We start from the raw sequence: 54689 nt of genomic DNA, 5'->3' as shown, positions 1-54689 counted from the left end.
AGAATATCGTCAAGATGGGCATGTCGATGCTGACGCTGCATGCCTATCCAAAGGCGATGCGGGCGGCGGTCGAGGCGGCGAAGGGCTCGGACCTTTGCCTGCTCGGTGTGACGGTGCTGACCTCGATGGACGAGCAGGATGTCATCGACGCCGGTTATGAATATGATCCGCATACGCTGGTGCTGCGCCGGGCCGAACAGGCGCGCGCCGCCGGCATGGGCGGCATCGTCTGCTCGGCCGAGGAATCGGCGGCTGTCCGCAAGATCGTCGGCCCGGACATGGCGATCGTCACGCCTGGCATCCGCCCGGCCGGGAGCGACAAGGGCGACCAGAAGCGGGTGATGACCCCTGCCGATGCGCTGACCGCCGGATCGAGCCACCTCGTCGTCGGCCGCCCGATCGTCAAGGCTGCCGATCCGAAGGCTGCGGCACGAGCGATCCTCGATGAGATGCGCGGCGCGCTCTGATCCGTTTTCGTTATCGCTGATTGGCGACAGTTCACCGACGAGCAAACCTGCCTTGACCGGTCAAATGATTTGACGGAAGAAGCGGGAAACAGAAGCGGTTGCGCCGGATAAGGAGACGATCATGGCCAAGGGATACTGGATTGCACGGGTCGATGTGCGCGATACCGAGCGTTACAAGGACTATGTCGCCGCCGCCAAGCCAGCTTTTGAAAAGTACGGCGCGAATTTCCTCGCGCGGGGTGGGGCTTTCCAGCGGCTCGAAGGTGATGTGCGGGCGCGCAATGTCGTGATCGAGTTTCCCTCGCTGCAGGCGGCCGTCGATTGCTACAATTCCCCGGAATACCAGATCGCCGCCGCGATCCGCCAGGAAGTGGCGGATGCGGAAATGGTCGTTGTCGAGGGTATCTGACGACATTAAAGCCTGCGGCGGAAAGCGGCAGCAAAGCCTGTGCGATAAGCCTTTCCGTCGCCGGATGATTGGGCTATGTAGCTCACATATAACATGCAGAACATCAGGAGTGCCTGCGCCATGACCTTGTCCAATCTCCCGCCGCTCGTCACCGTTTTCGGCGGCTCCGGATTTGTCGGCCGTCATGTCGTGCGGGCGCTCGCCAAGCGCGGTTATCGCATCCGCGTCGCCGTCCGCCGTCCGGACCTTGCAGGCTTTCTGCAGCCGCTCGGCAATGTCGGCCAGATTTCCTTCGTCCAGGCCAACCTGCGCTATCGCAAGTCGGTCGATGCGGCGGTGCATGGCGCCGATCACGTCGTCAACTGCGTCGGCATCCTGTTCGAGGCCGGCCGCAACACCTTTGACGCCGTACAGGATTTTGGCGCGCGCGCGGTGGCGGAAGCGGCACGCGGGGTCGGCGCGACGCTCACACATGTTTCGGCGCTTGGTGCCAATATCGATTCCGAATCGGTTTATGCCAGCAGCAAGGGCCGCGCCGAGAAGGCCGTGCTTGAGATCGTGCCGGATGCCGTGATCCTGCGTCCGTCCATCGTGTTCGGCCCGGAAGATGGCTTCTTCAACAAGTTCGCGGAAATGTCGCGCTTTTCGCCGGTCCTGCCCTTGGTCGGCGGCGGCAACACGGCGTTCCAGCCGATCTATGTCACCGATGTTGCAGAGGCTGTCGCCCGCTCCGTCGAGGGCAAGGTAGCGCGTGGCAAGATTTATGAACTGGGCGGCCCGGATGTGCTGACTTTCAAGGACTGTCTCGAGGTCATGATGAAGGTCATCGACCGCAAGCGCATGCTGCTGCCGCTGCCGTTCGGTATCGCTTCGATGATCGGCTCGGTTGCCTCGATGATCCCGCTCATCGCCCCGCCGCTGACGGTCGACCAGGTGACGCTGTTGAAGACGGACAATGTGGTTTCCGATGCCGCGCAGGCGGAAGGCCGCACGCTCAAGGCGTTCGGGCTGGAGGGAAGCTCGGTCGAATCGGTTCTGCCGACCTACATGGTTCGCTACCGTCCGCAGGGCCAATACAGCCGCTCGGGCAGCGCTGCCTGAGACCGATTTTCGCCTGTTCGAATCGGGTTGCAATCACGACCGCCGGCCTCCACCGGCGGTTTCTTTTTGTCCGGTTTAAAAAAGCGTTGCGTTTCTGCCTCACTTAAAAAAGCGATTGGCATTTACCGTCGATTCAACATGTCTCGTTATTGATAATAACGGTGCCAGCGCCTAGACAGCAGCCGCGCCGCATCGTTCGGTTGAGAGACCGGCCGGCGCATCACATTCATCTTGAGAGGCACTTTTCCCCATGGGCAAATCGATCGCGATTTTCTTTGCGTGCGCGGCACTTATCGTTCTGGCTGGGTCGTTCGCCGCACCGAAGACGGTCGCCAGCAATCACAGCTGCACGCCGGCCTATGGCGTCGATCCCTGCACGACCGCCTCTATCGGATCGCTCGACAAGTAAGACATTCCCGTCCCGGTTCGGGACGGCTTTCGTTTATGGCGGGGGCCAGGAACCGCGTGCATCCTTTCAACGGGATGCGCGCGGTTTTTTATTGTTTTCAGCCGAACAGCCAGAGGCCGATCAGGCCGGCGGTGCCGACGATGATGCGCCAGATGGCGAAGGGGGCAAAGCCGCGGTTCGACACGAAGTTCAGAAGCGAGCGTACGACGAAGAGCGCCGACACGAAGGCGGCGAGGAAGCCGACGGCGATGACCGTCACGTCGTTGAAATCAAGCGCGTCGCGGTTCTTGTAGAGATCAAGCGTGAACGCGCCAAGCATGGTGGGCATGGCAAGGAAGAAGGAGAACTCGGCAGCCGAGCGCTTGTCGGTTCCCATCAAAAGCGCGCCGGCGATCGTGGCGCCGGAGCGGGATGTGCCGGGGATCATCGCAAGGCACTGGAAAAGGCCGATTTTCAGCGCCAGCGAGGGTGGATAATCCATAACGTCGCGATAGATAGGCTTCAGAGGCATGCGATCGATCGCATAAAGAATGATGCCGCCGATGATGAGGACGATGCAGATCAGCATCGGCGTTTCGAACAGCACGGTCTTGATGAAGTCATGGGCGATGGCGCCGATCACGGCAGCCGGCAGGAAGGCGATGAGGACCGAAAGCACGAAGCCCCGCGCCTTGGCGCTGGAGGGGAGCGCAAGCGCGATCGACAGCAACCGCTGGAAATAGACAAGCAGGATCGCGAGGATTGCACCCAACTGGATCAGGACGGCAAAGGTGTTGCCGGGCGACTTGAAGCCGAGGAAATGACCGGCGAGCAGGACATGGGCAGTCGAGGACACCGGAATGAATTCCGTCAGGCCTTCGATGAGGCCAAGAATGAGCGCACTGATGATCGATTGATCGGCCATGAAATTAAGTATCCCTGAAGCATTGGAGGTTAGGGTCGTGGACCATCGAAGGGCATTGGCTGATTCGCTTGTGTTTGCGGCAGCAAATTCCTATAGCTTTTTCAAACGCGTGGTGGCCAGACGAAACCTGTGCGACAAACCCGTTCCCTCCCAATCGAATTGACGAAACCCGATATCTGATGCCGACACTCTATCACCACCCCATGTCTACCGCGTCCCGGTTCGTGCGCCTGATCCTCTCGGAGTATGGCTACCAGATGGAACTGGCCGAGGAGCAGCCCTGGGAGAAGCGGCGCGATTTCCTCACTCTCAACCCGGCCGGCACGCTGCCCGTCTATGTCGATGACAGCATGCGCGCGCTTTGTGGTGCGACGGTGATTTCCGAATATCTCGACGAAACCAACGGTGTGTTGAAGCGCGACCGCCGGCTTCTGGCGGAAGATCCGTTCCAGCGCGCGGAAATCCGCCGCCTGGCCGAGTGGTTCCTGCAGAAGATGGAGGCCGATGTGACGCGACCGCTGGTGCGCGAGCGTATCTTCAAGCTGCAGATGACGCCGGACCAGGGTGGGGGGGCGCCGGATTCGAAAGTGCTGCGCACCTCGCGCTCGAACATCCGGCAGCATCTGAAATATCTTGGCTGGCTCGCCGGCTCGCGGACCTATCTGGCCGGCGATCGCCTGTCCTACGCCGATCTCGCCGCCGCCGCCGCCATCTCGGTGCTGGATTATCTCGGCGAGATCGACTGGTCGGAGGTGCCCTCCGTCAAGGACTGGTACCAGCGCCTGAAATCGCGCCCGTCCTTCCGCCCACTGCTGGCCGAGCGTGTGCGCGGCGTGACCCCGGTGTCTCATTACGCCGATCTGGATTTCTGATCGTCTTCCTTGGTAAAGTCCCCTCCCCAACCCCTCCCCCCAAGGGGGAGGGGCTTAAGCTGCCGCTTTGTCTGATGATGAAAACAGAGGGCGGCAGCTGGGTCTCTCCCCCCTTGTGGGGGAGATGGCCGACAGGCCAGAGGGGGTCTTTATGCTATAGGCTATATTCCTGCGCAGGAGGGTCTTGTGTCCGGCAATGCGCTCCGTGAGGAGAAAGACGAAAAGATGCGGCGGACGCTGACCGGGTTTCTGAAGGAGGAGGCCCGGCAGAAGGGGTTCGATGTCTGTCGCGTCACGCTACCCAATTCCATTCCGCGTGCGCCGGAGCGGCTGGCCGATTTTCTCGCGCAGGATTTTCACGGCACCATGGACTGGATGGCCGAGACGGCGGAGCGCCGGGGCGATCCGCGTGTCCTGTGGGGCGACGTCCGTTCCGTTGTGCTGTTCGGCATGAATTACGGGACGGACGAAGACCCGCGCGCGCTGCAGGACCGACCGGATCGCGGCGCCGTCTCCGTCTATGCCCGCAACCGCGATTATCACGATCTGATCAAGGGGCGGCTGAAGGAGGTTGCAACGCGATTTGCTGCGCGGGCCGGCGCCGATGTGAAGGTGTTCGTCGATACCGCGCCGGTGATGGAAAAGCCGCTCGCCGAACAGGCCGGTCTCGGCTGGCAGGGCAAACACACCAATCTCGTCAGCCGCGAGTTCGGTTCCTGGCTGTTTCTCGGCAGCCTGTTCACCACGGCAGATCTGGTAATCGACACGCCGGAACGAGATCACTGCGGCTCCTGTCGTGCCTGTCTCGATGCCTGTCCGACCGATGCCTTTCCGGCACCCTACAAGATCGATGCGCGCCGCTGCATTTCCTATCTGACGATCGAGCACAAGGGGCCGATCGATCCTGACATTCGGCCTCTGATCGGCAACCGGATCTATGGCTGCGACGACTGTCTGGCCGCGTGCCCCTGGAACAAGTTCGCGGCCAACGCCTCGGAAATGAAGCTGCAGGCGCGCGAAGACCTGAAGGAGCCCAGACTGTCCGATCTGCTGGCACTGGACGACCCGACCTTCCGGACGTTTTTCTCCGGGTCGCCGGTCAAGCGCATCGGCCGCGACCGGTTCGTGCGCAACTGTCTGATCGCTGCGGGAAACTCGGGCGACGTGGCGTTGGTGGGCCAGTGTATGGCCTTGGCAAGCGATGTGTCGCCCGTTGTGCGGGCGATGGTGGTCTGGGCGCTGTCGCGGCTGATGACCTCTGGCGATTTTGCGGAATTTGCGGCAAGACGAGAACGCGAGACCGATCCGGAGGTGCTCGCGGAATGGAAACTGGCAGGGGTGGTCTGATGCATGTTCTGGTACTGGGCGCCGGGTTTTCCGGCAAGGCGATCGCGAAGGCCTTCCTGCCGCTGGCGCCATCGGTAACGGGGACGACCCGTTCGAGTGAAAAGCTGGCCGCGATCGAGGACGCCGGAATCCATGCGCTGGTCTATGACGGCGTGACCATTTCGCCAGAATTGGCGGAGGTCATGAAGCGCACCACGCATCTGATCCAGTCGATTGCGCCGGGCCGCGATGGCGATCCGATGATGCGGGCGGATGCCGCGCCTCTGCTGGATCTCATGCCGAACCTGCAATGGGCCGGTTATCTCTCGACTGTCGGCGTCTATGGCGATCACGGTGGCGCCTGGGTGACGGAGGATGCCTCGCTGGAGCCGGTCTCGGCCCGTTCCGTCGAGCGTGTGGCGGCGGAAAAGGCCTGGCTTGCCCTCGGAGCGGAGAGCGGCATTCCCGTGGCCGTGCTGCGTCTCTCCGGCATCTACGGTCCCGGACGCAACGCCTTCTGCAACATCGCTGCTGGAACCGCACGGCGGCTGATCAAGGCCAATCAGGTGTTCAACCGCATCCGCGTCGAGGACATTGCCGGGTCCGCGCTCTTCCTGTCGGAGCGGGCAATGGGCGGGATTTTCAATGTCACCGACCATGAACCGGCGCCGCCGCAGGATGTGGTGCTGGAAGCGTCACGCCTGATGGGCGTCGCGCCGCCGCCGGAAATCCCCTTCGAGACCGCCGAACTGTCGCCGATGGCGCGCTCGTTCTACGGAGAAAACAAGCGGGTCTCCAATGCCCGCCTGCGCGATGCAGGCTATGCATTCCAGTTTCCGGACTATCGGATTTCGCTAGCGGATTTGTGGAGCAACGACAGCTGGCGGGGATGAGCTTTCAAGTAAATCGTCACGCCGATAGTGTATGGTTCGTGCGCGATAGTCTTGTGTTTGTCATCGATAATATTACCGGATTGGTCCGGTTTTGGTCTGTCCGGACGTAAAGATGAGGTACCTTTATTCTTTTGCAGAAATGCAACGTTAACGCGACTTGTCGATTTTCTAGCTTCCGAATCCGCCGGATTTAGCCAATTTCAAAAAATTGAATCACTTTTTATGTGCTTGTGCACGGTTTTGCGAGCGTCCGAAGTACCGTTCGGCTTAACGCCTGATTCCAAAGCATTTCTGCAGTTTTGTGACAGTCATTGAAGATTTCGTAATTTTAATTTTTTGCAGATCGTCAATGTTTCCTAATCCAAGGTTAAAGGTTGAAGCACTTTTTCGCCATTTTTGGCGGTGACAAGCGCACCCTTCGTAAGACTTGACTAAATTTCAAACGAAGGGGGTCATCTGTTTGATCACGATGAAATTCACTTCCGCTGCGCTGGCCGCAGTGTTTGCCGTGGGGGCAACTCTTACATCTGTGACACCTAGCCAGGCAGCCGGACAAGGCTGTGGCGGCGCTTCCTGGTACGCCCTGTCGTCGCGCACGGCATCCGGCGAGCGCATGAATGCATCCTACCTCACCGCCGCCCACCGCAATCTCAAGTTCGGCACCAAGGTCGCCGTCACCAACAAGCGCAACGGCAAGACGGTTGTCGTTCGTATCAACGATCGTGGCCCGTTCATTCGCGGCCGTGTCCTCGATCTGTCCAAGGCGGCCGCTAACCATATCGGCATGGTCCGTTCGGGAACCGCCAGCGTCTGTTATCGCGTCGTCGGCTAAGTCGACAACACACCCGTCCGGATTTTGTTCCGGCCGGCTTTGATCCGGTTCGATCGGAAAACCACTGGTTTTCCTTATCGGCCACACTACGCATCTGGTCAGCAATCGTCACACAGCGGCACTGCCTGCTTGCTCTTGGCGTCCATCACCGCTACCACGGCGGAAAATGGAGTTTGAAAGATGCGACTGGGTGGCAGGCTCGCCGGAGCTATTGAGGTTCTTGCCGATATAGAGGCGCGCAAGCGTCCCGTAGCCGATGCCCTCAAGGATTGGGGGCTGGCGCACCGCTTCGCCGGATCCGGCGACCGGGCGGCGATCGGAAACATCGTCTATGACGCGCTTCGGATGAAACTCTCGCACGCCTACCTGATGGACAGCGACAGCGCGACAGCGCTCGGCCATGCGGTGATGTTCCGCCAGTGGGGCGTTTCGCCGGGACAACTGGCGCAGGAACTGGAGGGCGACAGGTTCGCCCCCGAGCCTTTGACCGACGACATGAAGTCCGCCTTTTCCAGCCGCAAGCTCGAGGATGCGCCGCTGCATGTGCAGGGCGATATCCCCGAATGGGTGCAGCCGTCCTTCGAGGAGAATTTCGAGGATGAATGGCTCGTCGAAGCGCAGGCGCTCGCCGGACGCCCGGCGCTCGACCTGCGAGCCAACACGCTCAAGGCATCCCGTGACAAGGTTCTGAAGGCGCTCGACCGCAGCGGCGTCGAGCCTGCGGCGATTGCGCGCCAGGGTATTCGCGTCAAGGCCGGCGAGGGGGCGTCGCGTCTTCCCAACGTCACCGCCGAAATCTCCTTCGAAAAGGGCTGGTTCGAGGTTCAGGACGAGGGATCGCAGATCGTCGCCGATCTCGTCATGCCGAAGGAAGGCGACCAGATCCTCGACTATTGCGCCGGTGGCGGCGGCAAGACGCTGGCCATGGCTGCGGCCATGAACAACAAGGGCCAGATCCACGCTTATGACACCGATCGCAAGCGGCTGGCGCCGATCATCGAGCGGCTGAAACGGGCGGGCACGCGCAATGTCCAGGTTCACGACCGGTTGGACGGCCTGAAGCCGCTCGCCGGCCGCTGCGACCGCGTTCTGGTCGATGCGCCCTGCACCGGCACCGGCACCTGGCGCCGCCGCCCCGACACCAAATGGCGGCTGACGCAGAAGAACCTCGACGAGCGGCTGGGCCAGCAGCAGGAAGCGCTCGCGGGGGCTTCGACCTTCGTGCGCCCGGGTGGCCACCTCATCTATGTCACCTGTTCGGTCCTGCCTGAGGAGAACGAGGCGCAGGTCTATGCCTTCTGCGAGCAGAACCCGGATTTCGAAATCCTCTCGGTGGCCGATGCCTGGGCCGACCTGTTCGGCACCGACAAGCGCCAGCCCTGGTCTGCGGACATGAAGACGGTGACGCTGACACCGGCCTCCACCGATACAGACGGCTTCTTCTTCTGCATGATGGGCAGGAAGGGCTGAGCTCGGGTTTCGAGTGCTGTGTTCGGCTGTCCGATCGCCCGCCAGCACATTGAAAACGTTCTAAACTATACTCTTTGACACATGTTTGGTTTTGGTTCATGACAACCGGGCTGAATAGCCACGCCCATGGTCCGGGCCGCGCGGCTTGCGCGACGGGGATCATCATTCCGGGCGGTGGGGAACGCCGAAGTCCTTCGGAAAGATATCAGGAGAGGTCATGACCACATCATTCCTTCGCAGCGCCGCGCTGGCGCTGGCCACCGCGACGTCCTTGCTGGCCTTGCAGCCGGCGCAGGCGGCAACCGACGCGGCCGCTGTCGTCAAGCATTATGCCGAAGTGGCACATGCGAAATACGCCGATGCGCTGTCGACCGCCGAAGCGCTCGACAAGGCCGTCGACGCACTGATCGCGACGCCAAGCGAAGCGACGCTGAAGGCTGCGCGTGACGCCTGGCTTGTCGCCCGCAACCCCTATCAGGAAACCGAAGTCTACCGTTTCGGCAACCCGATCGTTGATGAATGGGAAGGCAAGGTCAACGCCTGGCCGCTGGATGAAGGCCTGATCGACTATGTTGATCCGAGCTATGGCACCGAGAGCGACGAAAACGCGCTGTTCACCGCCAACGTCATCGCCAACAAGACGATCAAGATCGACGGCAAGGATGTCGACGCGACCAACATCACGCCGGAATTCCTGGCCGGCACGCTGCAGGAAGCCGGCGGCATCGAGGCGAACGTCGCCACCGGTTATCATGCCATCGAATTCCTGCTCTGGGGCCAGGACCTGAACGGCAACGGTCCGGGCGCTGGCAACCGCCCCTATAAGGACTATGACACCAAGGCCTGCACCAACGGCAATTGCGACCGCCGCGCTGCCTATCTGAAGGCTGCCAGCGACCTGCTCGTTTCCGACCTCAAGGAAATGGTTGCGAACTGGACGCCGGATGGCGCGGCCACCAAGAATGTCGAGGGTGACGCCAAGGCCGGCCTCGGTGCCATCCTGACCGGCATGGGATCGCTGTCCTACGGCGAACTGGCCGGCGAGCGGATGAAGCTCGGCCTCTTGCTGCACGATCCGGAAGAAGAGCATGATTGCTTCTCCGACAACACCTACAACTCGCATCTGCACGACGCGATCGGCATCCAGGCTGCCTATACCGGCGAATATACCAAGGTCGACGGCACCAAGCTGACCGGCCCGTCGCTGTCCGAACTCGTCGCCGCCAAGGACCCGGCGCTCGACAAGGAAATGAAGGACAAACTGGCAACGACCATCGCGGCGATGCAGGCGATGGCCAAGCGCGGCGACACTGTCGAGAAATACGATCAGATGATTGCCGAGGGCAATGCCGAGGGCAACGCCGTCGTCCAGGCAGCCATCGATGGCCTCGTCGCCCAGGCCAAGACCGTCGAACGCGTCATTGCGTCGTTGGATCTCGGCACGATCGAGCTTGAAGGTTCCGACAGCCTGGATAATCCTAACGCTGTCTTCCAATAAGAAAGCAAAGGCGGGCCGTCGCACAAGGGCGGCCCGGTTTTCCGGAATGAGTGCTTGGGGCCTTCCCCGTCTGATCCTGCCGCTTGCCATCGCACTCTGCTGCGTGGCGGGCGGCTTTTCTGTTTTCCGGACGGACGGTTTTGCATTCGGCGCGGAAGACCCCTCCCCAACCCCTCCCCACAAGGGGGAGGGGCTTAACCCAGCCGCACCGCCACACAAAATTGTCACCTTGCGCGAGGTGTCGCAGAATGGTGGGACGGTGCGGCAGTCTAGCCCCTCCCCCTTGTGGGGAGGGGTTGGGGAGGGGTCTTTTGCAATAGCCCTTGCCGATGATTTGGAGCTCCCGGCAAACACCGAAAGCCACGTGGAGGACATTGCCTCCCCACGCACCGACCTCTCCGAACATGACCGCAAGCGCGTCGCCGATGTCATCCGTCCCGCGACGAACTTCACCAAGGCGGAAAAATTCGAGGCAATGGCGGGTGGGGCGGGGACGTCGATTGCGTCGGTCAATCAGGACAGCTTTTCGCAATTCTCCGCCAACATCACCTTTGCCGAGGAAGAGACCTTCAAGCTCGGCAATGCGCTGTTTCGCAAGCTTTGGGTGTCCTCGCCGTCCTCGACGCAGGCATCCGATGGGCTGGGGCCGCTCTACAATGCGCGCGCCTGCCAGACCTGCCATCTGAAGGACGGGCGCGGTCATCCGCCGGAGGGCAATGCGGACACGACGTCGATGTTCCTGCGACTGGCGCGGCCGGCAGCAACGGAGGCTGAGCGGCAGGCGGTTGCGGCACATAAGGTGCTGAATTTCCCCGATCCGGTCTATGGCGCGCAATTGCAGGACAGCGCCGTGCCGGGCCTTCCGGCAGAAGGTCATATGAAGATCAGCTATACCGAGAAGGCCGTGACGCTTGCCGGCGGCGAGATCGTGTCGCTGCGCCAGCCCACCTATACGATCGAGGGACTGAGCTATGGGCCGCTCGATGCCGCGACGACGCTATCGCCGCGGGTGACGCAACCGATGGGCGGGCTCGGGTTGGTCGAGGCCATTCATCCCGCCGATATCCTTGCCAACGCCGATCCCGATGACCGGGATGGCGACGGGATCAGCGGCAAGGCGTCGGTGGTGCGCGATCCTCAATCCGGAAAACTGGTTCTGGGGCGGTTCGGCTGGAAGGCGCAGACGGCCTCTGTGCGCCAGCAGAGCGCGGAGGCGCTGGCCGGGGATATCGGCATTTCCTCGCCGGCCGCCAAACGCAGCCATGGCGACTGCACGGCCGCGCAGACCAAATGCCTGTCGATGGCCGATGGTGTCCAGGCGCGGCTGGGCGATACCGAAGCGCCGGACCGGGTGCTTGGCCTCGTCACCTTCTATTCGGAAAACCTGGCCGTGCCCGCCCGCCGCAAGGCGAGTTTTGCGGAAACGCTTGCCGGCAAGAAGGTTTTCTACGAGACCGGCTGCATTTCCTGCCATGTACCGAAATTCGTCACCCGACGTGATGCCGGCAACAAGGCGCATGCGTTTCAACTGATCTGGCCCTATTCCGACTTTCTGCTGCATGACATGGGCGAGGGGCTGGCCGATGGCCAGCAAGTCGGAGAAGCGTCGGGCAGGGAATGGCGCACACCTGCTCTTTGGGGTATCGGTTTGACCCAAGTAGTAAGCGGGCACACGTTCTTTCTGCATGACGGGCGGGCGCGCAATCTCACCGAAGCCATTCTCTGGCATGGCGGCGAGGCGCAGAAGGCGCGCGACCGTTTTGCCGATCTCGAAAAAGCCGACAGGCAAGCCCTGATCACATTCCTGGAGTCCCTTTGATGCGTTATCGGCCTGTCCTGCTTCTCAGCCTCGCCCTTTCCGCCGTGCTGTCGGTTTCCGCCATGGCCGAGGATGCCGAAGACGCCGCGCCGCCGCGCGCCAGCCTGAAGCAGGAAGCCGTGCCTGATGTCATGGCCAAGGCCGTCGACGATTTCATCCGCCCCGGTTACCGCGACCTGATGGAAGGCACCGAATCGCTGGCGGAAGCTGCGCACGTCCTGTGCGAGAAACCGTCGGAGGAGACGCTCGGCGACGTCCAGATGACCTTCGACGAGGTGGTGCAGCAATGGTCGACGATCGAGATCGTCCGTGTCGGGCCGGTGCTGGATGGTAATCGTTTCGAGCGTTTCCTGTTCTTCCCGGATCGCAAGAGCACCGGCCTGAAGCAGGTGCAGCGCATTCTCGCGACCAGCGACGAGACTGCAACATCGCCGGATACGCTGAAGGGCAAGAGCGTCGCGACGCAGGGGCTGGGGGCACTGGAATATGTGCTCTACGGTACCGGCGCCGAAGTTCTGCCGCAGGAAAAGGGCGGTTTTCGCTGCCGCTATGGCGCCGCCATCGCCGACAACCTGAAAACCATTGCCGCCGAACTCAGTGCGGAATGGGAAAAGCCCGATGGCATCCAGAAGGCCTGGAAGAATCCCGGTCCGGCCAATCCGCTCTATCGCGACGGCAAGGAGGCTGCGACCGAACTGCTCGGCATCCTCGTCCATGGCGTCGAAAGCATTCGCGACCAGCGGCTGCGGCCGTTCTATGCCGGCATCATTAAGGGCGAGCCGGACAAGGGCCATCCGAAACTGGCGATCTATTGGCGCTCCGGCAATACGATGCCGGCGCTGTCTGCGAATTTCATGGCGCTGCAGACGCTGTTCAACGCGGCCGACATGCAGGCTCTGCTGCCAAAGGAAGACCAGTCGGTGGTGAGTGCCGTCAATTACGTGCTGCAGGCGATCGTCGATGATGCCGACCAGATCGACCTGCCGATCGACGAGGCTATTGCCGACGACGACCAGCGGGCGCTTTTGAACCGCATTCTTCAGAACACCAACGATGTACTGCAGCGCCTCAATCTCGATTTCGGCGCGGCCATCGGCCTGACCTCGGGCTTCTCGTTCGCCGACGGCGATTGAGGGCGCAGAAGCCTGCCAAGCGGTTGACAGGGCAGCAATATTGGCGCAATGGGGCGGCGTGTTCGATGCGAACACGGCCAAAAAAGGATCAACGGATCATGAACCCCGACAGTCGAAGTACAGCTTCGATTTTTTCGACCGTCCGGCCCTGATAGCAAGGGTTGCCGCTGGCGGTCGATAGACTTGCCAGATTGGAACCCGATATGCTGCGCACCTACAAAAGCCAGAGCAACCAGCTCGTCCTCATCGACGCCGCGATGGAGCAAGATGAAACCTTGCCCGTCGTATGGTTCGACCTGTTCAACGCCTCGCAGGACGAGATCCGGATCGTCGAGCGGCAGCTCGGCATCGAAATCCCGACCCGCGACGAGATGCAGGAAATCGAGCTTTCTGCCCGTCTTTACCAGGAGGACGGCGCCGAGTTCATGACGATGACGGCCGCCACCGAGCTTGATGGCGATTACCCGGTCAAGGTTCCCATCACCTTCATCCTGAAGGGTACGACGCTGGTCACGGTGCGCCATGCCGATCCCAAGCCGTTTCACATCTATGCGGCGCGGATGCAGAAGCCGAACGGCGCCTCCTGCGAAACGGGCGAACTGACGATGATCGGCCTTTTGGAAGCGGTGATCGACCGGACTGCGGATGCGCTGGAGCGTGTCGGCAACGAGGTCGATGGCATCTCGCGCGAGGTGTTTCGCAAGACCAATGCGACGGTGACGAAGAAGACCCGCGACCTGCAGTCGCTGATCGAGCAGATCGGCCAGAAGGGCGACCTGTTGACGGTGATCCGTGAAAGCCTGGTCAGCGTCGGGCGTCTCGTCGCCTATCATACGGCGCTGGATGGGATCGGTACCCGCAAGGCGATCAAGGAGAGCCGGCAGCGCGTCAAGCTGATCCAGCGCGATGCGGCGTCGCTGGGCGACCATGCGCTGTTCTTGTCGAACAAGATCAATTTCCTGCTCGACGCGACGCTGGGCCTGATCAACCTCGAGCAGAACCAGATCATCAAGATCTTCTCGGTCGCCGCCGTCGTCTTCCTGCCACCGACGCTGGTCGCTTCGATCTACGGCATGAATTTCGAGATCATGCCGGAGTTGAAGTTTCAGTTCGGCTATCCGATGGCGCTCGGCATGATGGTGATGTCGGCGGTGTTGCCGTATCTGTATTTCAAGCGGCGGGGCTGGCTGTAAACGAGGAATTGAGGAATATTGGAATCCTGCGGAGACCTCATCCTCCGTCATGCCTGTGCTTGTCACAGGCATCCAGTCGCGCCGCGTCTGCGGCGCGGAAGGCTCCTTCCACGCGACGTCCGTCGCGTGGAAGGATTCCTGTGACAAGCACAGGAATGACGGAGGATGAGGCCTTGCTGATCAACGGCAACTCCCGTGTTTGCGGAACGTCATGGCATATCAAAGCATACCGTCGGACAAATCTCTCACCGACCGCCGGACCTTCCTCAAAATGGCCGGGGCCGCCTGGGCAGCGACGCTGGCGCCACAGGTGGCCTTCGCATTGTCGCGCGCGCAAGCCGTCTATGCCTCCGGGTTCCGGTCGCCCAATGGTGCCTATGGCGTGGCTCTGCTGAGCGAGGAAGGCGCGATCATCGATCGCATGCCGCTGCCCGCCCGGGCGCACGGCATGACCTATAGCGCGGCTTCCAACCGCGCCGTCGCCTTTGCCCGTCGCCCCGGCACGTTCGCGATGATCTTCGCGCCGGACGGGAGCGCCGAGCCGATCGTCATCACATCGGCGGAAGGCCGGCATTTCTATGGGCACGGCTGCTTTTCGGGCGACGGGCGCCTGCTCTATGCGACGGAAAACGACTTCGACGGCAATCGCGGCATGATCGGTGTCTACGACGGCTCGAACGGCTTTGCGCGGCTGGGTGAGTTTCCGTCCTATGGCATCGGGCCGCATGATATGACGCTTGGTGCTGACGGGCATATGCTCGTCGTCGCCAATGGCGGCATCGAGACCCATCCGGATTTCGGCCGCACCAAGCTCAATCTCGACCACATGGAGCCATCCTTGGCGCTGATCGATACGAAAAATGGCAGCCTGATCGAGCGGCATGTCATGCCGGAGACGCTGCGCCAGCTATCGACCCGGCATGTCGATATCGACGCCGATGGCAAGGTCTGGTTTGCCTGCCAGTACGAGGGCGCGCGCAACGACCTGCCGCCGCTTGCCGGTTCCTTTTCCAAGGGTGAGGATATCCGCTTTCTCGATCTGCCGGAGGAAACGACGCTGGCGCTCGCCAACTATGTCGGTGCCATCGCCGTTAACCGGCGCGATGGACTGGTTGGCCTGACCTCGCCGAAGGGTGGTGCCGAGGTGACGGTGGATGCCAGGACGGGAAAGGTTCTGCGCCAGACCGTGCTTGCGGATGCAGCCGGGATCGCGCCGGCCAAAAGCGGGTTTGTCGCGTCGTCCTATGACGGTCGGTTCGGCGGGACGCTGAGCGACGTGGCCTGGGACCAGCATATCGTGCGGCTTGGCTGAGCCCGGCTCAGAGATCGACGAGTTCGTCCAAATCCTGCCAGAGATAGGCGATCTGCTCATGATCGCGGCTGCCGACGCGGATCGTTGACCGGGCGGAGGCGGTGGCGCCGAGATATTCGTAGAATCCGCGATTGGCGTTTTCTGCCAGCACCCAGGCGAAAAGGCCTTCCGCACCCTGGCTGCGGCAATCCCGGGCAGCGGTCTGGACCAGTGCCTTGCCAAGCCCCATGCCCTGCGCGGCGGGGCGAATGTAGAGCGAATAGAGTTCCATCACACCGGAGGACACAGCCCCTCGGGGCGGGCCATAATTGGCAAAGCCGATCATGCCATCCCTATCCACGCCCGCCTGATAGGCGACACCCTTGGCTCCCATGCGGCGGGCATGGCGCAGGGACTGATCCTGCTCGGTCATCCCAGCAAGAAAGGCGTCGTCGATGATGCCACGAAAGGTGTGCCGCCAGGTCTCGACGAGAATTTCGCCGATCACCGGGATATCCTCGTCGTCGGCGGGGCGGATGCGGAAGGGCTGGTTCATCATGGGCATATAAGGGCAAAGAGTTGTCCGCGAAAGGGCGGATAGCGCCGCAGACTGGACTTCAAAAAGCCCGAACCTATATCCGGCCCATGCCAAGATTCCTGATCCATCTCTTCTTCGTTGTCCTCGTCCTCGCCTGCGGTCTGCTGATCGGCATCAACAATGTTCCCGGCGAATGGTATCAGTCTCTGGTCAAGCCGTCGTTCAATCCGCCGAACTGGATCTTCGCGCCGGTCTGGTCGATCCTCTATGTGATCATCGGCTTTGTCGGCGCGCGCACCTTCATGGATCATCGGCATTCGGCGGCGATGCGGCTGTGGGTGGCGCAGATGATCTTCAACTTCGCCTGGTCGCCGCTGTTCTTCGGCGCACACGAGATCGCGCTGGCGCTGATCGTCATCATCGCATTGCTGATCTCGATCTCGGCTTTCATCGTTACCAGTCGCCGGCAGGATTATCTCTCCGCAGTGCTGTTCGTGCCCTATCTCGCCTGGGTCGCCTTCGCCACGCTGCTCAACACGTCGATTTTCCTGATGAATTGAACTTGTCCCGCTTTCGGCCACATGCCACTGTTGCATCGCAACCGGGCAATCGTGCCCGGTCATGAGGGACACACGTTCAGGCCGATGACAGACTGGCATAATGCGGATTTCCGCGACCGTATCCGCAACAGTTTCAACCGGCAGGCCGCCATGGCGACGATCGGCGCCGAACTGACGCGGGTGGAGCAGGGGACGGTGGAGATCGAGCTGCCGTTCGACGAGAAACTGACGCAGCAGCACGGTTTCCTGCATGCCGGCATCATTTCGGCAGCGCTCGATGCGGCCGGTACCTATGCCGCCTATTCCGTCATCGATGCCGATGCCTCGATCCTGACCATCGAATTCAAGGTCAACCTGATGTCGCCAGGGCGGGGCGAGCGTTTCCTGTTTCGTGGCGAGGTGACCAAGCCCGGCACGACGATCATCGTTTCCGACGGGCGCGGCTATGCGATTTCCTCCGATGGTCCCGCCAAGCTCATTGCCTCGATGACCGGCACGATGATGGTGATCCGCGGCCGCGAAGGGATCGAAGGATGAGTTTCGAGCTGAAGCATGTGGCGAGCAAGACGCTGCTCTACGTCATGGCCGTCGATGCGGAATACGGCACGCATCTGCGCGCCCGGATTTCGCCGCTGATGACCGGCGTCGGACCGGTGGAGGCCGCCGTGGTGCTGACACGCACGCTAACTGAGCTGAACGGGCGCGAAAGCCTGCCGGATCTCGTCATCTCGCTCGGCTCGGCAGGTTCCGCCCGGCTGGAACAGGCGGAAGTCTATCAGGCAACCTCGGTCGGCTATCGCGACATGGACGCTTCGCCGCTCGGTTTCATCAAGGGTGCGACGCCGTTCCTCGACCTGCCCGTGACCGTTGATCTGCCGCTGGCCATCCCCGGCGTCAGGCAAGCCAGCCTTTCGACCGGCGCCAATATCGTCTCGGGCGCCACCTATGACACGATCGCCGCCGACATGGTGGAGATGGAAACCTTCGCTGTCTTACGCGCCTGCCAGTCCTTCGGCATTCCGCTGATCGGCCTGCGCGGCATTTCCGACGGCAAGGCGGAGCTGAAGCATATCGGCGACTGGACGGAATATCTGCATATCATCGACGAGAAGCTGGCCGCGGCCGTGGATGCGCTGGAAAAGGCGCTGGAAAGCGGCGATATCGCGCTCTGAGCGCGGGATATCAGCGGCAACTGAAATTGTCCGGGTGCAATGTAATCGTTGCGCTTGCGGCCGCCTTTATTTAAAGGCTCGGCAACAGTTCCCCATTAGATGATCCCAAGCCAACGGAAGCGCGTCATGACAGCGACAGTCCATCCCGATACCGTTCTCATCGTCGATTTCGGCAGCCAGGTCACCCAGCTGATCGCGCGCCGGGTACGCGAGACGGGCGTCTATTGCGAGATCGTTCCCTTCCAGTCGGCCGAAGAAGGCTTCAAGCGGCTGAACCCGAAGGCGATCATCCTGTCGGGCAGCCCGGCTTCGACGCTCGACATCGGCTCGCCGCGCGCGCCGCAGATCATCTTCGACAGCGGGCTTCCGGTTCTCGGCATCTGCTATGGCCAGCAGACCATGTGCGAACAGCTCGGCGGCAAGGTCGAGGCCGGTCACCACCGCGAATTCGGCCGCGCCTTCATCGAGATCGACAAGGACTGCGCTCTTTATGACGGCCTCTGGACCGTCGGCTCGCGCCACCAGGTGTGGATGAGCCATGGCGACCGCGTCACCGCCATACCCGAAGGCTTCGAGGTCGTCGCCACCTCGCCGAACGCACCCTTCGCCTTCATCGCCAACGAAGCCAAGCGCTTCTATGCCGTGCAGTTCCATCCTGAAGTCGTGCACACGCCGGATGGCGCCAAGCTGCTGGCCAATTTCGTTCACAAGATCGCCGGCCTGAAGGGCGACTGGTCGATGGCCGCCTATCGTGAAAAGGCCGTTGCGGAGATCCGCCGACAAGTAGGCGACAAGCGCGTCATCTGCGGCCTGTCGGGCGGCGTCGATTCGTCGGTCGCGGCTCTCCTGATCCACGAGGCGATCGGCGACCAGTTGACCTGCATCCTCGTCGACCACGGCCTGATGCGCAAGAACGAGGCGGCCGACGTCGTCGCCATGTTCAAGGAGCATTACAACCTGCATCTGGTTCATGTCGATGCTTCCGACCTGTTCATCAACGCGCTGGAAGGCGAGAGTGATCCGGAAACCAAGCGCAAGACGATCGGCCGCCTGTTCATCGACGTGTTCGAGGCAGAAGCCAAGAAGCTCGGCGGTGCCGATTTCCTCGCCCAGGGTACGCTCTATCCGGATGTGATCGAAAGCGTCTCCTTCACCGGCGGCCCCTCGGTCACCATCAAGTCACACCACAATGTCGGCGGCCTGCCTGCTCGCATGAACATGCAACTGGTCGAGCCGCTGCGCGAACTGTTCAAGGACGAGGTCCGCATCCTCGGCAAGGAACTCGGCCTGCCGGACAGCTTCATCGGCCGCCATCCCTTTCCTGGGCCTGGCCTTGCCATCCGCTGCCCGGGCGGCATCACCCGCGAAAAGCTGGAAATCCTGCGCGAGGCGGATGCCGTCTATCTCGACGAAATCCGCAAGGCCGGCCTCTACGATGCCATCTGGCAGGCCTTTGCCGTCCTGCTCCCGGTCCAGACAGTCGGCGTCATGGGCGATGGCCGCACCTACGAATTCGTCTGCGCGCTGCGCGCCGTCACCTCGGTCGACGGCATGACGGCGGATTTCTACCACTACGATATGGAATTCCTCGGCCGCGCCGCCACCCGCATCATCAACGAAGTCCGCGGCATCAACCGCGTCGTGTATGACGTGACGAGCAAGCCGCCGGGCACGATCGAGTGGGAGTGAGGGGCGGAGCCGGCCAGTTGTCTCCTTGAGCGGCTTTACATCGCTTAGGCGGGGGCACCGTCGGTAGCCGGCGGCGCAGCCTGTTCGCAATAGTCGATCAGTAACTCGGTCAATACCCGTATCTTGCGCGCGGGATGGCCTGGCGGGCGGATGACATAGACGCCTGCCGGTGGTGGCGGATGCTGTGTCATGATTGGCACCAGCGCTCCGGAGACCAAAGACTCCTGAGTGAGGCAATCGGGAAGGTATGCGATCCCCAGTCCTGCTTTTGCAGCGGCGACGAGTGCCGTGCCGTTATCTGCCTTGAAACGCCCCTGTGGGCGAACCGTTGTGATCTTGTCTCCATCCATGAACTGCCAGGCTTCGGTTCCTTGCATCAGAGCCTGATGGGCGGCGAGTTCGTCCGGCGTTTGTGGAGCGCCGTGCGCACGGATATAATCCGGACTGGCCACGAGCTTTCCTTCAATCGCGCCGACACGCCTTGCGATCAGGTTCGAGTCCTGAAGATAACCAAGCCGTATGGCGCAGTCATAGCCCTCCGCGATCAGATCAACAAAGCGATCGGCGTAACAGGCGTGGATGTGGAGCTGCGGGTGTTGTCGCGCCATTTCCGAGAGGACTGGAGCGAAGTGGGTCGGGCCGATGGAAAGAGGCATGGCAATACGCAAACGGCCGCGAAGCTCTCCCGCAGGCAGGATTGTTTCCCTGGCAATATCGATTTCAGCGCAGGCTTTCGCCGCATAGTCGCGGAATGTCGTGCCTGCCTCGGTAAGCGCTGCACCACGGGTATTCCGCGCGAGCAATTGTACACCGAGTTCCGTCTCAAGGCGCATCAGCCGCCGGCTGACGATTGACTTGGAGATACCAAGCCGTCGGGCGGCAGGAGAAACGCCTCCGGCATCAGCGACTTCCACGAATGTTCGCAACTCCTCGATATCCATTTGGTGTTCCCCATTGCGCGACACAGCGTGGCATTCTGGGATGCTACCGTATCCAAAACAGGAATGGCAATGTTCATCGCGACAGCGCGGCCGTCAGCGCATGTCTCCCGCAAAACCAGTGTCGCTTGCAGTGGCAGCAAAGGATGTAGCAATGACTTTCCGAAACGGTCTCGCCTCGCTTCTTCGTCCCGAAGACTCGGTCCTCGTTCTGATCGACCATCAGCCTTATCAACTCGCGAACGTGAACAGCCACGAACCGCAAATGGTGATCAACAATACGGCGGGCCTTGCGAAGGCTGCCAAGGCGTTCGGCGTCCCCACGATCCTGACCTCCGTGATCGCCGAGCGGGGCGGCCTGCTCTTTCCGCAGATCACGGATGTTTTCCCAGGTCAGGAGGTGATCGACCGGACGTTCATCAATACCTGGGAGGACCAGACGGTTGTGGATGCGGTGAAGGCGACTGGCCGCAAGCAACTGATTATCGCAGGTCTATGGACGGAGGTTTGTGTCGCGATGCCGGCTATACAGGCTGCGGGTGAAGGTTGGGATGTGACCGTCATCACCGACGCGTCCGGCGCCGTCTCGGTAGAGGCGCACGAGGTCGCGATCAAGCGCATGATCGCTGGCGGCGTGAACATGATGACCTGGTTGGCACTGGCGGCCGAATGGCAACGCGACTGGGCACGGCTTGATCAAGCCGTGGCACTGACGGAAGTCATCACGCAGCATGCCGGGGGTAGCGGCATTGCGTTTCTGTGGGAACAGCAGTTGCTTAATACGCCCGTGCCGGGCCACAAGGCCGGATGATTTGCTGCGAGATAGACGGAGTGGAGCGGCGGCCTGATTGCCGCCGTTCCACTCCAAATTTCTCAAGCCCCAAGCGTAACCAGCAGTTCTTCCAGCTGGTCGAACTGTTCGGGCGTGCATTCCATGCCGGAAATGGCTTCGTCGAGGGCTTCCTCGTTGGGGTAGAGTTCGTGCAGGGTGAGAAGCGTCCTGTCGCCCTTGTCCTCGAAGGTGACGGTGGTGAGCGCTGCGTCCGGGCTCTCCTCGTTCGTCCAGACGAGACGGGCGTTGGGAATGACTTCGAGATATTTTCCGAAGAATTCCATGGTGTTTTCAGCATCGTGGCCGAAGGCGACGCGGTAGCCGCCGCCGGTGCGGACATCCATGTCGCAGGAAAACATCGGCACGCCCGTGGATTTCGGCGCCCACCAGCGCATGAACAGCTCTGGCTTCGTCCAGGCCTCGTAGACAAGGCGCGCCGGGGCGTCGAAGAAGCGCGTCACGACCAGTTCCCGGTCCGATTTGCGTTCGACCTTCGTGCGCTGGTCCGTGAAGGTGGATCCTGCCTGATTTCTCTCATCCATTGGTCTTCTCCCTCCGTTTCATATCCTCAAGAACCGTATCCAGATCGTCGAAGCGCGCCGCCCAGAGCTGGCGGTAGCTTTCGATCCAGGCGGCTTCTTCCTCCAGCCGGCGCGCCCCGAGCCTGCAGGTCCGGACGCGGCCGATCTTTTCCGTTGTGACCAGCCCCGCCTGTTCGAGCACGACGACATGTTTCTTCATGCCTGTCAGCGTCATCTGGAACCTGTCGGCAAGCTCCGTGATCGAGGCCTCCGCCTGTCCGAGCTGTTCCAGCACGCCGCGTCTCGTGGCGTCGGACAGCGCCGCGAAGGCGGCATCGAGATTGGGTTGCGAATACTGAACCATTTGGTTCAGTGTATAGCGCAAGGGGTGACGGCGTGCAAGTGGGGCTGCCGCCTGTCTGGCAATCGGAAGCGACAAGCCGCCATCGGGATTATTTCAGCGGCAGGAACACCTCAGCAACCGCTTCATGTTCCGGCACTTCCGGAAAGAAGCTCAGCCGCTGGCAATAGAGCGGGAAATCGCGGGGTTCCTCGCCGCTCGCCGGCAGCCAGTCGCGGTAGAGGTAAAGAGCGGCCGGCTCGAGATTGTCGGTATTGCCGGTGACGCGCAACACGGCACAGCGGCCGCCGGGAATCTCGCCGGCCCGGACCGTATCGTCGCTCGCTGCGATCGGCTGGTTGGTGCCGACGCAGAGGTCGATGCTGTAATCGGCCGGCGAGGTGGGGCGGCGCTCAGAGCGCCAGACATTGAAGGTCGGGCTGGTGCTGGGGTGCAGGCCGGCGGCCTTGCGCCAGGCGATGAAGCGCTGGATGGTGGCGCCGAGGGTGGCCGGGTCGCCCCGATGCTCCATGATCGCTACCGGCGTGGCGGGCACGGTGCGGATGGTGACGTCGTCGGTGGTATGGATCTTGTGCATGCGCTTGCTCCTTGCTGTGTCGAGAGGCCCGAAGGCGGCAAGCCACGGCTCCCAATCGGGAGATTTCCGAAACGACGACGGCGATTGACCGAACCTTTGCCGAAAGGCGCGGGCGAAGGCATCGGGCGCCTCATAACCGGCATCCATCGCGATCTCCGTGACGCTTTCCTTGTCACGGTAGGCCAGCCGGTAGGATGCCCGCTTCATCCGGGCAAGCTGGATATACCGATGCACGGAGAGTCCGAAGGTCGCCGTGAACTGCCGGTGAAAATGAAACTTCGAGAAGGCCGCGACACCGCTCAGGCCATCGAGGTCGAGATCGCTGTCGAGATGCCGGTCGATATGGTCCAGAACCCGCTGCATCCGCTGATGATAGTTTTGAAGCGCCGTCGTCATTCCGTCCTGTCTCCGTGGCGGCTCAAACTAGGCGGACAAGCCGAGATGACGCTCGACCGATCTTGCGGTTTGCGCAAGTGACCGGCCTTGATGTCGTCCTTCCATCCTCTACCATTAAAAAATCTGCGGGCATGCTGTCGATTTGCGGGGAACCCGTTCGTCGTTGTCATGTCCGGTCGGTTTGACCGGCTTCAACAAGGAGGAAGACGATGCGTGTGATGGTTCTGGTGAAAGCGACCGAAGACAGTGAAAAAGGCTTTTTCCCGACGCCCGAAACCAACGAGATGATGAAGGCGATGGGCCGGTTCAACGACGAACTGGAAGCTGCCGGAATTCTTGTGACTGCCGATGGCCTGAAGCCTTCCTCCGCCGGCAAGCGGATTGCCTTCGATGGTCCCAATCGCAAGGTAATCGACGGCCCCTTTGCCGAGGCGCGCGAACTGGTCGCCGGCTTCTGGCTCTGGAACGTCAAGGACATGGACGAGGCGATCGCCTGGGTGAAGCGCTGTCCCAATCCGATGCCGGGGCCAAGCGAGATCGAAATCCGCCCGCTCTATGAAATGGCCGACCTGCAGTAGCGGTCGCGCATGCCGCCACCGGAGCTACAGCAGCAAAGATTGCTGCGCCGGTTCGGGCGGCCCCAGATGGACGCCCTCCAGCCCCAGCATGTGGACCTTGGCGGTGGCGCCGCCCGGGGCCGAGAAGCCGCCGACCTTGCCGCCGGCGGCCAAGACCCTGTGGCAGGGGATGATGAGCGGAACCGGGTTCTTCGCCATGGCCTGGCCGACATCGCGGGCGGCTTCAGGGCCGGCGCCGAGTTCCTTGGCGAGCGTGCCATAGGTGGTGGTGCGGCCCCAGCCGACGCGGCGCAGGGCGGCATAAATCCGCCGGAAGAAATCTTCCTGTCCTTCGAGATCAAGCTGGACGTCTGAAAAATCGATGGTCTCGCCATCGAAATAGCGCCTGACGGCAGCGATAATATCGGCAATCACCGGCGTTGGCTCGCCTCGTTCGGCGCTGGGCACGCGACGCAGTACATTGCGTTCGGTCGCCTCGGCGCTGCGGGTCGGCAACTGGAAGCGCGTGACGCCGACCTCGTTCCAGGCGATGCCGCACCAGCCGCCGGCCGTTTCGAAGATGTGATAGGTCTGGGCTCTCTCGGCCATGATTTTCTCCTTTCCTTCATTCCCGCCGGGCGGTCAGGCGGCGAGGCGCCGGTGATTTTTCTCGAGGTCGAGCAGATAGCGCTTGGCCTCCAGCCCGCCGGCAAAGCCGTGCAACTGGCCGTCCGAGCCGATCGCCCGATGACAGGGCACGACGATCGACACCGGATTGCGCCCATTGGCGGCGCCCATGGCACGGAACGCCTTCGGGTTGCCGATCTGGCGGGCAATCTCGGCATAGGTCCGTGTCTCGCCATAGGGGATCGTCAACAATGCCTGCCAGGCCGCCCGCTGGAAATCCGTGCCGTCGAGATCGAGCTTTATGGAAAAGCTGGTCCGGCTGCCGTCGAAATATTGCTGCAGCTGCCACTCGGTCTCCTTGAGAACCGGGTGGTCGCGATCCTCGATGGAAGGGCCAAGCCGCACTCGCTTCGGATCGTCGTTCTCCCACAGGATCGCCGCCAGGCCGTCGCCGCGCGCGACGAGCGTGAGCCGGCCGACCGGCGAGGAGATTGTCTTTGTAACGTTCATCATGGCCTGATTTTCGGTCAGTTTTCGCGCGAAAGCCACCCGATTCTTGCGCTTTTCGCGCCGGAAACATGCGGAAATATCGATCCGGAAAGCGGTGCTATGGGTGGGACGGCTGTTTCGGGATGGACATCCGTCGTAGGAATAAGTTCATATCGTTCTTGTTTTGTTCTTGATCGAAAATCAGACTCGCGTATACTGGCGCCATCCAGAAAGAGATGAGGTTTGCCATGCTTGAAACAGCCGGGAATGACGTCGTGCGCGCCGATCAGCAGTCGTTCGCGTTCGGGAATGGAGGGGCGGGAATGCGGCCGCGCAACAGGCGTGTCGGGGATTTCGGGGCGAGCAATCTCTTCCTCGCCCTCATGCCGGAGCGCGATGTGGCCATGCGCGCGGTAGATATCGGCCGCGATACTGTCCGTCGTCATGATCTGTCAAGTGTGCCGCGCCCGCAGGACATCATGCATGTGTCGCTGAACGGCGTGGGCCGGTATAACGGCGTTCCGGAAGAGACTGTCTTTGCCGTTTCGGCGGCGATGTCGACGATCAGGGCGATGCCGTTCGAGGTGACCTTCGACCGGGTGTCCTATTTCTCCGGGCCGAATGCCGTGGTGCTGACCAATCCCGTGCGTAGCGAGGAGATGATGGATCTGCATGTGCAGATCGCCAAGGAAATGTGGGCGGTCGGCCTGACCTTCACATACAATCCGCGCTTCTTGCCGCATATGACGCTGGTTTATGACGACAAGCCCATTCCGGAACAGCTGCTCGCCGAACCCGTCATCTGGACCGCCCGCGAATTCGTCCTTGTCCGCAGCATCATCGGCAAGAGCCGATACGAATTTCTCGACCGCTGGCCGCTTCTGGGAGAATAACAAACAGGGGAATTGCCGTTCTGTTTTTCCGAACGGCAATTCCGGATTTATCCGGCTAGTCCGAACCCGTCCAGTGTGCGAGCTTGCGGTCATCAGGCAGCCAGCCCGGCCGCCGCAAGGACAGGAAATTCTCATGTTCCGCTCGTTGATTGCCAGTGCCGTCATCGCCTTTTCCTCCCCGGCTTTCGCTGCCGGCGTTCCCCAATATCCTGCAGAATTCACGACGCAGGAGATCGCCACCAACGGCACGACGCTGCATGTGCGCATCGGCGGCAAAGGCCCGGCTGTCACGCTGTTGCATGGTTATGGTGAGACTGGCGATATGTGGGTGCCGCTGGCAACCGACCTTGCACGCGATCATACGGTGATCGTGCCGGACCTGCGCGGCATGGGCCTGTCGGCAAAGCCGGACAAGGGTTACGACAAGAAAACGCAAGGCCAGGATATTGCCGGCGTGCTGAAAGCGTTGAATGTCGAAAAGACCGATGTCGTCACCCATGATATCGGCAACATGGTCGGTTACGCCTTCGTTGCCCAGTATCCGCAGGAGGTCGGCAAGTTTGTGCTGATGGATGCGCCGATCCCCGGTGTCGGCCCTTGGGAGCAGATCCTCAAGCATCCGCTGCTGTGGCATTTTCATTTCGGTGGCCCGGACATGGAGCGCCTGGTCGCCGGCCGCGAGCGCATCTATCTCGATCGTTTCTGGAATGAATTCTCGGCCGATCCGAAAAAGTGGGACGAGGACGCGCGTGAACATTACGCAGCCCTCTATGCGCAGCCCGGCGCCATGCATGCCGGCTTTGCCCAGTTCCTGGCTTTCGACCAAGATGCTGTCGACAACACCGAGCTTCTGGCAAGGGGCAAGCTGACCATGCCGGTTCTTGCGATCGGAGGCGAGAAGTCGTTCGGATCGACCATGGCCGTCGTCGCCCGCGCCGCCGCCGACAATGTCACCGAAGTGGTGATCCCGGCCTCCGGCCACTGGCTGATGGAGGAACAGCCCGAGGCTTCCGTCAAGGCGATCCGAACCTTTCTCGACGCCAAGTAAATGTAAGCGGGAGATTGGATCGGCGCGCGAACTACCCGCGCGCCGTTTCCGTTCGTGGCGATGCCGTTGGGCCGCGCCGTGATTTTTGGCGTCTTGCGCAAGCCGGTCCGAAGCCGCATAAGCGCCCGAAACGGGAGACGCAGGCGTATGGATATTTCCGACATCATCATCGAGGGCGATACGATCGGCGCGGCCTGGCGGCTGCCGGTGATCCGATTCAACGGCAGCGATGATGCCGCGCCGAAGGTCTATCTGCAGGCGGCACTGCACGCCAATGAACTGCCCGGCACGGCGCTTCTGCATTTTCTCTGCGAATACCTGCGCAAGGCCGAGGCTGAGGGGGCGATTCGGGGCGACATCACCGTCGTGCCACAGGCCAATCCGATCGGCACGGCGCAGGCGCATTTCGGCGAGCCTCAGGGCCGCTTCGATCTCGGTTCGCGCACCAACTTCAACCGCGAGTTTCCACTGGTGTCGCTGGGCGAGCGCGAGACGCTGATCGCGGATCTCGACCGTTACACGGCGGTGGACCGGCTGAAGCGGCAGTTACTGCACATGGCGCTCGGCGCCGATCTGGTGCTCGACCTGCACTGCGATGACGAATCCCTGCAATATGCCTATATCGACGAGGCCTTCTGGCCGGAGGCCGCCGAGCTCGCCGCCGCCCTCGACATGGCCGTGGTGTTCCTGGCGGACGGCGAAAGCTCAGCCTTCGAGGAAGCTGTCGGTTATGCCTGGAAATACGAGACCGGCGAAAAGGTCACCCGGCTGCCCGGCCGCATGTCGACGACGCTGGAACTGCGCGGCACACGCGACGTCTATCCGGACGTGGCGCGGAAGGATGCTGAGGGATTGTTCAATTTCCTCGTCGCCCGTGGTGTCGTCGCTGGCGATGGCAAACCGCTTGCCGCATTTGCAGGACCCGCGACGCCGCTCGACAATATCGAGATGATCCGTGCGCCGCTGTCGGGAACCGTGTTGTTCCATCGCAATATCGGCGACCGGGTCGAGGCTGGCGATCTTCTCGCGACAATCATTACCGCGCCGGGAACCGAAGGCGGCATGCTCGATCTGCATGCGCCGCAGGCCGGGCTGATTGCCACTCGCACCTCGCAGCGCTTTGCCCGCCGCCGCGACAACCTGATGAAGATCGCCTGCGCGGAAAAGACCAAGGCTGCCCGCAAACCTGGAACGCTGGAGGCTTGAGGTTTTTCCGCTGGGCGTTGCTCTCTAGCGTGTGAGCAGGGTTATCGTATAGGGAAAAGTCCCCTCCCCAACCCCTCCCCACAAGGGGGAGGGGCTTAATTTGCCGCTCTGTCCGAGGCTGAAAACTGCAGGTGGCGGCTGGGTCTTTTCCCCTTGTGGGGGAGATGGCGGGCAGGCGAGATTTGTCTTTCTTCAAATGCGATAGCTCTGGACGCGCACCTTTCGGTGCCCGCCCATCCGCCTGAAGGCACAGGGTTCTCGCGAGAATAGCGGGGACAATCGCCGGGCGCCGGGTTCTGTCATAATCCCTTTATGAACTTGCGGTCTTTAGCCGCTGCGGCGACGCGGGATTGGCCTGAGAGCCATCCGGCCGAAACGTTGCGGTGGAGAAAGCCCATGCCCGTCTATGATCTTGCCGTTGTCGGCGCCGGTATCGTCGGCCTCGCTCATGCCTATGCGGCGGCCAGGCGCGGCAAGTCGGTCGTGGTCATTGATCGGGACGCGCAGGCCAATGGCGCATCGGTGCGCAATTTCGGCTTCGTCACCGTGACCGGGCAGGGTGCCGGCGATTGCTGGACCATGGCACGCCGGGCGCGCGATATCTGGGCGGAAACGGTGGAGCAGGCCGGCATCGCCGTGGTTCAGCGCGGCATGGTGCTGGCGACGCGGCTGGAAGAATCCGAAGCAGTGATCGACGCCTTCCTCCGCACCGAGATGGGTGAGGGTTGCGCGCGGATCACCGCCACCGAGGCACAGGCATTCGTTCCCTGCCTGCGACCGGCGGCGGCCCGCGTTTCGCTCCATAGCCCGTACGAAATCCGTGTCGAATCCCGCACCGCCATTCCCCTGCTGGCGCGTTTTCTTGCCGAACATCACGGTGTGACCTTCCTGCGAAACACAGCCGTCATCGCCGTCGAGCCGCCGCGCGTGGAAACGGCGCGCGGCGTGATCGAGGCTGAGACGGTCGTCGTCTGCCCCGGCGACGATTTCACCGGCCTGTTTGCCGACCGTATCGCCACCTATGGCGTTACCCGCTGCAAGCTGCAGATGCTGCGGCTGCGCCCGGCCAGCCCTGTTCATTTCAAAACCGCTGTCATGTCCGATCTCGGTCTCGGCCGCTATCTCGGTTATGCCGAATTGCCGGAAGCGGGAGCGCTGAAGAAGAGGCTGGACGCGGATCTGAAGGCCGAACGCGACAACGGAATCCATCTGATCGTCACGCAATCGGCGGATGGATCGCTTGTTGTCGGCGACAGCCATCACTACGCGGCGACGCCCGATCCCTTCGCGTCGGACGCGATCGACGACCTTATTCTCGCCGAGTTCGATCGCGTGCTCGACATGCCCGGCCCGTCGATTGCGGAGCGCTGGCTTGGAACCTATGCCTCGGCGCCGGATCGCTGGCGCTTTACCGACAGACCGTCCGATTCGGTGCGTATCGTGGTCGTTACCGCCGGCTGCGGCGCCTCGACAGCCTTCGGTATCGGCGAAGAGACCATCAACGAACTCTATGGGAGTGTCGCATGAGCAAGTTCAAGGCCGTGGTGTTTGACTGGGCCGGCACCGTCATCGATTTCGGATCCTTCGCGCCGATGGGTGCGTTCGTCGAGACCTTTGCGAAATTCGGCGTCGAGGTTACCATCGCCGATGCCCGCAAGCCGATGGGCCTGCCCAAGCGCGCCCATATCAGCGCCATGCTGGCGGAACCGCATATCGCCGAGCGCTGGGCTGCGGCGCAGGGGAAAGCGCCCGACGAAAGCGCCATTGACCAAGTCTATGCGCTGTTCGTACCGCTCAACGAAGAGGTCGTCGCCGATTACTGCACGCTCATTCCAGGCACGCTCGAAACCGTCGCCTATCTGCGCGCCAAGGGCCTGACGATCGGCTCGACCACCGGCTACACCCGCTCGATCATGGAGCGCGTCCTGCCGATTGCCGAAAGCCAGGGTTACGCCCCCGACAACCTGATCTGCGCCGACGACCTGCCGCTCGGCCGACCGACGCCGATCGGTATGTACAAGTGCTTCCTCGACCTGATGGTCTATCCGGCCGGCGCGGTGATCAAGGTGGATGACACGGAGCCGGGCATCGCCGAAGGCGTTGCGGCCGGCTGCATCACGGTCGGCGTGACCTTGTCTGGCAACGAGGCCGGGCTGACGCCGGACGCGCTGGCAGCCCTGTCGCCCACCGAGCGTTCGGCCCTGCATGAAACGATCGGCGCGAGGCTCAAGGCCGCCGGCGCGGATCATATCATCGAGACGGTGGCCGACCTGCCGCGGTTGATCGACATGCTGGAGCGCTGAGCGCCGTATTTTCAGCCTCTTCGCTTCATGCTATCCCGCTTCGCCTGCAGCGAAGGGATGGCATGAAGCATGAGCGTGACGATCTACGGCATCAAGAATTGCGACACGATGAAGAAGGCGCGGACCTGGCTGGACGCGCATGGCGTCGCCTATGATTTCCACGATTACAAGGCCTCCGGCGTCGACCGTGCCGATCTCGAGCGCTGGGTAGCGGCCTTGGGCTGGGAGACAGTGCTCAACCGCGCCGGCACGACATTCCGCGCCCTTGCCGATACCGACAAGCAAGACCTCAACGCCGAGAAGGCCATCGCCCTGATGCTCGCCCAGCCCTCGATGATCAAGCGGCCGATCCTCAATCGCGACGGCCAGTTCATCGCCGGGTTCAAGCCGGAGATTTACGAGCGGTTCCTGGAGGGCTGAAACCATGTCTAAAAGCACGCGGGCAACGCTTGCGCTGACCAAGGCCGGGGCGGCGTTTACGGTTCACAGCTATGACTACGATCCGTCCGCCGACCGGATAGGAATGGCGGCGGCAGAAGCCTTGGGCGAGGAACCGCAGCGCGTGCTGAAGACATTGATGGCAGAGGTGGATGGCAAGCCGGTCTGTGTGGTCGTTCCCTCCGATCGCGAGGTCAGCATGAAGAAGCTGGCGGCCGCCTTTCATGGCAAATCGGCCAATATGATGAAGCCGGCGGAGGCCGAGCGGCTGACGGGCTATCATGTCGGCGGCATAAGCCCGTTCGGACAGAAGAAGCAGGTACCCACTGCGATCGAAGAGGCGGCGCTGGCCGAGGCATTGGTTTACATCAACGGCGGCCAGCGCGGATTGCAGGTGCGGCTGGCGCCGAACGATGCCCGCAAGGCCCTGAATGCTGTCGCGGCCTCGCTGATCGCGTAAATTCTGTTATGCGGTTGTATTAAATTCACGATACACTTCATCATCGCTTGGTGGGGGAGTGCGGACATGAAGGTTGCATCAACCAATGTAGATCGCTGGGACGCCGTCGGTGTTCAGGACGTCGGCGACGCTGCCCGCCGAGCCGCGCATCGGAAACGCGCTCTGCCGTCTTCGGTCAAGCGCTTTCGGTTCCTCACCGCCGATGGCCAGACCGCGACGGCACTGGAACAGGAAGCCCTCCTCGGCATCAACGATCTGGTGGAAGCCAGTTTTCTCGAGCGTTGCCGTCTCGTGATGGATTGCATCGGCCGTCTGCGGTTCCCAACGCCACGCGGACGCTCTTTCGCTACCGGATTTCTGGTCGCGCCCGGCCTTGTCATGACGAACCACCACGTATTTCCCGACGAACAGTCGGCTCGTGGCGCTTCGCTGGAATTCGGCTATCGATACGACATTGCCGGTGCCTTGCCGGCCTTCTCGGAGGAATTCTCCCTCGATCCTGCAGCCTTCTTCGTCTCAAACAAGGCATTGGATTTCGCTATCGTGGCGGTCGCGCCGCGTTCGAGCAGCAATGCCGAGATCGGCGCACGGGGTTATCTTCGTCTCATCGCGGAAAGCGGCAAGGCGGAGCAGGGGGATTTCGTCAGCATCATCCAGCATCCGGACGGAGCGCCAATGCAGATCGCGCTTCGCGAGAATGAGGTGATCCGCGCCGATCCTGCCGATGACTTCCTGTTGTATCGGGCCGATACCGCTCATGGGTCCTCCGGTGCGCCTGTGTTCAACGACAGCTTCCAGATCGTCGCACTGCATTCCTCTGGCCGCATCCTGCGCAACGAACAGCAACTCTACGCCAAGGTGGACGGGACATGGGTTGCAAGTCTGGAAGGGCTGGAGGAATCCGATGTCATCTGGGAAGCCAATTCCGGTTTCCGTGTCAGCCGCATCTGCAAGGCCCTTCCGCCGCTCGCTGAAGCGCGTTCGCCCCGTCATGCGGCGCTGATTGCTCAATCCATGCAAGGCGGCGATGTGCTGGCAAAGGCCGTCGAGCGTGCCAAATCCGGCGTGAACGAGCAGGAAGTCAAAGAGGAAAACCGGTCAATCGACATGGTCACAAGCAAAGGGAAAACCGACATGCCCAATACTCCGCCAGTCAGTTCGAACGAGTTTGTCATTCCCCTGCAGATCCGGATCAGCGTGGAAATGGCCGGCATGCCGGCCGCAGCCCAATCTACCGTCCCTAACAACGCAGCAACCGGCGGATTGGAAGCCGAACGCTTCGAAATGCGCATACCCTTCATCTACGGCGGATTGCCGGATCGCCCGGGGTTCGTGCCCGCTTTTCTGGAGGGTGACGGTGCGGGCGACGCGCCAATGCCGACGCTGACCGACGCGGGGAAGGCAGTCTGCGCACCACTTCTCGATGGTTCGGGCAACGAGCTTCGGTACCGGCACTTCTCGGTCTGGATGCAGAAGGACCGCCGTCTCGCGCTTTTCACCGCCGCCAATGTCGACTGGCGCGCGCGCAAGAGATTTGTCGATGGCCGCAGCACCGACCGCAAGAGCCTTGCCGGATTTCCGCCGGGTGAAAATATTGCCGAGCAATGGGCAAACGACGATCGCATTGCCGCCGAGCATCAGCTTCCGGATACGTTCTATACTCAGGATCGTGGCGCTTTCGACAAGGGACACCTGACCCGGCGCGACGACGTCTGCTGGGGTGGAAACTTCGAGGAAATTCAGATGGCGAACGGCGACACTTTTCACGTCACCAATTGCTCGCCACAGACGAAGGCTTTCAATCAAGGCCCGGCCGGACAGGACAACTGGGGCGATCTCGAAACCCATATCCAGAAGGCAACGAAGGAAGATGTCGAACGTGCGATCACCTTCGCCGGCCCGATATTCGGGGCCGATGATCGCTGGTTCTCCGGACAGACGGACGACGGACCGCTTCGGGTACAGATTCCCACCCGCTACTGGAAGATCGTGCTTGTTCGCAAGGACGGCGCGTATCAGGCCTATGGCTTTGTTTTGAAACAAGATGTCGCGAGAATTACCGAAGCGGAATTCTATGTGACCGAGGAATGGATCGGCGCGTTGACCCGACTTTCGGACCTGCAGGCCCTGTTGCGCGGCTGGATCTCGCTTGAAGCTCTGATACCGTTCGACCGGTATGACGATGCGCGACCGGCCCTGATCGGGTGAAGCCGAAAGACCTTCTGTTTTGCCTCAAAGCCCACTAGAATCATATCCTCGTGAAAAAGCCAGCAGGATATGCGATGACCTTCCATTCCCCCGCCCATCAAGCCGTCGATCCCGTCAAACTCGACAAGTTCGCCGAAGTCGCCGTCAAGATCGGGTTGCATCTGCAGCGCGGGCAGGATTTGCTGATCACTGCGCCGGTCGCGGCGATGCCGCTGGTGCGGCTGATCACCAAACATGCCTATATCGCCGGCGCCGGTCTGGTGACGACCTTCTATTCCGACGAGGAAACGACGCTGGCGCGCTATGCCCACGCGCCGGACGAAAGCTTCGACCGGGCGACCGGCTGGCTCTACGATGGCATGGCCAAAGCTTTCGGCGCGAACACCGCCCGGCTCGCTATTTCCGGCGACAATCCGATGATGCTGGCAAACCAGGACCCGGCCAAGGTGGCGCGCGCCAACAAGGCCCTGTCAATGGCCTACAAGCCGGCGCTGGAGAAGATTTCCAACTTCGACATCAACTGGAACATCGTCTCCTATCCGAACCCGGCCTGGGCCAAGCAGATGTTCCCCGATGACCCCGAGATCGTCGCCATCGAAAAGCTTGCCAATGCGATCTTCTCCGCCTCGCGCGTCGATGTCGCCGATCCGATCGCCGCTTGGGCCGAGCACAATGCCAATCTCGCCAAGCGGTCGTCCTGGCTGAACGGCGAGCGCTTCTCGGCGCTGCATTTCACCGGACCGGGCACGGACCTGACGGTGGGGCTGGCCGATGGCCATGAATGGCATGGCGGTGCTTCGACCGCGAAGAACGGCATCACCTGCAATCCGAACATTCCCACCGAGGAAGTCTTCACCACGCCGCATGCGCTGCGCGTCGAAGGCCATGTGTCGAGCACCAAGCCGCTGTCCGATCAGGGCACGCTGATCGACAATATCCAGGTGCGTTTCGAGGGCGGCCGGATCGTCGAGGCCAAGGCTTCGAAAGGCGAGGAAGTGCTGAACAAGGTGCTGGATACGGACGAGGGCGCACGGCGCCTCGGCGAAGTGGCGCTGGTGCCACATTCCTCGCCGATCTCTGCCAGCGGCGTTTTGTTCTACAACACGCTGTTTGACGAGAATGCCTCCTGCCATATCGCGCTCGGCCAATGCTATTCGAAATGCTTCCTCGACGGCGCTTCGCTCAGCCAGGAACAGATCAAGGCGCAGGGCGGCAATTCCAGCCTAATCCATATCGATTGGATGATCGGTTCCGGCGCGGTCGATATCGACGGCGTGCGCGCCGATGGCGCCATGGTTCCGGTCATGCGCAAGGGCGAATGGGCCTGATATCTTGAGATATCCCACGATCATATAGTCGTGGGGATGAGGCTTAAGGCACGGCCGCGGCAGGTGCCGGGGAGCGCGGCGCCATCTGTGCCCACTGCCCGAGCCAGACACTGGCCAGGACCGAGACAACGCCGATGATCTGCAGCGGCGACAGGCTCTGACCGAGCACGCCCCAGCCGAGAAGGGTGGCGACGAGCGGGCTGAGGAAGCCGAGCGGCGCCGCGACTGTTGGGCCGATCCGCGCGAGGCCGCGAAACCACAAGATATAGGTAAAGGCCGCGCCGATCAGGCCGAGCCAGGCCATGCCGAGGATGTTCGCCACGGTCGGCACCGGTGGGGCGGGTTCCAGGAGTAGAGCGACGGGAAGCAGCAGCAATCCGCCGGCCGTCAGTTGCCAGGCGGTCACGGTCAGGGTCGAGACGGGCGGTGCCCATCGTCGTGTCAGCACTGTGCCGAACGCCATGGATACAGCGCCGGCGAGACCGGCAAGGATACCGATCGGGTCCAGCGCCGCGCTCGGCGTCAGCACCAACAGGCCAACCCCCGCCATGCCGATCAGGGCCGCGACGATAGCCAGCGGCTTGACCGGCGTTCCGATCAGCGACCGCGCCAGCAGCACGACGATCAGCGGCTGGATCGCGCCGACGGTCGCGGCAACGCCGCCCGGCAGGCGATAGGCGGAGATGAACAGCATGGCCCAGAAAAACGAGAAATTCAGTGCGCCGAGAATGAAGCTGCGCCGCCACCAGATGCCGAAGGGCAGTTGCCGGACGAGAAGCAGCAAGATGAGGCCGGCAGGCAGCGCGCGCAGCATGGCAACGGTGAGCGGGTAACCGGGCGGCAGAAACTCGGTGGTGACGAGATAGGTGCTGCCCCAGATGGCGGGTGCAATGGCGGTCAGCGCGATATCGCCGGCGGAGGAATTTATCTTCATGTGAAGTATCTCGATTTCAAGATAATTCGAGCATAGAACTGATTGTCTTGACGTCAAGATGAATTCTGCCTACCACCGACCGTATGGATGAAGATCACGTCGACAGGATTCTGGGACAATGGCGCCGCGAGCGGCCGGACCTCGATGTAGAGCCGATGGGCCTGCTCGGGCGGATGGCGCGGCTGAACACCTATCTCGGCCGGGAGGTGGAGAAGACTTTCCTGTCGCTCGGGCTGACATCCGCCAGCTTCGACGTGCTGGCGACCTTGCGGCGCTCGGGCAAGCCCTACCTGCTGTCGCCGGGTGACCTCTTGGCGACGATGATGATCACCTCCGGCACGATGACCAACCGGATCGACCAGCTGGAAAAGGCGGGTCTTGTCGAGCGGCTGACCAATCTGGAAGACCGCCGCAGCGTGCTGATCGCGCTGAAGCCGGAAGGACTGGAACTGGTGGAACACGCCGTCACCGCCCATGTCGCCAACCAGCACCGGCTGACGGCGCTTCTCGATCCGGACGAGCGGAAGGCGCTGGACGCTATTGTGAAGAAATATCTGGCGGCATTTGAATAAGCCTCAGCAGGCGAGATCAGCGACCACCGAATCCAGGATCAGCATGCCGGCCGGCGTGCAGCGAAGGCGGGAATTGCCGAGGCGTTCGATGAAGCCGTGCTCGATCAGGAACTGTTCGCGTTCCGGATCCGGTTCGCGGCCGGACAGGTCCTGCCAGCGGACGAGATCGATGCCTTCCTTAAGGCGAAGGCCCATCAGCAGCAGTTCGTCGGCCTGTTCGTCATAGCCCAGCACTTCCTGGTCGACCATGCCGTGGCCGTGTTCCTCGACCAGTTGCAGCCAGGCTTCCGGCTTGCGCTCGGTGGCGGTGGCGATCTTGTTGCGGCCGCGGGTGATGCGGCCATGGGCGCCGGGGCCGATGCCGGCATAGTCGCCATAGCGCCAATAGGTCAGGTTATGGCGGCTCTCGGCGCCGGGGGCGGCATGGTTGGAAACCTCATAGGCCGGCATGCCGAAGCCTTCGGTGATCTCCTGTGTCGCCTCGTAGAGCACCGCCGAATGCTCGCCATCCGGCACGATCAGCTTGCCCGCCTTGTGCAGGCCGTAGAAGGGCGTGCCTTCCTCGATCGTCAATTGATAGAGCGACAAGTGATCGACGGCATAGGAGACGGCCTGGTTCAGCTCCTGTTCCCATTCCTCGACCGTCTGGTTGGGGCGGGCATAGATGAGATCGAACGACATGCGCGGGAAGATGTCGCGCGCCAGGCCGATCGCCTTCAGCGCATCCTCGACATTGTGCAGCCGGCCGAGGAATTTCAGATCGCGGTCGTTCAGTGCCTGCACGCCGAGCGAAACGCGGTTGACGCCAGCGGCGCGATAGCCCCGGAAGCGGGTGGCTTCGACGCTGGAGGGATTGGCCTCCATGGTGATCTCGATACCGTCGGGCACATGCCAGAGATTGGCGATGCCGTCGAGGATCGCCTCGACGGTTGCCGGGTTCATCAGCGACGGCGTGCCGCCGCCCATGAAGATGCTGGTGACGGTGCGCGGCCCAGACATATGCCGCATCGCCGCCATTTCGGTGAGGAAGGCGCTGACGAAACGCGGCTGGTCGACCGGCTGGTGGCGGACATGGCTGTTGAAATCGCAATAGGGACACTTGGCGGCACAGAAGGGCCAGTGGACATAGACTCCGAAACCGGGGTCCCTGTTGTCGCTGATCGAGGAGAGGCTGGCCATTCTGTCTTGGTCTTTCAGGCGCGCGTGGCGCGGGGTCGTCGGGTCGTGTTGACTGCTATTTAAAGATTAAGGACGCGAAAGGCTATCCCATCGCAGATGCGGCTTGCTTGAGCCTCGCGACGGTTGAAATCCTCTGCGATATTCTCTTCTCCCCAGCGGGGAGAAGGTGGCCGAAGGCCGGATGAGGGGGCCGAAGGTCACTCTTCGACTATGCCGTGCGCGACGGCTTGCGCCGTCGCCCCCTCATCGCCTCTTTTCACTCGGCACTTCTCCCCGCTGGGGAGAAGAGGGATCACGCGCCGTTTTCAAGCGCTCAAACACGTCTCGGCAAAAATCTTAAACGCCCGTGCGCGGTGCGACAGCGCCTTTTCGTCGCCGGGCTTCCACCCATGCTTTTCCTCGGCGCTCATCTCGCCGAAGGTGACCTCGTAGCCGAGCGGCTGGAAGACCGGGTCGTAGCCGAAGCCTTGGGTGCCGCGCGGTGGCCAGACGATGTGGCCTTCGACCTCGCCCCGAAACAGTTCGACATGGCCATCCGGCCAGGCAAGGCACAGGACCGAGACGAAGCGGCCGGTGCGGCGGTCGAAGGCGGTGGCGCCGGCTTCCTGAATGGCGGTCTCGACCTTTTCCATCGCCATGGCGAAATCACGGGTGCCGTCGACGGTTTCCGCCCAGTTGGCGGTGTAGACGCCGGGGTCGCCGTTCAGCGCATCAACGACGAGGCCGGAATCATCCGACAGGGCGGGAAGACCGGATGCCTTTGCCGAGGCCAGCGCCTTGATCGTCGCGTTTTCCTCAAACGTCGTGCCGGTTTCGTCCGGTTCTTCGAAATCGAGGTCGGCGGCGGATTTCGCCTGGAAACCGAGCGGGCCGATCAGGTCGCGGATTTCGCGGATCTTGCCGGCATTGTGGCTGGCAACGATGATGGTCTTGTCTTCGAGCTTGCGCATGCGTGTCTCTCTCAATCAATGGCCCAGAGGCCGGGTTCGGCGCATTCCAGGCTGTTGCCGGCGGGGTCGCGGAAATAGAAGGAGCGGGCACCCGTCGGCCAGCGGATATCAGCCTCGATCGGGATGCCGGCGGAGGTGAGTTTCTCGATCCAGCCGTCGAGCTTGTCAGCCGCAACGCGGAAGCAGGCGTGGCCGTTGCCCTTGGTGCCGTGGGGCGGCACGGGCAGCGCGCCCTCATGCGGTGGCTTGACCGTCTCCTCCGGATTGAAAATCAGCAGGACACTCAGGCCGCAGCGGAAGAAGACATGGCGATTGCCGGCGCGGGTGATCTTCTGCAGACCGAGGACGGTGCCGTAGAATTGCTCGGCGGCATCGAGGTCGTCGGCGTAGAGGGCGGTTTCGAGAATGCCTTCGAGCGGTTCAGCCATGGCACGGGCCTCCCGAATGGTCAGGTTCCTCTTCTCCCCGGCGGGGAGAAGTGCCGAGCGAATGCGAGGCGATGAGGGGGGCTTCGGCGAAGCCGAAGCCAAGCGCCAAATCCGCAAGGTGGCCTTCGGCCCCCCTCATCCGGCCTTCGGCCACCTTCTCCCCGCTGGGGAGAAGAGGACGCAAGCAGCAAACTCGGTCGTCCCCTCGACCCGTGTGCGGGGAGAGGGTTAGGGTGAGGGGCAATCCTGTGAGGGGCGCCGACTGCACGATCGCGAACGTCCTCAGCCAGCCACCGTCTGCTTTTGCATTTCCACCAGTTCGGCGATGCCGTTCTTGGCGAGACCGAGCAGGGTGCCGAACTCTTCTTCCGTGAACGGCTTGCCTTCCGCCGTGCCCTGGATCTCGACGATGCCGCCGGAGCCGGTGATGACGAAGTTGGCGTCGGTTTCGGCGGAGGAATCCTCAAGGTAGTCGAGATCGATGACCGGCTGGTTGGCGAAGATGCCGCAGGAAATGGCGGCGATATTGTCCTTCAGGACCTTCTCGACCTTGATCATGTTGCGGGCTTCCATCCATTTCAGGCAGTCGTGCAGCGCCACCCAGGCGCCGGTGATCGAAGCCGTGCGCGTGCCGCCATCCGCCTGGATGACGTCGCAGTCGATCGAGATCTGGCGTTCGCCGAGCGCCTGCAGGTCGACGACAGCACGCAGCGAACGGCCGATGAGGCGCTGGATTTCCTGGGTGCGGCCGCTCTGCTTGCCGGATGCCGCTTCGCGTTTCATGCGCTCGCCGGTGGCGCGCGGCAGCATGCCGTATTCGGCGGTAACCCAGCCCTTGCCGCTGTTGCGCAGCCATGGCGGCGTCTTGTCTTCCAGGCTCGCCGTCACCAGAACGTGCGTGTCGCCGAACTTGACGAGGCAGGAGCCTTCCGCATGCTTGGAAACATTGCGCTCGAAGGTAACCTTGCGCATCTGATCGGTTTTTCTGCCGGAAGGCCGCATCATGAACTCCTGTGATGTTTGTCAGCCTTCTATCCCAACTTGCGTGGAAGGGAAATCATTTGCTCCAAAAGAGTGATGAGGCGGCAAAAGGCGCGGGAGTGCGGGCTTTGCGGGCAATTTCCCTTTTGCTATCCGGGCCGGGATCACTATATTTCAAGAGACTTCAACAACATGGGTTCTTGCGTTCGAAATGGTGCTGGACAAATCTGCAATGCGGGACAGGCTTTCGGCGCTCGATGAGCGATCAGGCGAAATCTTCCGTCGCATCGTGGAAAGTTATCTCGAAAGCGGCGAGCCACTCGGATCCCGCAATCTTTCGCGTATCCTGCCGATGTCGCTGTCGCCCGCTTCCGTGCGCAATGTGATGAGCGATCTCGAGGATCTCGGCCTGATCTATTCGCCGCATATCAGCGCCGGCCGGCTGCCGACGCAGGTGGGCCTGCGCTTCTTCGTCGATGCCTTCATGCAGGTGGGCGATCTCTCGCCGGAAGACCGCGCCTCGATCGACCGGCATGTGCGCCGCGCCGACCGCGACCAGCCAGTCGAAACCTTGCTCAACGATGCCAGCCAGATGTTGTCGGGCATGTCGCGCGGGGCAGGGCTCGTCATTACCGCCAAGAACGATCCCGTGCTGCGTCATGTCGAATTCGTGCGTCTGGCGCCGACCAAGGCGCTGGCCGTGCTGGTCGGCGAACACGACCAGGTGGAAAACCGCATCATCGAGCTGCCGGCCGGCGTCAGCAGTTCACAATTGACGGAAGCCGCCAATTTCCTCAACGCCCATCTCGCCGGCCAGACGCTGCCCGAGGTGCGCGGTCAGCTGGAAAAGGTCAAGGAGACCGTTCGGCGCGAACTCGACACGCTGAGCCAGGATCTGGTCGAGCGCGGGCTTGCCATCTGGTCGGGCAGCGAGGCGGACGACAAGCCGACGCGGCTGATCGTGCGCGGCCGCGCCAATCTTTTGGAAGGGCTAGCCGGCGCCGAGGATGTCGACCGGCTGCGCATGCTGTTCGACGATCTGGAAAAGAAGGACAGCTTGATCGAAATCCTCAACCTTGCCGAAAGCGGGCCGGGCGTGCGCATCTTCATCGGCTCGGAAAACAAGCTCTTCTCGCTGTCCGGTTCCTCGCTGATCGTCGCGCCCTACAAGGACAGCGACGACAAGATCGTCGGCGCCGTCGGCGTCATCGGGCCGACACGGCTGAACTATTCCCGCATCGTGCCGATGGTGGACTATACGGCGCAACTGATGTCGCGTCTTTCACGGTAGACTGGGGTGGAAAGCCCGGTTTTTCCGGCAGCTTTCGATTGAACCCTTGATTTTTCGGCTTCAAAGCTCGATATCGACACCAAATCCTAACATGCTGATATTCCGGAGACCGTCATGACCGACGATACGAACAAACACGGTGCTGCTGAAGCAAATGCGGCCGACGCTGCTGCCGCAACCTATGCCGAAGCTGCCGCGGAACAGGTCGACGCGCCCGTTGCCGAACCCGATCCGCTGGAACTTGCCAAGGCTGAAGCCGCCGATTTCCGCGACCGTTACCTCCGTCTCGCCGCCGAGATGGACAATCTGCGCCGCCGCACCGAGCGCGATGTCAAGGACGCCAAGTCCTATTCGACCGCAGGTTTTGCCCGTGACATGCTGGCCGTCTCCGACAACCTGCGCCGCGCGCTGGAAGCCATCCCGGCGGAAGCACGTGCGGCCGGTGATGCCGGTTTCAACGCGCTGGTCGAAGGCGTGGAAATGACGGAACGCTCGATGCTGTCGACGCTCGAGCGCCACGGCGTCAAGAAGCTGGAGCCGGTCGGCCAGAAGTTCGATCCGAACTTCCATCAGGCGATGTTCGAGGTCCCGAACGCCGAAGTGCCGAACAACACCGTCGTCCAGGTCGTCCAGGCCGGCTACACGATCGGCGAGCGCGTCCTGCGCCCCGCCATGGTCGGCGTCGCCAAGGGCGGCCCGAAGGTGGTTGCGACGGAAGAAACGCCGGCGGCTTGATTTCGCCTCCTTAAGGGACAGGGCGTTGCATTTTTGCTAGCTTGGGTGAGTGCATGGTAAAAGAAATTACCCCTGTACTTCCCCCTGGCGTCGCGGACAGGTTCATCGAACTCTATTTGCTGGCGCCGATGCTGGCACTCGGAACGCTTTATTTTGTACGCAGAATTGTCCGGGATTTGAGGTTCTCGGAAGATGACATCGCAACCAGATGGGTCGGTGAGGGATCGCAAGAGCCGGTCGGTCCTGTCATCAATCTCATCCTCGATGTTTTGGTAGCCCTTCTTCTGGGGTGGGTGACCGTCGCCCTGATCTGGTATCGATAGTGCACGCGAATATGTGCGCTATGCCACTTGAGGGGTAAGAGCTAGCTACGCCGGTTTGACATACGGCAGCTTGATATTCCGCTCGTGGCAGACTTTTTCATAGCCGTTTTGAATGGCGGCGAGGTCGTTCTTCAGAGCTTCGATACTCTCCGACAACTCTTCCAGGTCACCGTCTTTCAAAAGACGCTGCAGTTCGATATGTCGGTCAAGAGGACATGCAAGCTGTCGCCTTGGAACACTACGCCGGGATGGCTGCGTTCCGGCAGTTTAACGACGGCATAATTGTGTGACGGGGTAAGAAGCTCGGCTGTCCGCATGGGGCGTCCTTTGTTCATTGATCTTGCTGCAGTCTTTCTACACGCGAGAGTATCGTGATCGCGCTCTCAAATAACCGCCTCGATCAAAAACGGCCCCGGACGCGACAGGGCGTGGTCGAGAAGTCTGGCAAAATCCTCGCATGTATCCGCCCGCGCCGCGTCCACGCCCATTCCCTTGGCCATCAACACCCAGTCGAGCGAGGGGTTGTCGAGGTTGAGCATGCGGCGGGCGTTTTCGCCGATGGTCTGGACCCCGACATTGCGCATTTCGCCATGCAGCACGGCATAGGTGCGATTGGCGAAGATGATGGTGACGATGTCGAGATGTTCCCGCGCCTGAGTCCACAGGCCCTGAACGGTATACATGCCGCTGCCGTCAGCCTGCAGGTTCACGACCTTCCGATCCGGGCAGGCAATCGCAGCGCCGACGGTCACGGGGATGCCCATGCCGATGGCACCGCCGGTGATCATCAGGAAATCGTGCGGGGCCGCGTGTTCGGACAGTGCAAAGAAACGCCGGGCCGAGGTGATGGCTTCGTCGCAGACGATGGCATTGTCGGGCAGCTTTTGCGCCACCATCACCGCCACCGCGTCCTCCGTCAGCGGTCCCGAAGGCTTTCCTTCGTCGGGCATGCTGGTTGCGCGCAGCAGTGGTTGGGTGGTCTTGATCCCCAGTTCATCCCGAAGCTCTTCCAGCGCCCGCTTCAGATCGTCGCCATGGGCAGCCAGCGTCAGAACCTGACAGTCTTCGCGCACGAGGCGCCCGGGCTTGCCGGGGTAGGCGAAGAAGGCGACGGGCTCGGATGCGCCGACGAGAATCAGCACGTCGATCTCGGCCAGCGTCTCCAGTGCGGCATCGACCGGATAGGGAATGCGGGTGGGCGCAGCACGGCCGCGTCCGCGCTGCATATGCGCCACCTGGACCTCGCTGAACAGGCGCACATCGAACGCGGCGGAAATCTGACCGGCGATCTCCAGCGCATCGGCCATTGCCGCTGGTCCACGAACGATCATTCCGGCCCGTCCACGCACCTTGCGGATCGCCTCGGCGGCTGTGCGGATCGCTTCGGGTCTGGCGGCGCCGGGTTGGGGGCGTTCGATGGTCAGCGAAACGGGCGGCTCTGCCGCGCTCCATGCCGCGTCGGCAGGCAGGATGAGGGTGGCGATGCCCGGGGGGGACAGCGAGGCGTGAATGGCCGCCTTCGTCGCCGTCGCAACATCGTCCGGTCCCTTGATCCGGCGCACCCAGTTGGACATCGGCGCGGCCAGGCTCTCGATATCCGTCGTCAGGGGTGCGTCGAGCGGCAGGTGGTAGGAGGCATGGTCGCCGACGACATTGATCATCGGGACCTTGGCACGCCGGGCGTTGTGGATATTGGCGAGCCCGTTTGCCAGGCCCGGCCCCGTATGGAGCAGGGTTGCCGCCGGTCGTCCGGTCATGCGCGCATAACCATCGGCCGCGCCGGTCACGACACCTTCGAACAGGCCCAGCACGCAGCGCATTTCCTGCCGGCGATCGAGCGCCGTGACGAAATGCATTTCCGATGTGCCGGGATTGGCGAAGCAGACATTGACGTCATTGGCCAGAAGCACGTCACACAGAATATCGGCGCCGTTCATGGTGAACCTCCCATCCACACTTGCATGCATTGCCGTGTCGGCGTTCATCTGCGACCCGATCAAAGATGCCGCGGCACCTTGGCTTTCAGCAATTCCACCAGCCCCGGGTCCATAAAGTCGTAATCATCCGGAATGTTCAGGCAGATGAGGCGCTTCAGGTTCAGGGAGGCCCTGTACTTGCCCTGAACCTTGGAACGGTGTGCCTTCTCCATGACGAAGATGATGTCGGCCCAGTCGGCGAAGACTTGCTCGGCGGTCGGGCTGCGCAGCTTGTTCTGGCTGCAGATGAAGAGGACGTTTTGCAAGGCTTCTCCGTTATGCAAACAGCTGCTTCAGGTGATCGTTCAGGAACCGGCCTTCCGGATCCAGCCTGTTGCGCAGGGCCTTGAAATCGCCGGCGCGGGGGTAAAGCGCGTCGACATCTTCCGCGCCCATGAAATGCAGCTTGCCCCAATGCGGGCGGGAGCCGAACTGGCGCAGGATATCGTCGACGTCCTTCAGGTAGTTCCAGTAATCCGTGCCCGGCTGGCCGGAGACGGAAAGCGTGATCGAATCCTGCTCGTAGAACGGGCTGATCCAGCCGCCATCGCCGGCGGTGAAGCGGTATTCGATCGGGTAGATGCAGGTCGGATGCTTCTCCAGCATCAGCTTGCGCACTTCCATGCAGGCCTGCTTGCCGTAGCGGACCGGCACGGCATATTCGAGTTCATGGAAGTTCGGCACATATTCGATCGGGTAGATTTCCGAGGAATAGGCGATCTTCTCGAAGCCTTGCTCCATCGGTGCGGCATCGGTGAAGTCGATCGTCTTCATCTCGCAGACATCGGACAGGCTGGTCGTTGTCGAGACCGAGGACGTATCCGGCAGGCAGTAGCAATGGCGGCTTTCCGGCACCGGGCACCAGAAGAAGCCGAAATGCCGGTGATTGGCAGCGAGATCGTCATGTTGCTCCATGCATTCGTCGAAGGTGCAGCGCCACAGCTTTTCATGCAGATTGTAGCTGTCCATCACCTGCAATGTGATTTCGGAGATGACGCCGAGCATGCCGATCGAGACGCGGGCGGCGTTCAGCATGTCCGGCTCGCTGTCGTCGATGGCAAGGATGCTGCCGTCCGGCTGCACCAGCCGCATGCCGACGATCTGGGAGGCCATGTTGCCGAGCTTCAGGCCGGTGCCATGGGTCCCGGTGGTCAGCGCGCCGGCCAGCGCCTGGCTGTCGATATCGCCCTGGTTGATCATCGACAGGCCGCTGCGCTTCAGGGCCTTGCCGAGCGTGTTGATGGTCGTGCCGGCATGGACGGAGACGCGCTTGCGCGCCGTGTCGATATTCGTGATGCCCTGCAGGCCGGACAGGGTGAGATGCAGGCCGCTGGTCAGCGCCACCGGTGTAAACGAATGGCCAGAGCCGGCGCAGCGCACGTTGAGGCCGCTCGACGTCGCCTCGCGCACCATTTCAGCCAATGCTGCCTCGCTCGTCGGCGCGCCCCTGTGCCGCACGATGCACGATTGATTGCCGACCCAGTTCCGCCAGTGACCGCCTGCTTGCATCATGTTCTTCCCCTCGTTGATCTCATTTTTAAGTCCAAGTTTCTTTCCCAAGGCCGTGCGGTTCAATCTTCAGGATAAATCATCGTCCCTGAAGTTGAAGCAGCTTGGTTGCCAGCCAATAGGCAAACCATTCAAAATTGCCGCTATAGGCGCGATCGATGATGTATCTGTCTGGCTTTCGGGGACTGACCAACAACCGAATGTGGCTTCCGAAAGGATAAAGCACTTTTTCGGTTGGGCGGGCTCGGATCGTCACGCAATGTGTTTCCCCATTGAGAGTGAAGAAGGCCGTGACCATCAATACCGTCTCTTCGCCTGAGCCAAGGATTTCACTCCCGGAAACCGCTGCTTCGACCGGGCGCCACTTCCCTCTTAGGAAAAGAGCTCCTGTCCGGTAGATGAGCCAGACCGTGATTCCCGAGAGTAACAGGATGCCGGCATGCCAGTTCAGGAACAGCACTGCGAGTGCAATGACGGCCAACCAAGTGTCAAACATGATTGCCCTCCTTTGAGACAGCTCCCGCCGCTCACACCGCCGTAAAGCAATTATCGACAAACAGGTGCGTGCCGTTGACGAAACTGGACTCGTCGCTGGCGAGGAACAGGGCGGCCTGCGCCACTTCCATCGGATCGCACATGCGACCCTGCTGCGCGGCAATGGCGGCGTCGGAGACGTCGACGCCGTGCTTGGCGAGGCCCACCAGTTCGCGCTTGCCGTGGTCGGTGGCGATGAAGCCGGGGCAGACGGCGTTGGAGCGGATGCCGCGATCACGAAATTCGACGGCGATGGCGCGGGCGAACATGTGGCAGGCGCCCTTGGTCGTGTCGTAAAGCACTTCCATCGGCGTTGCCGCGACGGCCGAGATCGAGGAGGTGGAGACGATGCTGCCGCCGCCGGCGGCCAGCATGCCGGGCAGTACGGCCTTGGTCATCAGGAACATCGAGCGGACGTTGACGGCCATCAGCCGGTCCCACTCGTCCTCTTCGGTCTCGAGGAAGGGGCCGACGGCAAGAATGCCGGCGTGATTGAAGAGAACCCGGATCGGCCCGAAGGCATCCTCGACCGCTTTCACGGCGGTCTTGACCTCGGCAGACACGGAGACGTCGGCGGGCGCGAAGATGGCCTCGCCACCCTCGGCGCGGATCGCGGCGGCGACCTCTTCGCCCTTGCTGCGCGGCAGATCGACAATGCCGACACGCGCGCCCTCGCGGGCAAACAGTTGCGAGGCGGCGAGGCCGCATCCGCCGGCACCTCCGCTGATCAGTGCGGTCTTTCCAGCCAAACGTCCTGCCATGCCCGTCCCCTTCATGTTTGTTGAACGGGAGTATTGTCGAGCCGTGCGGCCGTGTCGATACGTCTTCAGGCCCGGTTCGACAATTTTTGGATGTGGGGGAGGCGGTGACCCGAAACGCAAAAACGCGGCCTAAAAGCCGCGTTCGCACGAAATTTGTCATGTCAGATACGATCAGGCCGCGTTGGAGGCCTGGTCGTCGCTGAGGAAGGTATAGATCGCCGAGGCCGAGTCGGTTGCGCGAAGGCGGGCGACCATGTCCTGGTCCCGCAGCACGCGGGCGATACGCGACAGTGCCTTCAGATGATCGGCACCGGCACCTTCAGGAGCGAGCAGCAGGAAGACGAGATCGACGGGTTGGTCATCCAGCGCTTCGAAATCGACCGGCGATTCCAGGCGCGCAAAAATGCCGACGATCGACGACAGATGCGACAGCTTGCCGTGCGGGATGGCGATGCCGTTGCCGACGCCGGTCGAGCCCAGGCGCTCGCGCTGGAGAATGACGTCGAAGATTTCCCTCTCGGGCAGTCCGGTGATCTTGGATGCTTTTGCCGCCAATTCCTGAAGCAACTGCTTCTTCGAGTTGGCCTTCATGGCCGGGAGTATCGCATTCTGCTGCAGCAAGCCTGCCAATGCCATTCTTTTGTCCTCGTTCGCCGGCTGGAACTACGGGCGCGCCGTTATCGGCTGCGCCCGCATCCACTACCAGAAAAAAGCGGCAGACCAGACGGAGGCATGCCGCCATCCGGTCCGATCCACTCAGCCCTTGATATTGGCTGCATCAATCCAGCCAATGTTTCCATCGTTGCGTCGATAGACGATATTCAACTGCTCGTTTCCTGGGCTGCGGAACATGAGGACGGGGTCATCCGTCATATCGAGCGCCATCACGGCGTTCGCGACGGACATCGTCCTCAACTGTTTTGAACTTTCCGCGACGATCGTCGGTGCATAGTTGTCCGGAAGCTCATCGTCTTCATCGGGCACTGAATCCATCACGGTGTAGGCAACTTCAGCAAATCCAGCATGGCCATTGCCATTGTGGTGGTCCTTGAGCTTCCGCTTGTAACGGCGGATGCGCTTTGCAATCCGTTCTGACGCTGCGTCAAATGCGGCTTGCGGCTCGTTCGCTTCACCGCTCGCCTGCAAGGTGGCCCCGGAATCGAGGTGAATCTTGCAGTCCGCGCTGAAACGAGATCCAGACTTTTCCACAGTGACCTGGCTTGAATATCCTCCGTCAAAATATTTGGTTACGGCCAGACCGATCTGATCTTCGATCCGAAGACGAAACGATTCGCCGATTTCCATATGTTTACCGGATACACGCACACTCATGGAGTTTCCTCTCTTTTCGTGATTTGCGTAGCCAGTCTATTCCAACCGCTTCCGTCATCCAAGCATTTCACGCACGCAAACGAAATTTGCGTCATGCCGGCCAGGATTTGAAGGGATATGCTTGAGGCAGGCTCCATGCCATTGCCTATTGGGGCGGCCTCATACTCCCGGTTGCCCGAAAAGTCAACAGGATGGTTAAGAAGCCGGGGTTTGCGGTCGCTCGGTCTGTTGAAAGCCGGTATAGCGGGGATAACCTCCGGTCGTGCAGGCTGGCGCAGCGACGGCGCCCGCATCGGATCAGGCCGAGACCTTGGCAAGCGCCCGCTTTTCCCGGCGGCGTTGCACCGAGGAGGGGATGTTCATCGCCTCGCGATATTTCGCCACCGTCCGGCGGGCGAGTTCGACGCCACCCTTTTTCAGGATGTCGACGATATCGTCGTCCGACAGGACCGCATCCGGGCTTTCGAGCACGATCATGTTGCGGATGCGGTGGCGCACGGATTCCGCCGAATGGCTGTCGCCGCCCTCGGCCGAGCCGATCGAGACCGTGAAGAAATATTTGAGCTCGAACAGTCCGCGCGGCGTCAGCATGTACTTATTCGACGTGACGCGGCTGACGGTCGATTCATGCATCTTGATCGCGTCTGCGACCGTCTTGAGGTTGAGCGGCCGCAAGTGATCGACGCCATGCACGAGGAAGGCATCCTGCTGGCGCACGATCTCGGTTGCCACCTTCATGATCGTCTTGGCGCGCTGGTCGAGGCTGCGGGTCAGCCAATTGGCGGTCTGCAGGCAATCCGTCAGAAAGGCGTGATCGGCACTGTTCTTCGGCGCGTGCTTCGATACCGTGGCGTAATAGGTCTGGTTGACCAGCACGCGCGGCAGCGTATCGGGATTGAGCTCGATCGCCCAGCTGCCATCCGGCGCCGCGCGTACGACGACATCCGGAACGATCGCTTCTGATGGGCTCGCTTCGAAACCGGTGCCGGGTTTTGGGTCCAGCTTGCGGATTTCCGCCAGCATGTCGATGAGGTCTTCCTCGTCCACGCCGCAGATGCGTTTCAGGCTGGCAAAGTCGCGCCGCGCCAGAAGCTCCAGATTGTCGAGCAGCGCCGCCATGGCCGGATCGAGGCGGTCCCGCGCTCTGAGCTGGATGGCAAGGCATTCGCTGAGCGAACGTGCAAAGACGCCCGGCGGGTCCAGCTGTTGCAGGCTGTCGAGCACACGCGCCACATCGCTTGCCGCGCAGCCGAGACGTTCGGCCATTTCCATGAGGTCGGCGTGCAGATAGCCGGCCTCGTCGAGCTGGTCGATCAGGTGCTGGGCGATCAGGAGGTCGCTGGCGCCGTGGACGGTGAAAGGAACCTGCTGGTTGAGGAAATCCCGTAGCGTCAGGCGATTGGCGACGAAATCGTCGAGATCATATCCCTCGCTGCCATCGCCTTCGCCGCCACCCGGCATGGATTTCCACTGGCTGAGCAGTTCCGGCGCGTCCGCGCGCTGCGGCGCGGTGTCGTCGGGGAAAACATTCTCGAAATTGGCGTCGAGCTGTTCGCTCATGCGCTCGCCGGTTATCGATGTCGTGCTGTCATAGACGTCGCCCAGCGTATCGAAGCTTGAGGCGTCCGATGTCTCGCGCTCGCTGCGCTCATCCGGCGTGATGTGAAGTTCGTCCTTGCCGTGCCGGTCCGTCCCGGAAGAGCTGTCGTCGCCGGCGGCGAATTCGAGAAGCGGGTTTTTCTCGACTTCGAGTTCGATGAATTGGTTGAGCTCGAAATGCGTCATCTGCAGCAGCTGGATGGACTGCATCAGCTGAGGGGTCATCGTCAGAGATTGACTCTGGCGCAGGAAGAGGCTGGCTGATAGTGCCATTCGGACGCGAAACTCCCCTCGATTTTCCGAGCTGGCCGCGCCATTTTGATGGCTGAAAGCGCCAGTTCTTCAACTGGCCCAAAAATTGCTTATTAATGGGGTTTGGTCAAGTATTGCCTGGAAATAAGATGAATTTTGCGGCAGCCGCTAATTTTTAAGCTGCAGGCATCCAAAAACAACGCAAAACCAGCCTTTTTCACCGGTTTCGGGGATCTGGCGAGGTTCCGCCGCAAGCGTCGAGAGGCAGTTACGGTAGCGCGATATTGCGGCGCAGCATTTCCTGCGGGGCCAAAAATTGCGTAAAACCGCGAAAGGGTCAAGAGGCATGTTTCAAAAGCGGCAGATTGTCGCCTGCCGCCGTCGTTTTCGTTTACCCTTCTATTGGAAAGATAAGCGTCAGAGACTGAAATTGTCGCCGAGATAGAGGCGGCGAACATCCGGATTGGTGACGATGTCATTGGCCCGGCCATGCGTCAGCACTTCGCCCGCATGGATGATGTAGGCGCGGTCGATCAGCCCCAGCGTTTCGCGGACATTATGGTCTGTGATGAGAACGCCGATGCCGCGCGAGGTGAGATGACGCACCAGCGCCTGGATGTCGGCGACCGAGATCGGATCGACGCCGGCAAAGGGCTCGTCGAGCAGCATGAAGGTTGGATCGGTCGCCAGCGCGCGGGCGATTTCCAACCGTCGACGTTCACCACCCGAAAGGGCGACAGCCGGAGACTTGCGCAGGTGAGAAATGTTAAACTCGCCCAGGAGTTCGTTGAGCTTGTGCTCGCGCCGCTCGCGGTTCTTGTCGTGAACTTCGAGCACGGCGCGGATGTTTTCCTCGACGGTCAGGCCACGAAAAATCGAGGCCTCCTGCGGCAGGTAGCCGACGCCGAGGCGGGCGCGCCGATACATCGGCATCGTCGTCACGTCGTTGCCGTTGATCTCGATCGAGCCTTCATCGACCGGCACGAGGCCGGTGATCATATAGAAACAGGTCGTCTTGCCGGCGCCGTTGGGGCCGAGCAGGCCGACGGCCTCGCCCCGGCGCACGACCAGCGACACGCCGCCGACGACGCGGCGGCCGCGATAGGACTTGGTCAACCCGCGCGCGATCAGCGTGCCTTCATAGCGCGCTTTGTCGACGACACGAGAGGCCGCGACTGTTTCCGGCTTGCCGCCACGCTTGCGTTTGTGAAGAAAAGGAATGTTCACGTGCGCGTCTGCATCAATTCGTCTTCTGGGACTTCGGGTCCAACTGGATCTGGACGCGTCCGCCACAGGCCTCGAGTTGCGCTTCGCCCGTGTTCATCTGAACGTTGAGCTGGCAGCCGGTGAAGACGTTCTTGCCTTCCGACAGCACGACCTGCTTGCCCTTCAAGACGAGTGTTTGCGCCGTCATGTTGAATTCGCCGTTGTCGGCGGTGGCCTGCTGTGTGCCCGACGACAGGAACACCTTCTGGCTGACCTCGATGCGATCGATATCGGCGTTGCCGCCCGAGATCGCGCCGCCACCCTTCTTGTAATAGACGACCATGCTGCCAGCCTGCAGCACCGTTGTTCCCTGAACGACCTTGACGTTGCCGCTGAAGAGCGCCTTGCTTTCCGCATCCTTGATTTCGAGCTTGTCGCTCTCGATCTGGATCGGTTCGTCGTTGGACAGTTCAAGTCCTTTCATCTTGCTCGTCGTGGCCTGCGCGGATGCCGAGGAGAGCGGGGCGGTGGCGAAAAGGCTTAAAAGAATGACTGTTCCGGCAAGCCGAAACGAAAAGGCTGATGTGGCCGACATGTGTGCCCCGGTTTTTTCTAGTTGGCGGTTTTGCGAATGGTCTTCGGGTCGGCGATGACCCTGACCTTGCCTTTAAACGTTACAATGCGTCCCTTATCCGTCATTCTCAGCGACTGTGCAACAATGGAACCGCCGTTCATGCTGATTGCGATCGGCTTGGTGGTTTCCATTTCTCCGGCATTGATATCGAGATAGGCCGCCTGGAAGTCGGCGACGAGGCCGTTGTTCATGGTGATGCTGAAAGGCGCGTTCATGTTCAGCGTATTGCCGCCACGGTCATAGATGCCGCTGGTGGCCTCGACGGTGGCGATCAGCGTGTCGTTGACCGGCATTTCCGCGTGGATGGTTTCCAGCGTGATGATGTCGGGATTGGCGATATCCTGCAGCGCTCGCACTGCTTTCATCGAATAGCTGATATCCTGCTTGTTACGGCCGGAAATGGCCGGGTTCTGCATGACGATCTTGCCGTTTTCGATCGTTGCATTCTCGATCTGCAGGTTTTCCGGCAGGAAGGCACGCACGACCGAAACCGCTACGAAGATGGCGCCGATCACGAACGCGATCAATGGCAGGATGATCTTCAGCCGGCGGACACGCACGGAATGGCGGGCTGCCTCGGTATAGGCATCCACCCGAACTGCGCCGGAATGTGGCATCGCGTTGGCAAATTGCGCGTCACTGAGCATAAATTAAACCTGTCATTCAAATCCGCGCGCCACCGGATCGAGAGATCATGGAGCCTGCGCCACGCCGTTCGGGCGATGTGAGTGATGGCGAATATGGAGATTTTTTTGTTCGCCGACAATGGACGCTCGAATTTTGTTCAAACCGGGTTACAACGTGGCGCGCCACCGCTATGTGCAGCGGGCATTATTCGTGGCTGATTTGCCCCCCGAAGCCGCCCGCCCCTTGAGAAGGAGGAAAGACCATGGATCAGACTGGCATCGCCGACCGGCGGCAACTTCGGCGAAAGCTCGGCTTCTGGCGCCTGGTCTCCATTGCTCTCGTGCTGGTGGCGGGACTGGCGGTCTACGCATATTCCGGCGCGGGACAGGGCGCGCTGCGCCCCCACATCGCGCGCGTAACGATTTCCGGCATCATCCAGGATGACAAGGAGCTTCTGGAGAGACTGGACCGGATCGCCGAGGCCGATTCCGTCAAGGCGCTGATCGTCACAATTTCCTCGCCCGGCGGTACGACCTATGGCGGCGAAAGGTTGTTCAAGGCGATCCGCAAGGTTGCTGCCAAGAAGCCGGTCGTGTCGGACGTGCGCACGCTGGCCGCCTCCGCCGGCTACATGATCGCGCTGGCCGGCGACCGGATCGTTGCCGGGGATACCTCGATCACCGGTTCGATCGGCGTCATCTTCCAGTATCCGCAGATCAAGGATCTGATGGACAAGGTCGGCGTCTCTCTCGAGGAGATCAAATCCGCGCCATTGAAGGCCGAGCCATCGCCGTTCCATCCGCCGAGCGACGAGGCCAAAGCCGTCATTCAGGCCATGATCGACGATAGCTTCAACTGGTTCGTCGATCTCGTTGCCGACCGCCGCAAGATGCCGCGCGCCGAAGCCCTCGGACTGGCCGACGGACGTATTTTTACCGGCCGGCAGGCGTTGAAACTCAAGCTGATCGATGAACTCGGCGGAGACGACGAGATCCGCACCTTCCTCGAAGGCCGCAAGGTTGCAAAGAAACTCGACATCATCGATTGGGAGGAGCCGCGACGCTCCTTGCCTTTCGGGATCGGCTCGGCTGCGGCCGCATGGGTCAAGGCCTTGGGATATGAGGCTTTTCCCTATCTTGGGAGCCTCGAAAAATTGGGTCGCGAGAAGTTGTTTCTTGACGGTCTGGTTTCCGTTTGGCAGGTTGGCAGCGATTGAGAAAACCGCCGAGAGCGCCCAATGGTTTTTTCCATGGTCGAAACCGGCAAAGCAACATCCCGGCAGGTGGACAAGACCATCCGATGGGCGTAACGCTTTAAGAACAAATATAAATTCATCAGAGGGGGCGACAGTGATCAAGTCAGAGTTGGTGCAGATTGTTGCGGCTCGCAATCCGCATCTCTATCACCGTGATGTCGAGAATATCGTCAATGCGGTCCTTGATGAGATCACAGATGCCCTGGCTGCCGGAAACCGGGTCGAGCTGCGCGGTTTCGGCGCTTTTTCGGTGAAAAACCGGCCTTCACGTTCCGGCCGCAACCCGCGCACCGGCGACAGCGTCTTCGTCGAGGAAAAGTGGGTTCCCTTCTTCAAGACCGGTAAGGAATTGCGTGAACGCCTCAATCCGGGCGCTGACGACGAAGACGATGAATGAGCCGTGCCTGAACCGTCCGATGCCGTAAAGTACCGGGCAGGTGGAATGACGGAGATGCGATGATGCTGAAGAAGATTGTGAATATCGTGGTGCTGGTTCCGGTGGCGATCATCCTGATCGTCCTGTCGGTCGCCAACCGGCAGACGGTGACGCTGGCGCTCAACCCGTTCAATCCGGCAGATAGCGTACTTTCGGCGTCGGCGCCCTTCTTCGTCTTTATCTTTCTCGCCGTGATCTTCGGTCTGGTTGTCGGTTCGCTCGCCACCTGGTTCGGCCAGGGCAAGTACCGCAAGCGTGCCCGCAACGAGGCCCATGAGGCCGTCAAATGGCATGCGGAAGCTGAAAAACACCGCACCCGCGCCGAAACCATGGCGGCACAGACGTTGCTTCCCTCAAAATAAGACTTGTTCAGCCGGCTGCTGCGGCGCGCTCGGTGACGACCGTGCTGAAATCGGC

62 protein-coding genes (2 of these 62 running past the window's edge) are annotated in these 54689 nt (G+C 61.5%); 36 read left to right on the top strand and 26 right to left on the bottom strand.

Annotation, left to right across the window (positions count from 1 at the left end):
- From pyrF to ASG68_RS31820, 4 genes are all read left to right on the top strand, one after another.
- On the top strand, positions 1-467 hold the 3' portion of the coding sequence (gene pyrF / locus ASG68_RS04635) for an orotidine-5'-phosphate decarboxylase (RefSeq protein WP_062582725.1). It extends 226 nt beyond the left edge of the window; the window shows 467 of its 693 coding nt (coding positions 227-693); its start codon lies off the left edge, out of view; it ends in the stop codon at positions 465-467.
- 121 nt (positions 468-588) lie between these two features.
- Positions 589-876 (top strand): DUF1330 domain-containing protein, encoded by a 288-nt coding sequence (locus tag ASG68_RS04630; RefSeq protein ID WP_062582726.1) that lies wholly within the window; start codon positions 589-591, stop codon positions 874-876.
- 120 nt (positions 877-996) lie between these two features.
- Positions 997-1977, top strand: a complete 981-nt coding sequence (locus tag ASG68_RS04625) for a complex I NDUFA9 subunit family protein (protein ID WP_062582727.1) — start codon at positions 997-999, stop codon at positions 1975-1977.
- A 250-nt stretch (positions 1978-2227) separates the two neighbouring features.
- Positions 2228-2386, top strand: coding sequence for a hypothetical protein (locus ASG68_RS31820; RefSeq protein WP_112409261.1), 159 nt, complete (start codon positions 2228-2230; stop codon positions 2384-2386).
- 97 nt (positions 2387-2483) lie between these two features.
- On the opposite strand, the gene ASG68_RS04620 is transcribed toward ASG68_RS31820, so the two are convergent.
- Positions 2484-3290, bottom strand: a complete 807-nt coding sequence (locus ASG68_RS04620) for an undecaprenyl-diphosphate phosphatase (RefSeq protein ID WP_062582728.1) — start codon at positions 3288-3290, stop codon at positions 2484-2486.
- 179 nt (positions 3291-3469) lie between these two features.
- Between ASG68_RS04620 and ASG68_RS04615 the strand changes: the two genes are divergently transcribed.
- The 10 genes from ASG68_RS04615 (at position 3470) to ASG68_RS04570 (ending at position 15638) form a co-directional block, all read left to right on the top strand.
- Entirely contained in the window at positions 3470-4162 is a 693-nt protein-coding gene (locus ASG68_RS04615) for a glutathione S-transferase family protein (RefSeq protein ID WP_062582731.1), read from the top strand.
- Positions 4163-4387: 225 nt separating this feature from the next.
- Positions 4388-5509, top strand: coding sequence for a tRNA epoxyqueuosine(34) reductase QueG (queG, locus tag ASG68_RS04610; RefSeq protein ID WP_062583654.1), 1122 nt, complete (start codon positions 4388-4390; stop codon positions 5507-5509).
- Positions 5509-6381, top strand: coding sequence for an SDR family oxidoreductase (locus ASG68_RS04605; protein WP_062582732.1), 873 nt, complete (start codon positions 5509-5511; stop codon positions 6379-6381). Before queG ends, ASG68_RS04605 begins: the two co-directional genes overlap by 1 nt.
- 469 nt (positions 6382-6850) lie before the next feature.
- On the top strand, positions 6851-7213 hold the full coding sequence (locus ASG68_RS04600; RefSeq protein WP_062582735.1) for a septal ring lytic transglycosylase RlpA family protein: 363 nt from the start codon (positions 6851-6853) through the stop codon (positions 7211-7213).
- Positions 7214-7393: 180 nt separating this feature from the next.
- Positions 7394-8683: an RsmB/NOP family class I SAM-dependent RNA methyltransferase gene (locus tag ASG68_RS04595; RefSeq protein WP_062582737.1), complete on the top strand. Its 1290-nt coding sequence runs from the start codon at positions 7394-7396 to the stop codon at positions 8681-8683.
- A 217-nt stretch (positions 8684-8900) separates the two neighbouring features.
- Positions 8901-10181, top strand: coding sequence for an imelysin family protein (locus ASG68_RS04590; RefSeq protein WP_062582739.1), 1281 nt, complete (start codon positions 8901-8903; stop codon positions 10179-10181).
- Positions 10182-10515: 334 nt separating this feature from the next.
- Positions 10516-12000, top strand: a complete 1485-nt coding sequence (locus ASG68_RS04585) for a di-heme oxidoredictase family protein (protein ID WP_413813984.1) — start codon at positions 10516-10518, stop codon at positions 11998-12000.
- The gene (locus ASG68_RS04580; protein WP_062582743.1) at positions 12000-13133 is read left to right on the top strand and encodes an imelysin family protein; all 1134 of its coding nucleotides are present in this window, start codon (positions 12000-12002) and stop codon (positions 13131-13133) included. The genes ASG68_RS04585 and ASG68_RS04580 overlap by 1 nt, the downstream gene beginning before the upstream one ends.
- 203 nt (positions 13134-13336) lie before the next feature.
- Positions 13337-14326, top strand: coding sequence for a magnesium transporter CorA family protein (locus tag ASG68_RS04575; RefSeq protein WP_062582745.1), 990 nt, complete (start codon positions 13337-13339; stop codon positions 14324-14326).
- Positions 14327-14537: 211 nt separating this feature from the next.
- Entirely contained in the window at positions 14538-15638 is a 1101-nt protein-coding gene (locus tag ASG68_RS04570; protein WP_062582748.1) for a DUF1513 domain-containing protein, read from the top strand.
- Positions 15639-15645: 7 nt separating this feature from the next.
- Here ASG68_RS04570 and ASG68_RS04565 read toward each other — a convergent pair whose 3' ends face one another.
- Positions 15646-16176, bottom strand: coding sequence for a GNAT family N-acetyltransferase (locus tag ASG68_RS04565; protein WP_244484086.1), 531 nt, complete (start codon positions 16174-16176; stop codon positions 15646-15648).
- 86 nt (positions 16177-16262) lie between these two features.
- Here ASG68_RS04565 and ASG68_RS04560 point away from each other — a divergent pair, with 86 nt between their 5' ends.
- The 4 genes from ASG68_RS04560 to guaA all read left to right on the top strand — a co-directional run bounded on the left by ASG68_RS04560 (position 16263) and on the right by guaA (position 19576).
- A complete protein-coding gene (locus tag ASG68_RS04560; RefSeq protein ID WP_062582751.1) occupies positions 16263-16715 on the top strand; it encodes a TspO/MBR family protein in 453 nt (150 codons plus the stop codon).
- A gap of 84 nt (positions 16716-16799) precedes the next feature.
- Complete coding sequence (locus ASG68_RS04555) at positions 16800-17252, top strand: PaaI family thioesterase (RefSeq protein WP_062582752.1); 453 nt, start codon at positions 16800-16802, stop codon at positions 17250-17252.
- Positions 17249-17887 (top strand): 5'-methylthioadenosine/S-adenosylhomocysteine nucleosidase, encoded by a 639-nt coding sequence (locus tag ASG68_RS04550; RefSeq protein ID WP_062582754.1) that lies wholly within the window; start codon positions 17249-17251, stop codon positions 17885-17887. Before ASG68_RS04555 ends, ASG68_RS04550 begins: the two co-directional genes overlap by 4 nt.
- A 126-nt stretch (positions 17888-18013) precedes the next feature.
- The gene (guaA, locus tag ASG68_RS04545; protein ID WP_062582756.1) at positions 18014-19576 is read left to right on the top strand and encodes a glutamine-hydrolyzing GMP synthase; all 1563 of its coding nucleotides are present in this window, start codon (positions 18014-18016) and stop codon (positions 19574-19576) included.
- Positions 19577-19620: 44 nt separating this feature from the next.
- On the opposite strand, the gene ASG68_RS04540 is transcribed toward guaA, so the two are convergent.
- Complete coding sequence (locus ASG68_RS04540) at positions 19621-20517, bottom strand: LysR family transcriptional regulator (RefSeq protein WP_062582758.1); 897 nt, start codon at positions 20515-20517, stop codon at positions 19621-19623.
- Between the two features lie 151 nt (positions 20518-20668).
- Here ASG68_RS04540 and ASG68_RS04535 point away from each other — a divergent pair, with 151 nt between their 5' ends.
- Positions 20669-21325, top strand: a complete 657-nt coding sequence (locus tag ASG68_RS04535) for a hydrolase (RefSeq protein ID WP_062582760.1) — start codon at positions 20669-20671, stop codon at positions 21323-21325.
- 62 nt (positions 21326-21387) lie between these two features.
- Here ASG68_RS04535 and ASG68_RS04530 read toward each other — a convergent pair whose 3' ends face one another.
- From ASG68_RS04530 to ASG68_RS04520, 3 genes are all read right to left on the bottom strand, one after another.
- Complete coding sequence (locus ASG68_RS04530) at positions 21388-21888, bottom strand: SRPBCC family protein (protein WP_062582761.1); 501 nt, start codon at positions 21886-21888, stop codon at positions 21388-21390.
- Positions 21881-22231 (bottom strand): ArsR/SmtB family transcription factor, encoded by a 351-nt coding sequence (locus ASG68_RS04525; protein WP_062582763.1) that lies wholly within the window; start codon positions 22229-22231, stop codon positions 21881-21883. The genes ASG68_RS04530 and ASG68_RS04525 overlap by 8 nt, the downstream gene beginning before the upstream one ends.
- 88 nt (positions 22232-22319) lie before the next feature.
- Positions 22320-23201: an AraC family transcriptional regulator gene (locus tag ASG68_RS04520; protein WP_062582765.1), complete on the bottom strand. Its 882-nt coding sequence runs from the start codon at positions 23199-23201 to the stop codon at positions 22320-22322.
- Positions 23202-23410: 209 nt separating this feature from the next.
- On the opposite strand from ASG68_RS04520, the gene ASG68_RS04515 reads away from it, so the two are divergent.
- Positions 23411-23779 carry a YciI family protein gene (locus ASG68_RS04515; RefSeq protein WP_062582766.1) on the top strand — a complete coding sequence of 123 codons (369 nt, stop codon included), beginning with the start codon at positions 23411-23413 and terminating at the stop codon, positions 23777-23779.
- Positions 23780-23803: 24 nt separating this feature from the next.
- On the opposite strand, the gene ASG68_RS04510 is transcribed toward ASG68_RS04515, so the two are convergent.
- Positions 23804-24367: a methylated-DNA--[protein]-cysteine S-methyltransferase gene (locus tag ASG68_RS04510; protein WP_062582768.1), complete on the bottom strand. Its 564-nt coding sequence runs from the start codon at positions 24365-24367 to the stop codon at positions 23804-23806.
- Positions 24368-24400: 33 nt separating this feature from the next.
- A complete protein-coding gene (locus ASG68_RS04505) occupies positions 24401-24898 on the bottom strand; it encodes a methylated-DNA--[protein]-cysteine S-methyltransferase (protein WP_062583655.1) in 498 nt (165 codons plus the stop codon).
- Positions 24899-25122: 224 nt separating this feature from the next.
- Here ASG68_RS04505 and ASG68_RS04500 point away from each other — a divergent pair, with 224 nt between their 5' ends.
- The 9 genes from ASG68_RS04500 to ASG68_RS04460 all read left to right on the top strand — a co-directional run bounded on the left by ASG68_RS04500 (position 25123) and on the right by ASG68_RS04460 (position 34758).
- On the top strand, positions 25123-25767 hold the full coding sequence (locus ASG68_RS04500) for a 2'-5' RNA ligase family protein (RefSeq protein WP_062603458.1): 645 nt from the start codon (positions 25123-25125) through the stop codon (positions 25765-25767).
- Between the two features lie 133 nt (positions 25768-25900).
- Positions 25901-26815, top strand: a complete 915-nt coding sequence (locus ASG68_RS04495) for an alpha/beta fold hydrolase (protein ID WP_062582771.1) — start codon at positions 25901-25903, stop codon at positions 26813-26815.
- A 147-nt stretch (positions 26816-26962) separates the two neighbouring features.
- Positions 26963-28021, top strand: coding sequence for a succinylglutamate desuccinylase/aspartoacylase family protein (locus ASG68_RS04490; protein ID WP_062582773.1), 1059 nt, complete (start codon positions 26963-26965; stop codon positions 28019-28021).
- A gap of 396 nt (positions 28022-28417) precedes the next feature.
- Positions 28418-29548, top strand: coding sequence for a TIGR03364 family FAD-dependent oxidoreductase (locus tag ASG68_RS04485; protein WP_062582775.1), 1131 nt, complete (start codon positions 28418-28420; stop codon positions 29546-29548).
- Positions 29545-30324 (top strand): phosphonoacetaldehyde hydrolase, encoded by a 780-nt coding sequence (gene phnX / locus ASG68_RS04480; protein WP_062582777.1) that lies wholly within the window; start codon positions 29545-29547, stop codon positions 30322-30324. Before ASG68_RS04485 ends, phnX begins: the two co-directional genes overlap by 4 nt.
- A 69-nt stretch (positions 30325-30393) precedes the next feature.
- Positions 30394-30744, top strand: a complete 351-nt coding sequence (locus ASG68_RS04475; protein WP_062582779.1) for an ArsC family reductase — start codon at positions 30394-30396, stop codon at positions 30742-30744.
- 4 nt (positions 30745-30748) lie between these two features.
- Positions 30749-31222 (top strand): Cys-tRNA(Pro) deacylase, encoded by a 474-nt coding sequence (gene ybaK / locus ASG68_RS04470; RefSeq protein WP_062582782.1) that lies wholly within the window; start codon positions 30749-30751, stop codon positions 31220-31222.
- Positions 31223-31288: 66 nt separating this feature from the next.
- Entirely contained in the window at positions 31289-33430 is a 2142-nt protein-coding gene (locus ASG68_RS04465) for a DNA/RNA non-specific endonuclease (RefSeq protein WP_062582784.1), read from the top strand.
- 74 nt (positions 33431-33504) lie between these two features.
- On the top strand, positions 33505-34758 hold the full coding sequence (locus tag ASG68_RS04460; RefSeq protein WP_062582787.1) for an aminopeptidase: 1254 nt from the start codon (positions 33505-33507) through the stop codon (positions 34756-34758).
- A 43-nt stretch (positions 34759-34801) separates the two neighbouring features.
- Here the strand turns inward: ASG68_RS04460 and ASG68_RS04455 are convergent, their stop codons facing one another.
- Positions 34802-35692, bottom strand: coding sequence for an EamA family transporter (locus ASG68_RS04455; protein ID WP_062582789.1), 891 nt, complete (start codon positions 35690-35692; stop codon positions 34802-34804).
- A gap of 83 nt (positions 35693-35775) precedes the next feature.
- Here ASG68_RS04455 and ASG68_RS04450 point away from each other — a divergent pair, with 83 nt between their 5' ends.
- A complete protein-coding gene (locus ASG68_RS04450) occupies positions 35776-36264 on the top strand; it encodes a MarR family winged helix-turn-helix transcriptional regulator (protein WP_062582791.1) in 489 nt (162 codons plus the stop codon).
- 3 nt (positions 36265-36267) lie between these two features.
- Here ASG68_RS04450 and hemW read toward each other — a convergent pair whose 3' ends face one another.
- The 4 genes from hemW to rph all read right to left on the bottom strand — a co-directional run bounded on the left by hemW (position 36268) and on the right by rph (position 39823).
- Positions 36268-37443, bottom strand: a complete 1176-nt coding sequence (gene hemW / locus ASG68_RS04445; protein ID WP_062582794.1) for a radical SAM family heme chaperone HemW — start codon at positions 37441-37443, stop codon at positions 36268-36270.
- Positions 37444-37748: 305 nt separating this feature from the next.
- Positions 37749-38393 (bottom strand): RdgB/HAM1 family non-canonical purine NTP pyrophosphatase, encoded by a 645-nt coding sequence (rdgB, locus tag ASG68_RS04440; RefSeq protein WP_062582795.1) that lies wholly within the window; start codon positions 38391-38393, stop codon positions 37749-37751.
- Positions 38394-38404: 11 nt separating this feature from the next.
- Complete coding sequence (locus tag ASG68_RS04435; RefSeq protein ID WP_062582796.1) at positions 38405-38821, bottom strand: VOC family protein; 417 nt, start codon at positions 38819-38821, stop codon at positions 38405-38407.
- Positions 38822-39103: 282 nt separating this feature from the next.
- On the bottom strand, positions 39104-39823 hold the full coding sequence (rph, locus tag ASG68_RS04425) for a ribonuclease PH (protein WP_062583656.1): 720 nt from the start codon (positions 39821-39823) through the stop codon (positions 39104-39106).
- 211 nt (positions 39824-40034) lie between these two features.
- Between rph and hrcA the strand changes: the two genes are divergently transcribed.
- The 3 genes from hrcA to ASG68_RS04410 all read left to right on the top strand — a co-directional run bounded on the left by hrcA (position 40035) and on the right by ASG68_RS04410 (position 42151).
- The gene (gene hrcA, locus ASG68_RS04420; RefSeq protein ID WP_413813983.1) at positions 40035-41093 is read left to right on the top strand and encodes a heat-inducible transcriptional repressor HrcA; all 1059 of its coding nucleotides are present in this window, start codon (positions 40035-40037) and stop codon (positions 41091-41093) included.
- Positions 41094-41207: 114 nt separating this feature from the next.
- Positions 41208-41828 (top strand): nucleotide exchange factor GrpE, encoded by a 621-nt coding sequence (gene grpE, locus ASG68_RS04415; RefSeq protein WP_062582799.1) that lies wholly within the window; start codon positions 41208-41210, stop codon positions 41826-41828.
- Between the two features lie 53 nt (positions 41829-41881).
- Positions 41882-42151: a hypothetical protein gene (locus ASG68_RS04410; RefSeq protein WP_062582801.1), complete on the top strand. Its 270-nt coding sequence runs from the start codon at positions 41882-41884 to the stop codon at positions 42149-42151.
- A 176-nt stretch (positions 42152-42327) separates the two neighbouring features.
- Here the strand turns inward: ASG68_RS04410 and ASG68_RS32945 are convergent, their stop codons facing one another.
- From ASG68_RS32945 to lptC, 12 genes are all read right to left on the bottom strand, one after another.
- Complete coding sequence (locus ASG68_RS32945; protein ID WP_413813982.1) at positions 42328-42468, bottom strand: DUF6959 family protein; 141 nt, start codon at positions 42466-42468, stop codon at positions 42328-42330.
- A gap of 66 nt (positions 42469-42534) precedes the next feature.
- Positions 42535-44088 (bottom strand): acetolactate synthase large subunit, encoded by a 1554-nt coding sequence (locus ASG68_RS04405; RefSeq protein ID WP_062583657.1) that lies wholly within the window; start codon positions 44086-44088, stop codon positions 42535-42537.
- A 59-nt stretch (positions 44089-44147) separates the two neighbouring features.
- Entirely contained in the window at positions 44148-44393 is a 246-nt protein-coding gene (locus tag ASG68_RS04400; RefSeq protein WP_062582802.1) for a low molecular weight protein tyrosine phosphatase family protein, read from the bottom strand.
- A gap of 10 nt (positions 44394-44403) precedes the next feature.
- The gene (locus tag ASG68_RS04395) at positions 44404-45639 is read right to left on the bottom strand and encodes a D-arabinono-1,4-lactone oxidase (RefSeq protein ID WP_062582804.1); all 1236 of its coding nucleotides are present in this window, start codon (positions 45637-45639) and stop codon (positions 44404-44406) included.
- 76 nt (positions 45640-45715) lie between these two features.
- Positions 45716-46132 carry a DUF3592 domain-containing protein gene (locus ASG68_RS04390; RefSeq protein WP_062582806.1) on the bottom strand — a complete coding sequence of 139 codons (417 nt, stop codon included), beginning with the start codon at positions 46130-46132 and terminating at the stop codon, positions 45716-45718.
- 31 nt (positions 46133-46163) lie between these two features.
- Positions 46164-46931, bottom strand: a complete 768-nt coding sequence (locus ASG68_RS04385) for an SDR family NAD(P)-dependent oxidoreductase (RefSeq protein ID WP_062582808.1) — start codon at positions 46929-46931, stop codon at positions 46164-46166.
- Between the two features lie 171 nt (positions 46932-47102).
- On the bottom strand, positions 47103-47567 hold the full coding sequence (gene ptsN, locus ASG68_RS04380; RefSeq protein ID WP_062582809.1) for a PTS IIA-like nitrogen regulatory protein PtsN: 465 nt from the start codon (positions 47565-47567) through the stop codon (positions 47103-47105).
- A gap of 120 nt (positions 47568-47687) precedes the next feature.
- The gene (hpf, locus tag ASG68_RS04375) at positions 47688-48263 is read right to left on the bottom strand and encodes a ribosome hibernation-promoting factor, HPF/YfiA family (RefSeq protein ID WP_062582811.1); all 576 of its coding nucleotides are present in this window, start codon (positions 48261-48263) and stop codon (positions 47688-47690) included.
- Positions 48264-48560: 297 nt separating this feature from the next.
- Positions 48561-50135, bottom strand: a complete 1575-nt coding sequence (gene rpoN / locus ASG68_RS04365; RefSeq protein ID WP_062582815.1) for an RNA polymerase factor sigma-54 — start codon at positions 50133-50135, stop codon at positions 48561-48563.
- Positions 50136-50531: 396 nt separating this feature from the next.
- Positions 50532-51341, bottom strand: a complete 810-nt coding sequence (lptB, locus tag ASG68_RS04360) for an LPS export ABC transporter ATP-binding protein (protein ID WP_062582817.1) — start codon at positions 51339-51341, stop codon at positions 50532-50534.
- A gap of 13 nt (positions 51342-51354) precedes the next feature.
- Entirely contained in the window at positions 51355-51915 is a 561-nt protein-coding gene (locus ASG68_RS04355; protein ID WP_062582819.1) for an LptA/OstA family protein, read from the bottom strand.
- Positions 51916-51932: 17 nt separating this feature from the next.
- The gene (gene lptC / locus ASG68_RS04350; RefSeq protein WP_062582821.1) at positions 51933-52601 is read right to left on the bottom strand and encodes an LPS export ABC transporter periplasmic protein LptC; all 669 of its coding nucleotides are present in this window, start codon (positions 52599-52601) and stop codon (positions 51933-51935) included.
- 242 nt (positions 52602-52843) lie between these two features.
- Between lptC and sppA the strand changes: the two genes are divergently transcribed.
- From sppA to ASG68_RS04335, 3 genes are all read left to right on the top strand, one after another.
- On the top strand, positions 52844-53797 hold the full coding sequence (sppA, locus tag ASG68_RS04345) for a signal peptide peptidase SppA (protein ID WP_062582823.1): 954 nt from the start codon (positions 52844-52846) through the stop codon (positions 53795-53797).
- A gap of 133 nt (positions 53798-53930) precedes the next feature.
- Positions 53931-54233: an integration host factor subunit beta gene (locus ASG68_RS04340; RefSeq protein ID WP_062582825.1), complete on the top strand. Its 303-nt coding sequence runs from the start codon at positions 53931-53933 to the stop codon at positions 54231-54233.
- A gap of 62 nt (positions 54234-54295) precedes the next feature.
- Positions 54296-54634 (top strand): hypothetical protein, encoded by a 339-nt coding sequence (locus tag ASG68_RS04335; RefSeq protein WP_062583658.1) that lies wholly within the window; start codon positions 54296-54298, stop codon positions 54632-54634.
- 7 nt (positions 54635-54641) lie between these two features.
- Here ASG68_RS04335 and ASG68_RS04330 read toward each other — a convergent pair whose 3' ends face one another.
- Positions 54642-54689 carry the 3' end of an SRPBCC family protein gene (locus ASG68_RS04330; RefSeq protein WP_062582827.1) on the bottom strand. The gene runs 411 nt beyond the window's last position, so the window shows 48 of its 459 coding nt (coding positions 412-459); its start codon lies beyond the right edge, outside the window; it ends in the stop codon at positions 54642-54644.

The organism is Rhizobium sp. Leaf453 (assembly GCF_001425605.1).
Classification (GTDB): Bacteria; Pseudomonadota; Alphaproteobacteria; order Rhizobiales; family Rhizobiaceae; genus Pararhizobium.
The sequence above is the reverse complement of the archived record's forward strand: the minus strand, read 5'-3'. Positions and strand labels throughout refer to the sequence as shown.

Excerpts from the sequence above, each read along its gene's own strand:
- ASG68_RS04630 (WP_062582726.1), top strand. The coding sequence starts at position 589 with ATGGCCAAGGGATACTGGATTGCACGGGTCGATGTGCGCGATACCGAG.
- ASG68_RS04625 (WP_062582727.1), top strand. The coding sequence starts at position 997 with ATGACCTTGTCCAATCTCCCGCCGCTCGTCACCGTTTTCGGCGGCTCC.
- ASG68_RS31820 (WP_112409261.1), top strand. The coding sequence starts at position 2,228 with ATGGGCAAATCGATCGCGATTTTCTTTGCGTGCGCGGCACTTATCGTT.
- ASG68_RS04620 (WP_062582728.1), bottom strand. The coding sequence starts at position 3,290 with ATGGCCGATCAATCGATCATCAGTGCGCTCATTCTTGGCCTCATCGAA.
- ASG68_RS04615 (WP_062582731.1), top strand. The coding sequence starts at position 3,470 with ATGCCGACACTCTATCACCACCCCATGTCTACCGCGTCCCGGTTCGTG.
- queG (WP_062583654.1), top strand. The coding sequence starts at position 4,388 with ATGCGGCGGACGCTGACCGGGTTTCTGAAGGAGGAGGCCCGGCAGAAG.
- ASG68_RS04605 (WP_062582732.1), top strand. The coding sequence starts at position 5,509 with ATGCATGTTCTGGTACTGGGCGCCGGGTTTTCCGGCAAGGCGATCGCG.
- ASG68_RS04600 (WP_062582735.1), top strand. The coding sequence starts at position 6,851 with ATGAAATTCACTTCCGCTGCGCTGGCCGCAGTGTTTGCCGTGGGGGCA.
- ASG68_RS04595 (WP_062582737.1), top strand. The coding sequence starts at position 7,394 with ATGCGACTGGGTGGCAGGCTCGCCGGAGCTATTGAGGTTCTTGCCGAT.
- ASG68_RS04590 (WP_062582739.1), top strand. The coding sequence starts at position 8,901 with ATGACCACATCATTCCTTCGCAGCGCCGCGCTGGCGCTGGCCACCGCG.
- ASG68_RS04580 (WP_062582743.1), top strand. The coding sequence starts at position 12,000 with ATGCGTTATCGGCCTGTCCTGCTTCTCAGCCTCGCCCTTTCCGCCGTG.
- ASG68_RS04575 (WP_062582745.1), top strand. The coding sequence starts at position 13,337 with ATGCTGCGCACCTACAAAAGCCAGAGCAACCAGCTCGTCCTCATCGAC.
- ASG68_RS04570 (WP_062582748.1), top strand. The coding sequence starts at position 14,538 with ATGGCATATCAAAGCATACCGTCGGACAAATCTCTCACCGACCGCCGG.
- ASG68_RS04565 (WP_244484086.1), bottom strand. The coding sequence starts at position 16,176 with ATGATGAACCAGCCCTTCCGCATCCGCCCCGCCGACGACGAGGATATC.
- ASG68_RS04560 (WP_062582751.1), top strand. The coding sequence starts at position 16,263 with ATGCCAAGATTCCTGATCCATCTCTTCTTCGTTGTCCTCGTCCTCGCC.
- ASG68_RS04555 (WP_062582752.1), top strand. The coding sequence starts at position 16,800 with ATGACAGACTGGCATAATGCGGATTTCCGCGACCGTATCCGCAACAGT.
- ASG68_RS04550 (WP_062582754.1), top strand. The coding sequence starts at position 17,249 with ATGAGTTTCGAGCTGAAGCATGTGGCGAGCAAGACGCTGCTCTACGTC.
- guaA (WP_062582756.1), top strand. The coding sequence starts at position 18,014 with ATGACAGCGACAGTCCATCCCGATACCGTTCTCATCGTCGATTTCGGC.
- ASG68_RS04540 (WP_062582758.1), bottom strand. The coding sequence starts at position 20,517 with ATGGATATCGAGGAGTTGCGAACATTCGTGGAAGTCGCTGATGCCGGA.
- ASG68_RS04535 (WP_062582760.1), top strand. The coding sequence starts at position 20,669 with ATGACTTTCCGAAACGGTCTCGCCTCGCTTCTTCGTCCCGAAGACTCG.
- ASG68_RS04530 (WP_062582761.1), bottom strand. The coding sequence starts at position 21,888 with ATGGATGAGAGAAATCAGGCAGGATCCACCTTCACGGACCAGCGCACG.
- ASG68_RS04525 (WP_062582763.1), bottom strand. The coding sequence starts at position 22,231 with ATGGTTCAGTATTCGCAACCCAATCTCGATGCCGCCTTCGCGGCGCTG.
- ASG68_RS04520 (WP_062582765.1), bottom strand. The coding sequence starts at position 23,201 with ATGACGACGGCGCTTCAAAACTATCATCAGCGGATGCAGCGGGTTCTG.
- ASG68_RS04515 (WP_062582766.1), top strand. The coding sequence starts at position 23,411 with ATGCGTGTGATGGTTCTGGTGAAAGCGACCGAAGACAGTGAAAAAGGC.
- ASG68_RS04510 (WP_062582768.1), bottom strand. The coding sequence starts at position 24,367 with ATGGCCGAGAGAGCCCAGACCTATCACATCTTCGAAACGGCCGGCGGC.
- ASG68_RS04505 (WP_062583655.1), bottom strand. The coding sequence starts at position 24,898 with ATGATGAACGTTACAAAGACAATCTCCTCGCCGGTCGGCCGGCTCACG.
- ASG68_RS04500 (WP_062603458.1), top strand. The coding sequence starts at position 25,123 with ATGCTTGAAACAGCCGGGAATGACGTCGTGCGCGCCGATCAGCAGTCG.
- ASG68_RS04495 (WP_062582771.1), top strand. The coding sequence starts at position 25,901 with ATGTTCCGCTCGTTGATTGCCAGTGCCGTCATCGCCTTTTCCTCCCCG.
- ASG68_RS04490 (WP_062582773.1), top strand. The coding sequence starts at position 26,963 with ATGGATATTTCCGACATCATCATCGAGGGCGATACGATCGGCGCGGCC.
- ASG68_RS04485 (WP_062582775.1), top strand. The coding sequence starts at position 28,418 with ATGCCCGTCTATGATCTTGCCGTTGTCGGCGCCGGTATCGTCGGCCTC.
- phnX (WP_062582777.1), top strand. The coding sequence starts at position 29,545 with ATGAGCAAGTTCAAGGCCGTGGTGTTTGACTGGGCCGGCACCGTCATC.
- ASG68_RS04475 (WP_062582779.1), top strand. The coding sequence starts at position 30,394 with ATGAGCGTGACGATCTACGGCATCAAGAATTGCGACACGATGAAGAAG.
- ybaK (WP_062582782.1), top strand. The coding sequence starts at position 30,749 with ATGTCTAAAAGCACGCGGGCAACGCTTGCGCTGACCAAGGCCGGGGCG.
- ASG68_RS04465 (WP_062582784.1), top strand. The coding sequence starts at position 31,289 with ATGAAGGTTGCATCAACCAATGTAGATCGCTGGGACGCCGTCGGTGTT.
- ASG68_RS04460 (WP_062582787.1), top strand. The coding sequence starts at position 33,505 with ATGACCTTCCATTCCCCCGCCCATCAAGCCGTCGATCCCGTCAAACTC.
- ASG68_RS04455 (WP_062582789.1), bottom strand. The coding sequence starts at position 35,692 with ATGAAGATAAATTCCTCCGCCGGCGATATCGCGCTGACCGCCATTGCA.
- ASG68_RS04450 (WP_062582791.1), top strand. The coding sequence starts at position 35,776 with ATGGATGAAGATCACGTCGACAGGATTCTGGGACAATGGCGCCGCGAG.
- hemW (WP_062582794.1), bottom strand. The coding sequence starts at position 37,443 with ATGGCCAGCCTCTCCTCGATCAGCGACAACAGGGACCCCGGTTTCGGA.
- rdgB (WP_062582795.1), bottom strand. The coding sequence starts at position 38,393 with ATGCGCAAGCTCGAAGACAAGACCATCATCGTTGCCAGCCACAATGCC.
- ASG68_RS04435 (WP_062582796.1), bottom strand. The coding sequence starts at position 38,821 with ATGGCTGAACCGCTCGAAGGCATTCTCGAAACCGCCCTCTACGCCGAC.
- rph (WP_062583656.1), bottom strand. The coding sequence starts at position 39,823 with ATGCGGCCTTCCGGCAGAAAAACCGATCAGATGCGCAAGGTTACCTTC.
- hrcA (WP_413813983.1), top strand. The coding sequence starts at position 40,035 with ATGCGGGACAGGCTTTCGGCGCTCGATGAGCGATCAGGCGAAATCTTC.
- grpE (WP_062582799.1), top strand. The coding sequence starts at position 41,208 with ATGACCGACGATACGAACAAACACGGTGCTGCTGAAGCAAATGCGGCC.
- ASG68_RS04410 (WP_062582801.1), top strand. The coding sequence starts at position 41,882 with ATGGTAAAAGAAATTACCCCTGTACTTCCCCCTGGCGTCGCGGACAGG.
- ASG68_RS32945 (WP_413813982.1), bottom strand. The coding sequence starts at position 42,468 with ATGCGGACAGCCGAGCTTCTTACCCCGTCACACAATTATGCCGTCGTT.
- ASG68_RS04405 (WP_062583657.1), bottom strand. The coding sequence starts at position 44,088 with ATGAACGGCGCCGATATTCTGTGTGACGTGCTTCTGGCCAATGACGTC.
- ASG68_RS04395 (WP_062582804.1), bottom strand. The coding sequence starts at position 45,639 with ATGATGCAAGCAGGCGGTCACTGGCGGAACTGGGTCGGCAATCAATCG.
- ASG68_RS04390 (WP_062582806.1), bottom strand. The coding sequence starts at position 46,132 with ATGTTTGACACTTGGTTGGCCGTCATTGCACTCGCAGTGCTGTTCCTG.
- ASG68_RS04385 (WP_062582808.1), bottom strand. The coding sequence starts at position 46,931 with ATGGCAGGACGTTTGGCTGGAAAGACCGCACTGATCAGCGGAGGTGCC.
- ptsN (WP_062582809.1), bottom strand. The coding sequence starts at position 47,567 with ATGGCATTGGCAGGCTTGCTGCAGCAGAATGCGATACTCCCGGCCATG.
- hpf (WP_062582811.1), bottom strand. The coding sequence starts at position 48,263 with ATGAGTGTGCGTGTATCCGGTAAACATATGGAAATCGGCGAATCGTTT.
- rpoN (WP_062582815.1), bottom strand. The coding sequence starts at position 50,135 with ATGGCACTATCAGCCAGCCTCTTCCTGCGCCAGAGTCAATCTCTGACG.
- ASG68_RS04355 (WP_062582819.1), bottom strand. The coding sequence starts at position 51,915 with ATGTCGGCCACATCAGCCTTTTCGTTTCGGCTTGCCGGAACAGTCATT.
- lptC (WP_062582821.1), bottom strand. The coding sequence starts at position 52,601 with ATGCTCAGTGACGCGCAATTTGCCAACGCGATGCCACATTCCGGCGCA.
- sppA (WP_062582823.1), top strand. The coding sequence starts at position 52,844 with ATGGATCAGACTGGCATCGCCGACCGGCGGCAACTTCGGCGAAAGCTC.
- ASG68_RS04335 (WP_062583658.1), top strand. The coding sequence starts at position 54,296 with ATGCTGAAGAAGATTGTGAATATCGTGGTGCTGGTTCCGGTGGCGATC.